Origin of the sequence: Rossellomorea sp. LjRoot5, from assembly GCF_964253455.1 — a bacterium.
In the GTDB taxonomy this organism is placed as follows: domain Bacteria; phylum Bacillota; class Bacilli; order Bacillales; family Bacillaceae_B; genus Rossellomorea.
On sequence record NZ_CAXUQN020000001.1, the window covers coordinates 2,296,600 to 2,352,225 of the forward strand.

Genomic DNA, 55,626 nt, shown 5'->3' on the forward strand with positions numbered 1-55,626 from the left:
CCCTGCCTAGAATTGTTCTCAATGTACTATCATTCACATACTTCCTTTCCCAGTCCGTAGTGACGTTTACACCGGGCATTTCAGATAAACGTTCGCTCACCCTCGCCATTTCTTCCATAGATACATCTTTATTTTTGATGATTTGGGGACTAAGTGCATATCCCGTATTGAATTCACGGAAAATGGCGAGTACTTCTTCTTCCTGTTTCGAAAAAGAGTCGATATCCTTTTTAGTGATCCTCTCAAGCTGCATTTCGTAAATCTTTTTGTTCCTTTCATCCTCAGCCATGTCTTCATCATCTTCCAGCTTCTTTATTTCTTCTTTTGAAACAAGCTTTTCCGCTTGATCAGGATGAGTCAGAAGCCAGAAATCCTGCCGGTCACGATCGGTAATTTTATTTGGGTCCATTTCAATCAATTCAGCTAATTTCTCTGCAACCTTTAGCATATCTTTAGGCTTCGTCGTTTGCGTTCTCGTGTACGTAATGGCATTCAGTGGAACGTTGTCGACGATGACATTCCGGTAACGGTCATAAATTTTCCCTCTGGGAGGTGTTCCATTATGGGATTTTACATTTTCTGTTCTTGCGACTTCTGCTTCATAATGGTTTCCCTGTACAATTTGTACAATTCCAAGACGAAGAATCAGAAGTGAAAATAGAAAAAAGACCGATATAAACAGTAAATTCATTCTCAATGGGACATGGGTTTTTTTCTTTTTCTTCTTTTCCTTCAATTTGTATAACCCCTTTTAAGCTCGTATTTTACCAAAATATGATAATGTTCTAGTCTTATTTTATAGAAAATTCGACTATATTTCTACCTCTATATGGAATAAATCCCATTTACCTTACTTCATTGGTTATTGATGGTGAAATATAGGGGTTAATATGCTTATATGGTATGTTTTAGGAACTGCGAAAAATGTCGAAGAAGGAGTATAGACAAAGTGGTTCCGTTTATTTAGAATATAGTCGTATTCAAAGCGATATTAATGAAACCAAAGCTCTCCTTAATGCGTAGAATTGGTAACTAGATGATTGAGAGGTTGAAGGCTGTTATGTTTAGCAAACTGATGTGCAGGTTCGGTATTGGTGCTACAAAGATTGATTTGGTATTGAATAAGAAGGAGTTTCGCCCAGGAGATGTTATCAAGGGTGAATATGAACTCACCGGCGGACGGGTAGAGCAGAAGTTAAAAAGGATTGAGACAGATCTTTTACAGTATGACGATAATCGTTCTTCTGTTCTTCATCAAAATACCATTCTAAGCTCATCAACGATGAAAGCAAACGAACAACGCACCATTCACTTTTCGTGCAGGCTTTCAGATGCATTTCCACCAAGCAGTGAGACGGTTTCTTATAAGTTCGTCACCCGACTTGTCTTTGACGATGGTGTCAACAGCGTCGATCACGATGAATTTCAGATTCTAGTATAATGATATCCATGTGAGCCCTTCTATTCGGAAGGGCTTTTGAATGTTAAATAGTTTAATTATCTTTTTCCTACCGAAAACCCTTCAAATAATCTTCCACCATGTGTCTGGAGAACCGAATCGACCAGCCTCACGACGTCCTTTTTCTCATCTTTCCGATAGAATTGCTCGAAAGCATTTACATATTCCTCGGTAAATTGCGGGTCATACTCTTTTAATGCACGGACGATCCACTTTGAAGAGCCTATCCAATGATGATTCGTCCTGAGCACAAACTCATGAAGTAATTCCCCTATGGAGTTCGCGATGAAAATGCTTTCCCCTCTATTCGTCGAGCCGATAAAATCTTCAAGGGCATCCGTGAGAAAATATCTCTTCATCCGAATGGTCTCCGGTGACCACTCAGGAGGCCCGTCTTTCAAAATGGTAGTCGCATCTAGCTTGATTGTGTCGATGATTGCGTGGTCAATGAGTGGAATTCCTTCTGATACCATCTTTTGTAAGGAGGGTCGGGCCCGTTGGTAGTCCGATTGGAAATAGTGACGGAGGGTTTTCAAATTATGTACGAATAGTTCTATCGGCCATCCATGACAAATAAGGGATTCTCGGTATTCAGATTGGAGGTGTTCATCGATGACTACAATATCAAGATCCGAAGTTGCTGTCTCTTCTCCTCTCACGACGCTTCCACTGAGAAGTGCCGCTTGACAGGTTGGGAAATATTCGTGGATGAATCGTTTAGCTGCTTCAATTGCTGGTGGTCTTGTCATCGGAAGTCTTCCTTTCTCCCCTGATGATTAATTCTTCCAGGTCCAATGCGTGATTTACCATATAGCCCGGGTAAACTTCTCTTTGGGGATCATCTACTTATTTATTAGTTCCTTCAGAATAAAAAAACTGACGGATGGTCTCATACACTCCTCTTTTATAAGCGACTGAGTGATCGAACAATGTATCACCCAGATCAAATAATAATAAATCATAGTTTTTCAGTAATAGAGGCTTCATTTGTGTATACTTCCTTTTCACTTTTAAAAATCAAGCTGTCAAATTGACTCCGTAAATTCTTCTCTTTCTTTCCTCCTCCCTAAACTATGTCCGATCACGATTCCTATGATCAGGATAAACAGATAATCTGTTTCAAAACCTTCCGTGAGAAAACCCGTGATTCCCCATCCCGCGATGGCCCCAAATATGACTAAGAAAAGGGATTTCATATCATTTCATCCTTCCTAATAGAATCCGACCATCGTGAGGAGTCCGACTCCGATGATGGTGGTCAATCCACCTGAGATCATTGCAATAAAAAGAGTTCGTATTTGTCGCGTTTCAACCCAAATACTGAAGGCAACCACTATGGTGAGGATGATCCCGAATAAAACAGCCGCATATGGATTGGACGGGGCTAAAAGGTCGTTCCAATTCAACCAGTTCATTCACTACACTCCTTTAGTATGTATCTCGGCAAATTAAACATAAGTAAAACATATTATAAAATAAGTATATCAAAGGAAGACCATATTATGGGAGTTATTTATTCTTTTTGTGATTATAAAGTAACCGGTTTATTATCCTAGTAAAATTTACTATATGTTGATTAAACGGGTTTCCTTACATGGTGGTAACAACTACCTGTTTTAAAATTAACAGAATTATATTTCAATAGAACTATGAAAACTTTAAAACTTTTATCAATCTTATTGTTGTCTGTCACTTTTGTCATTGGATTTGGAAATTCTTCAAAGGTATCCGCTGCAGGTACCTATACGGTCACTTACGGGGATACGATGTGGAAAATTGCCGTGAAACATCAGGTTGGTGTATCAGAATTGATTTCAGCAAATCCCGGGATCAGTAACCCTAATGTGATCTATCCTGGTCAAAGTGTAAATATTCCTGGAGTAAATGCCACTGCTGAAAGTTATACATATGAAGTAGTGAAACTCGTAAACAACGAGCGTTCAAAAGTGGGTTTACCCCCATTGAAGGAAAATTGGGAGTTGGCCAGGGTAGCGCGATATAAGTCGGAAGACATGATTGCGAAGAACTATTTCAGTCATACATCCCCGACATACGGGTCCCCATTCCAAATGATGAAGGATTTCGGGATTTCCTACCAAGCAGCAGGAGAAAATATCGCTGCAGGTCAAAGGACTCCAGCTGAAGTTGTAGAAGCGTGGATGAACAGCGAAGGTCATAGAAAAAATATCCTCTCCCCGACATATACAGAAATTGGGGTAGGTTATGTGAAGGGTGGATCATACGGTCATTATTGGACTCAAATGTTCATTAAAAGATAATAAATGAAAGCCGATGACTCTGGTCCTGTACCGGGGTTTCTTTTTAATATCCTCAATACAAACGGTTCATTAGGGGTCCACATTGATTAGTGCAATGGTAGTAAGAGTCATCAGAAATGGTCTGAAATCTTCTGTGCCCTTGCTACTCCCGGTTATTATAATGAACTGGGGGAGCATCAATTCCATTGATGCCTCCCTCTCTCATTTAATAAGTACTTTGGCTGGTTTCAAGAATAACCGTGAAGCCGTTGTCATATGTAGATATGATCTCTTGAACATAAACGGCATGCGTTCCTAATTCTTCCCTCTTTTGGGTCACGATTGATTGTAACAAGGATGCGAGTGATTCATCTTCCCCTAATTCAATATCAATAAACTCTTGATCCTTCATTATCTCAACTCCCTATCTTGTCTCTATACGAATGAAACGTCTCTGGAGTTTCGTATTTTTTTAAAAAGTTGCAAATAAATGGAAATATAAGAAAAAGAGCCAACGTAATCGTTGACTCCCTCTATTATTAAAATGTATGTGCTAAATCTTTTGCTCTTGCAATGGCATTCTCTTTGATTTCAGCCGCTTTATCAGGCATTGCTGCATGTCCTTCTACAAATAATCCTTCAAATGAAGGAACGCCATAGAATTGCATCATTACTTCCAGGTAGCGGTGTCCCATTTCCATTGCCGCTGCCGGACCCTCTGAGTAGATCCCTCCACGTGCTTGAATATGAAGAGCTTTTTTATCAGTCAGAAGTCCAACCGGTCCCTGTTCCGTATATTTGAAGGCTTTACCTGCCACTGATACAGAGTCAATATAGGCTTTCATTACTGGAGGGAATGAGAAGTTCCAAAATGGTGTAACGAAAATATATTTATCAGCTTCGACAAACTGATCGGATAATTCACCGAGTCTGCCAACTTTTGCTTGCTCTTCTTGAGAAAGTTCTTCGAATCCTTTACCCGATTGCAATTTACCCCAGCCGCTGAATACGTCAGCATCGATTTGTGGGATGTTTTCCTTGTATAAGTCCATAGTAACAACTTCGTGACCTGGGTTTGCTTCTTTATACGTATCGATAAACGTCTTCCCTACAGCCATGCTATAAGATTGTGTATCATCGTGTGGATGTGCTGTAATATATAATACCTTTGTCATGTTGAATCGTCCCTTTCTGTATGTGAAATGATCCTTATCAAGGTTTTGGAATGATTTGAAATCATGTATCTTGAACCATGATAGTCTTAATTCAAGATTAATAATATAGGATATTAACTTGAAACACAAATAAAATGCTTCCAATCAAAAAAAATAAGGAATTAGTCACATGAACGAGACTGATTCCCTATAAAAATTTAGTGATCTTCAGGATACGTTTGTTGTAAAAAGTTCACAGACTGATGAATCAATTGCTTTAACACCGTTTCGTCAACGTCTGCTACTTTATTTATGTACACACACCCCTTACCGGATGTATGCTTCCCGAATGACTCCAGGAGCTTCTCTCTTTCAGAGTCACCAGTGGCAAAGTATAAGCTTATCTTGGATTTTCTCGGTGAAAACCCCACTAATGGGGCATCTCCCTCGTGGCCGGTTTTATATTTATAATGATAAGAACCGAATCCGATAATACTTGCCCCCCACATCTTTGCTTCAAATCCGGTTGCTTCACTGAAAATATCCAGTAGCCTATAAGCATCCTCCTTTTTTTTAGGATTTTCCACTCCCTCAATAAATTCAATGACGCTCTCATCATTTTGTTTTGTTTTCAATTCATACATATGACCAGCTCCTTTTTCCTTTTCTTCCTAACCCATTATTTCTCTTTTCACTCTGGTGATTCCTGCATTGGGTTTGATATAATGAAAGATCCAAGTATCTCATATCAGTTGACATCTATCCCTGTATCAATTATGATGGTCTCATAATTTAATATTCTCCTAAAGGGGAGTAGCTGTAACAATAAAGTCGTCATTACAGAGTGCACGCTCTCGGCTTTATTGACAACCATGTTGTTAGCGAGACCTTTACCAGTTGGTGAAGGCTTATATATGTCCACAAAAGACCTTTACCAATGGTAAAGGTCTTTTCTTTATTATTTCACTTTGAAAGGAAGTAATGGACAATGAAAAAATTAAAATCAAACCTCTCTCAATTAATAGAAGAAAACAAAGAAGAAATAATAAGAAATCGACGGGAGATGGACAAAATCGACGAAAAAATCGATAAGAAATATACAACGGTGAAAAAGGAGCATGCCTAATGATACTGCGTAAATACATGTCCCTCTTCGGTGTCGGGTCTGCGAAGATTGATCTTGTGCTGCCTAAAACCTCATTTAAACAAGGAGAGCTCTTGCGCGGTTACTTCTTTTTAGAAGGTGGCATCATCGAACAAAAGCTGAGGAGGGTTGAATGTGATTTGGTCATGATTGATAAGAATGGAAAAGAAGAGAAACTCATTGATTCGACCACTGTATTAAAATCGGATATCATCAGGGCAGATGAACGTAATAAACTGTCATTTACCTACCGGATTCCCCAAGGCGTCCCTTGTTCTCAAGAGGGCGTCCGTTACTTGTTCAAGACGAAGCTGACGTTTGACCAGGGTGTTGAAAGCGTGGATGAAGATTATATTTCAATTGTATAGAAGAATGGCTCGCAATCGTCTGCGAGCCATTTTTATCAAGTGTTTTCTTTCTTTATGTCCTCAAGTAATGCAATGATCCTTTCATTCTGTTCAATCATCGTCTGATTCTGCTTCCTGAATTTAGTGAAATCAAACGAGAAGATGAGAAGAAACACAGCTAAAACCATGATCATCAATTTTAGTCCCCCAATCTCATTGATTCTCTTTATATTTAAAATAAATCAGCTCGGGATCTCCAGGGTCCAGGTTTTCAATCGTTCCGCTTGAAGTGTATCCATTCTTTTGAAAAACTTTTTGCATCCCGATGTTTGACTGATTAGGGGTGGTACCAGCGAAGCTGTCACAACCCGCAATAAGGAAATATCAAGATTTTTAATACTACTAACACGTATACCCCCATCCTGTTTTGGATGGGGGTTAAATGATGTAGAAATTTTTATAAAGGGTACTTTACCTTTAGCTTATTTACTAACGCTCCCGTAAAACGTAGGGGGAATCTCCCTTTGTTTTTTCTTTACCTCCGTTCCTTATTAAAATTAACTTGCTATAAAAGCCTTCAAAGAATTCACATATCCGTTTAACAGTTCTTCTTTATTCTTTGCTGGGAGCTTATAATAAGGTACTTCCGAAGGGAAAGTTAGACTGCTGAGGAGAATGCCCCCTATTTGATTGGCAAGGAGACCTATGTCCGGTTTATCTTCAAGTCTAGCGAAGTGTATATCCAATCCTTTTTTAAGCCCGTTATAAATAATAATCGGAAAATTAATATCTTCAGCTAAATGGCCCATAAAACTTTCGGCTAGAAGTGTTTTGGCAAGCTTTCGATTTTTTGACAGAGCCGTAAGCCGATCATCAAGTATGCGCCTTAAAAAATCCTCTGTCTCCGGTTCTTCTGCAAACTTCATGACTTTTGTATGGAATTCATTCTCGAGTGCTTTTTTCACCACGGTCTCAAACAGGTTCTGCTTAGTGGAAAATTTGCGGTAAAGCGTCACCTCAGCCACATCTGCCTCCTTGGCGATTTCCTGTGTTGTGGTCTGGAGAAATCCTTTTTTGATGAATACTTTGATTGCCGCATTCAAAATCTGGTCTGTTTTATCTCTCATATCTATTTCACCCCATTACAGTTTCCGATCCGCTTTCCTTGTCGCCCTTTGTTTGCACAAATCTGTCAAGGAACATCAAGATTGCTGGCAGGACGATAATCGTGCTAATAAGAGCGAAGGAAATGTTCACTAATGTCATCATACCAAAATTGCTCAAGATCACGAAGTCGGAAACAAGCAAAGCACTGAAACCTCCGATTGTTGTAAAGGCTGAAGCAAAAATAGCCTTGCCGATCTTTTGGTTGGCTGTTATGATCGCTTCCCGTCTCTCTGACCCTTTTCGACGCTCCTCATAAAATCGTTCCATAATCAAGATAGTGAATTCCGTGCCTATACCGATAATAAGAGCACCAAGGGTTGCCGTGAGCGGTGTATAGTTGATGTCAAACAAGTACATCATTCCACCTGACCACCCGACGATGAACAAAATCGGTAGTAAAGGAATGAATGCCTTAACCGGGTGCCGGTAAATCAAAAGCAACGCTATAAATACAAGGCCCATCCCCAGCAACGTCATTTTGTATCGGCCTGTTGTCAGTGCGGTAACCATTTCCACATCTAGAACCGACTTACCGGTTACTATCGCATTGATGCCTTCCGGCTGGCTTTCTGAAACGTATGCTTCCATTCTTGCTATGAAATTTTGCAATTCTTCTGCCTCAAGATGCTTGATGCCGACATTCACGACAGCGCTGTCTCTATTTTCATTCACAAAAAGCTTCAACTGTTCTTCCGGCATATCCGCTAGAATGTCGGCTGTTTCTTCCTGATCCGGCATCTCTCCATCATTTGCTTGCTTTAATAGTGCAGGCAATGAATTTGTATCGACGACAACTGACGGGAACTCACGTTGAAGAGAAGCAGTCAGTTCCTCAGTCCATTCCAACGTTTCTTTATCAAGTACGTTGTCTGTACTGTACATGATAGAGACCTGGTCGGTGGTACCCAGGATGTCACGCAATCTGTGAATATCCTCCAGTTCCTGGGTATCCTGGGGCATAAAGGTTTCTACATCTGTTTCCACCCCAGTATTCATATCCCCCCAAATGCCGGCTGTGGCTGTGACAATGGCGATTAAAAGGATCAGCCATCTGAGTTTAATAATTAAGTTGGTGAGCATGCCAAAAGCCTTCTCCATTTTTGAATGCTCAGGCTTTGCTTTCTGATTCTCTGTCCTTGATCTTGTGAAAAAATGATCCCGGGTAAATAGGATCGGAATCAGGATAAACAATCCGACTATAAAGCTGACCACCATGCCAATTGTCAGCATTTTTCCGAAGTCTTGTATCATTGGGACCGGTGACGTATACAAGGATAAAAACCCTACGGCTGTAGCTAAAAGAGCTGTAAGGACAGCGGGTGTCATCTTGATTACGGTCTTTTTGGCACTTTCGGTGCTTTTGTTTTTCATCTTTATTGTTCCTCCCCTTTCATTTCTTCTGTATATCTGCTTTGGAATTGAATTGCATAGTCAATACCGAGACCAATTAAAATCGGGAATACCGCCATCGAAACCATCGTGATTGGCACACTGATCCACCCCATCAATCCAACTGTACCAATTACAGCAATCAAGATTATCACAAGCGGCAATATGCGCCATTTCACACGGAACACAATACCGAGAACCAGAATCATGAACAAGATGGAAAGACCCATCATTTTTTGCATGCTATTTTTCATCTCTGTTCGGATCGAATTATCCAGAACCGGTTTTCCCGACACCATAGTGTCTATCCCTTCAATCGGGTTCTTTTCCATATAATCCTTTACAAAAGCAACTGCTTTACTTTTATTGGTGTCTGTAGCATCACCCGTAAACTTAATCATGAATATCATGTATTTTCCGTCGATAATCATGTCATTAAATATGGTGCGCAATGATCCGTCATCTTCATAAATCATTTGGTCAAGTGTCTCCTGTTTTTCTGGGATAACAGGCGACATGCTGTCAGAATAGGTAATCATTTCACTGAGATTATCACTTACAGAAATGAGATTTTCCCCCATTTTCGTAAGTCCCTCTGCAAGCTTTTCCAAATCTTTTTGCTGCTGGGCCTGTTTTTCGCCCATTTCATCGAGTTGGCTTTGCTGCCCTTTCAGTCCTTTTTCCATTCCCTGCAAGCCATTGATGGTATTTCTGGATACATTAGGGAGTTGTGCGCTTTTCTCGGAGGCGCTAACCATCTGATCAGCCATTCCGCCAAGTTTCAGACCAACCTGTTTTAACTCTGCTGCCTGTTTCTGCTGTGCCGGTCTTCCTGCAGCGGTCTTTTCCATTTGTGCGGCGGATTGCTGGAGTTTCAGTGCAACGTCCTTGAGTTGACTACCCATACTGGAATAGCCGTTTACTAATCCCCCTGTACCCTGCTCCAGTTTTTTCTGTCCTTCGACCATCTTACCGATGCCCTTTTCCATTTCAGATATTTTCGATCCAAAATCCGGTAAGCCTGACTGGCTTGAAGTATTTTCTTCCATGTTTGTACTGATTTCTTTAAGTTTTTCTCCCATTTCCTCCAGACCGTCAGCCATTTCCGTCAGGCCTTCTTCATATTTCTCGGCTTTTTTTTCGGATATTTTTAGAACAGCTGTATGGGGGCCGACGATTGAATAGATGCCCTCTTGTACCCGCAACTGACTTTCGAGGTCTTTCATTTGCTTCAAAGTGTCAGGTTTCAGCAATTTGGATTCATTATCAGCTTCGTAAATCACGATTACCGATTCACCGCCAAATTCCTGTTCCAAGGTAAGGTTATTCTGATAGACCTTTGTGTCTTCCTCAATAAGTGTGTTGTTCCCTGTTGCCATTTCCACCTGCTGCGCCCCGATGGCAAACAGTAATATAGCAACTATAGTAATCGTTATTACTTTTATTGGATTCTTTACGATCCTGTTTGCAATTGTTTTCAGTACCCTCATTTGTTCCCCTCCATATTTGTTAGTAATAACTTACATTATATTTATAAATGTTAGTAGTCACTTACAAACAATATATCCTTTTATATTTTTTTTGTCAAACTTAATTCTCTTGAAAAGGAAAGACCTCCAAAAAATGAGAATAGCATCTCTTTTCTAAATGGAATAGGAAAATTGCCAGGCAAACAAATTCCAAAAAAGGGAGATGCCATAAGGTTTATATAGTTCAAATACCGTTGAGAAATCCTACATCACGTCAAATAATAAATGAATTAGCACATAAAAAAGTCTAAAATTTGAAAAAACTTCTCAAACTTTTGATTTTAAGTACTGCTTCCGAAAAATCCATCAAGGTTGAAAACCGCCTAAAATATTTGAAGGAACATCCCTGTTAATCAAAGAAAAGGCCTACATATTACTCCTTGTTTTTAAAAATGCGATACAATATTTACCCTACTGCTAGTTGGTACTAAAAGTAAAATGAGAATTAAGGTACAAGGTATACCGAAACCTCCAAAGTTATGTTGTTTGGAGGTCTTTGGGAACTCTTTCATATCCATAGTGCTTAATGGTGAATGAAGCAATAATGCCAAAAGCGATAAATGCCATTGTACTTGATATTACAGTCCCTACTCCTGCCTCCCAAGGCAATGTAACCTTCCCTTGTGCAGCATTAAGAGGGATTACGATAGCCCACACAATCAGTCCCCAGATTGCACCAGTAACAAAAGTATTCAAACGTTGTATAGAAGTCACTTTCCTTATTATGAATAGCAGAATATATCCTCCGACTTGACCTGCAAGTATATGAGTGATTAGCTGCATAAAAGTTAACTTTGCCCCCATCTGAGATATTCCAATATTCTCTGCCAACATAACGATCCCTGCTTGAATTAAAGAACCAATCAAAAATCCTAATGAATACTTAATATACATTAGAGTACGCCTCCTTTTTTAGTTAATATTATCTATAGGTGCAGATTTATACCTTTTCTATATAAGAAGAGGTTAATTCTACAGTGTGCATACCTTTCAAATATAATGACGAAGAAAATCCAGATAGAAAACGAATTGCAGAATTTTTTACCGGAGTAGGTAGGTTGTAAGGTAAACGAACAATCTCTTGGAAATTGTATAAGAGACCTATTCTCACCCATCAGGAGATATGAAAAAATGGTCGGTTTTCCCTTCATAATGTTATATAGGTCCTTACTTTAATTTTTGGAAATGGAAGTTAAAGAAGGAGAACTCTCACAAATAATCCTTAATTAGAGTTTTTTTTACAATCTCACCCGTTTTCGGAATAAGAGTAACTAGAGATCTAATTTTATTTTTTTAAAGTAGTATTTTTGATGCTATAACCGTAACAAAAACGACCATCATTTCTGTTACATGATGTGAAAAATATATTTTGTCTGCCAATCTAGCATAAACAACGTAACAAAAATATGTAACAAAATATTTTGTAACAATATTAATTATTTAAGAGTTTTGGTACAATCATGCTGAAAGGTGAGGATATGAATGAAATTTGGTTACATGCGTGTTTCGACTATTGATCAAAATTTGGATCGCCAAAAAAGACAGCTTGAAAAATTTGGATGTGAACGCATCTTTTTTGAGAAAGTAACTGGAACGAAACGGGAACGTCCGGAACTAAACCGTATGCTGGAGTTTCTTCGTCCAGAAGACACCGTTGTTGTATCGGATTTAACTCGCTTATCCCGTTCCACGAAAGATCTGATTGAGATTACGGAACTCATCGCCCAAAAAGGAGCGCATTTAAAAAGTTTAAAGGAGTCTTGGCTGGATACAACAACGGCACATGGGAAAATGTTGTTTACTATTTTTGCAGGCATTGCTCAATTTGAGCGAGATCTCACCTCTGAACGGACAAAGGAAGGCATTTTAGCTGCAAAAAAACGGGGAAAATATCCTGGAAGACCAAAAGCTGATGAAGAAAAGATCAACTATGCCCTATATCTTATAGACCAAGGGTTGAGCCGGACAGATGCTGCCGAAAAGGCCGGTATTTCCCGTATGACTCTATATCGTAAGCTACAAAGGGGTGAAAAACATTGAAAAGGAATTGGGAATTAGATGAGCTAATTGATCACTTTATCCTTATGCCTGATGAACAAGAGCAGATTCAACTAAAAAGGGGAAATACGAAACTTGGGTTTGCTGTCATGTTTAAGTTTTTTCAATACGAAGCTAGGTTCCCTCATACCAAGAGTGAGATACCAAAGACAGTTATAGAGTACATCGCTAAGCAACTAGAGATGAATCCCGATGTTTTTTCTGAATATGATTGGACCGGACGGACCGTTACTTATCATCGTTCGGAAATCCGCACCTATTTTGGATTTCGCGAAGCTACTCTGCAGGATGTAGACTTATTGACAGACTGGCTGTGTAAGCACGTATTATTTCATAGCCATGAATTCAACTATGTTGAAGATAAGTTATACCAACAATATAGAGAATTAAAAATTGTGCCTCCCACCCCTGATCGAGTAGAGCGCCTTATTCGCTCTGCTACCTACTCCTATGAAGATAAATTTTTCGCTTCTATTTATCAAAGACTTTCTAGCCAGACATGTGAAGGACTAGATAAATTAATTAATCTTTTAGAAAAAGTTGAAGACACCTCAGAAGCAAAAGAATCATTAACATTTCATGAATTAAAATCCGATCCTGGACGCATTGGATTAGAAACAGTCTTCAAAGAACTACAGAAACTTCAAACCATAAAAGAGCTGCAATTACCCTATGATTTATTTAACGATATTTCACCAAAAATTTTAAAGAAATATAGAAAGCGTACAGCAACAGAGGATATCCGTGAATTGCGCCGGCATCCACCCCAGATTCGCTACACACTTTTGTCTTCCTTCTTTTGGCTTCGAAGAGCAGAAATTACAGACGGTCTGATTGAACTACTTATACAAATTATTCATCGTATTAATGTTAGGGCCGAACGTAAAGTGGATAAAGAATTAATACATAATTTAAGGAAGGTAAATGGGAAAAACAATCTATTGTTCCAAATGGCTGAACAAGCGTTAGATAATCCAGATGGAATTATTCGGGATGTCCTTTATCCTGTTATCAGCGAGGAAACACTTAAAGATTTAGTAAAGGAATTTAAACATACAGGGCCTGCCTACAAACAGAAGGTATATACGATTATTCGTTCATCGTACAGTTCCCATTACCGCAGGATGGTTCCCCGTATTTTGGATATGTTAGAGTTTTGTTCAAATAATGAGGCTCATCATCCAGTAATCGAAGCGTTAGAACTTATAAAAAAATATATAAATTCAAATGCTCACTTTTTCCCGGATTCTGACCAGGTTCCATTAGATGGTGTGATCCGTCCCAGCTGGAGATACCTAGTCGTGGAACAGGAGACTTCAGGCGAAGAGAGAATCAATCGTATTAATTATGAGATTAGCACCTTGCAAGTCTTACGTGATAAGCTGCGATGCAAAGAAATATGGGTACCTGGTTCGGAACGATATCGTAATCCAGATGAAGATCTGCCACAGGACTTTGAACTGCACCGTGAAGAAAACTATAAAGCATTGAAAAAACCTATTAATCCAGATGATTTTATCGCAAATTTAAAGGAAGAAATGACAAAGGCATTAAATAAATTAGATCAAGGAATCCCTAAAAATAATAAGGTTCGCATTTTAGCAAAAGGAAAGGGAAATGGCCGAATATCTATTTCTCCTTTTGATCCGGTGCCGGAGCCAGTTAACCTATCACGCCTAAAAGCTGAAATTATGAAACGATGGCCAATGACGAGTTTACTAGATATCCTCAAGGAAGCCGATTTGCGTGTAAACTTTACGGACCTCTTTAAAACAGCTGCATCAAGAGAGGTCGTTAGTAAATATTTACTACAGAAGAGGCTTATCTTATGTTTATACGGTTTGGGGACAAATGCAGGGCTAAAGCGAGTTTCAAATGGGGAACATGGCGAAAAATACAAAGACCTATTATACATACGGCGAAAATATATAGATAAAGATAATCTACGGGGTGCAATTGCTGAGATTGTTAATGCCATTTTGCGAAATAAAATGACAGATATATGGGGAGAAGGAACAACTTCCTGTGCTTCCGATTCCAAGAAATTTGGTGCGTGGGACCAAAATCTAATGACTGAATGGCATATTCGGTATAGAGGCAGAGGTGTAATGATTTACTGGCATGTGGCTAAACATTCAACCTGTATCTACTCTCAATTAAAATCATGCTCTTCTTCTGAGGTAGCGTCTATGATTGAAGGAGTTTTGAAGCATTGTACAAGCATGGAGGTTGAAAAGAATTATGTAGACAGTCACGGTCAAAGCGAAGTAGCTTTTGCCTTTTGTCATCTCTTGGGTTTTCAGCTTATGCCAAGATTAAAAGCTATCAATTCACAAAAACTTTATAGGCCAGATAGTGGCATGAGTGATGCTTTCCCTAATTTACAACCTATTCTTACAAGACCTATCAACTGGGAATTGATTCGTCAGCAATATGATCAGATGATTAAATATGCTACAGCCCTGCGTCTTGGAACAGCCGAAACAGAGGCTATCTTAAAACGATTTACAAGAAGTAATTTAAAACACTCGACTTATCAGGCCCTGTCTGAGCTGGGAAAAGTTATTAAAACCATTTTCTTGTGTGATTATTTGGATTCTGAAGATATTCGGAGAGAAATTAATGAAGGCCTTAATGTTGTAGAGAATTGGAATTCCGCCAATGGCTTTATTTTCTATGGAAAAGGTGGAGAAATTTCTACAAATAGATTGGAAGACCAAGAGGTTGCCGTTCTTTCCCTGCATTTATTACAAAATTGCCTCGTGTATATTAATACACTCATGATTCAATCTGTATTATCAGAAAAGCAGTGGCAGGATATGATGACACCTGAAGACTTGAGAGCGTTAAGTCCACTTATATATAGCCATGTAAATCCTTATGGTATCTTTAAATTGGATATGATGGAGAGAATTCCAATCGAAGAAAGGCAATCAGAAATAGAAAACACTTTGCATATTTAACTTTATTCCTTATTGCGGGTAGTGACAGCTTCGCTGGTACTACCCCGATTAGTAGATGAAAAGATTTTTTTCGTAGGTGAAATTTCCTCAAAATAATTCAAAAGGGAAGACGCATACCCTTTTCTCCTCTCCTCAGGAGCAATGATGATCAGAGAGACAAACGAATTCTCAAAAAACTGGGTATTGAATAGGAGGAAACCTGTAGTCTTCCCTTCTTTTATGATTAGACATCCCTTCTCCTTTATCGCTCTTTCAATTTCTTCCATTCTGTTTGCATGCCCGATGACTAGTTGATCAATCGCAAGGATCGCTTCCAGATCTGATACTTGCGCATATTTTACTTCTCTCCTGGGTCACTACCTTCTTTTCCTTAAAAATATGTAAAGAAAAACTAAGACTATTATTAGAGCTACAATCAGTAGCCATGGATTTCCAATTAAAAAATAACTGTCCTCATAACTATATGTTTCTTTTACAGCTGTCATGGTGAAAGATCATCCTCTATGTAGAAAAGGACACTGAATGAACAGGTGCCCTTTTGTTTTAAAGCGATTTGGACATTAACACATTTGTTACTTCATAACCTGTTTTTTGATATAAAGATAGAGCTGTTTTGTTATGACCGAATACATGAAGGGATATTTTCGGGATACCTTTTTCCCTTGCAAACGAGTCCAACGACGCTAAAGCTTCCTTCCCATATCCTGATCCCCTTTTGATCTCATGGATCTTAATATTATATATAAAAATTTCCTTTGCTTCATCGTTTAAAAGAACCCATAAGTTACCTACCATTTCCTTGCTTTCTTCATGAAACAGGGAAAATAAATAATGATCTTTTGTTTCCCTTCCCTCAGGTAAAAGTTTATTAAATTCTTCCTCTGCTTGTTCCAGGGACGTTTCTTTCTTAAAATTACCTGCCTTCGTTTTTTCTTCTGCATATTCCTTGATGGACTCTTTTATCCATTCACGATATTCGTTCTCTGTCATCGTTTTTAATAGAATCATAGAGTGATTCCTCCTTTACTTATTTCCAACGCTGTCTGATTTCCCTTACTACAATTTCAGGACGGTCCCAATGAAGAAGGTGGGTCGTACCCGGAATGCACTTTACTTCCCCCTTGGCCAGTACCTTAAAGATGTCTGCTGTCTTTTTGCGGGTTTCAGCAAGGCTTTCAGGGAGAGAGGCTCTTAATAATAAAACCGGATTTTCTATTTTGTGATAAATATCCTCCGCCTCATCCTTGTGCATGGCACGGATGATGTGACCGGCTGTTTCCCCGCGGGCATGCCAATAATATTGGTGGTTATGATAAAGGAAAAGATCTTGAGCGGCCTCCATCTTCAATGAAGACCAGCTTAACGTTTCACTCTTAACGAGGGCGAGGAAATCTTCCCATGTTTCCCAAATTTGTTCAAAGTCTTTTTCATAATAAGCGACTTCTTCTTCTACTGTTTGTATGGAATGACGTTTTCCCTGATAACCCCCATCGATCAACATCAGTCCTCTGATTTTTTCGGGATATTTGGCTGCATAAAATAGGGCGACAAAGCTCCCCCATGAATGAGACAGGAAATAGAATGAATCGATTTCAAGAAGTTCAAGCACTTCATTCAGCCATTCGGCCATGTTATTCATTTCATAATCTTCACCAGATTCAAATGGAGTCGTCTTTCCATGACCAGGTGCATCGATGGAAATGATTCTGTAGTCTTCCTTTAAATCGTGCGCTACTTCAATAAAGCTAAGGCCAGTACTCCCCAATCCATGAAGACAAAAAATCACGGGTTTCGAAGGGTTTCCCCATTCCGTAATGCGTATTCGCTGGAGTTGTTTTTGAAGAGAATAACGTTTTATGGTGTTCATCTCCTATGTATGACTTTCCTTCTCTCATTCTATTATTTTACCATTATCATCCAACATATTCATGCTAAGTTTCGAAATAATTGTTAAAATGGATATGAACCAAAAAAAGACCCTAAACAGGGCCCTTTAAAATGATGCGCTTTACCTTTAATGAAAGTTTTTAATTCGGTTCCACATGAACATGCACATCATACACCTCATGCTTATGCATCAATTCTTCTTCTACCTCGCTTGAAATATCATGTGCCTGTTTTATATCGAGGGTTGACCTCACCAGGATTACAACATCGACGACAGTGTTATTTCCGTAATTTCTTGCCCGAATATCTTTTACACCTTTAACCCCGGGGAGATCGAGGACAGTCTTTTCGTAAGATTCTATAAGTTCTTCATCGAATCCGTCCGTTAAGTAATGAGAAGCTTCTATAAAAATGCCCCACGCGGTTTTACAAATGAGAAGGCCGACAATGACAGCTGTGAGGGGATCCAACCAAGGCAGATAAAATTGAGCACCAAGGATTCCGACCACCGTGCCGATGCTTACCCATGCATCTGAAAGATTATCTTTTGCTGCAGCCATAAGGGATTGACTGTTTATTTTCTGCGCTAATTTTTTGTTGTACCGATAGACTAAGTACATGACTATTGCAGCACCAATACCAGTCCATGCGGAAATAAGATCCGGTGCCTGGGTTTTTCCGTCAAATACAGATTGGATAGCATTGTATAGTACCTGTATCCCCACCACCATCATGATAAAGGATGCCAGTAAAGAGGCTACACTTTCGGCTTTCCAATGGCCATATGGATGATCTTGATCGGCTGGCTTCCTTGAATATCTTAGTCCGATAAGTACCGCAATGGAAGCCACGATATCCGTTGCGTTGTTCAAGCCGTCTGCACGTAATGCCTCTGAACCGGCTGATGTTCCAATGAGGAATTTAATGATTGATAATATAATATAGGCAATTATGCTTATAACTGCACCACGCTCTCCCAATTTCAACTGATCATATTTTTCTTGATTCACTATCATAATCCTCCACAATTGATATGTACCTGAATATCATAGCAACCCCTTCCCGTGTGGGTCTATAGCAACCTTCTTTAGTGAAGCTATCTTAATATGAAGAGGTGAACAATGTTTCCGGTAGTAAACTTTTATGAAGACATAAAAAATAGGACTGCGGATGCAGTCCTATATATAACGATTTTTGACTCATTTAGCCTTTCTTCACGAGCTACTTTTCAGCTTTGCTGAAAAGCGGGCGAAACCAATGTTTCGCCCGAATGAGTCAAAAACCTGAGTCTTATCTATATTTTTTTAAAGCTATTAATCTACAATATCAGCTGAAAAACTAGGCTTCGTCAATCCTGCTTCTTCGTAGATAGCAGCCATTTTTTCTTCAAATGAAGCAAATTGTTCATCAGATTCTGTGTATTCTGCGTTTGCTTCGTCCGAAAGATTGGCAGCCCTGGTTTCGTATGATTTTGCAAGATCGTCCAATGCCCCTTGAATATCGTCTTTCTTTGAATCGAGCGCAGCAGGTACTTCTAGCCCATGAACGTCTTCAGCTACAGTTTTAGCAGCAGTTTCAGCGTCGGTTTTTAGTTTGGCAATCTCTTCGGCACTGGGTTTATCCTCTTCTTTAGCTTTTGCCGATTCAAAAGTGTAAATAGCTGAATCATTGGCGTTCACTGTGTTGATGATTTCCTTTTGAAGGTCTAATAGAGCGGATTTCATTTCCATCTCGTCCGACTTTGCATTTTCTTCAGTTACTTCAGTGTTTGTCTCTTTTTCCTCTGTACTACCTTCATCACTACTGCATGCGGCAATAAATAAACTCATAGATAGCAAGAAAAAGGGTAAAATCAATTTTTTCATCTGCAATCCCTCCCCATTCATTTGTTCCTACAATTACATATATTACCTTATCACTTAATATTTGTAAACAAATGGATATTATTTAGTATTAATTGTAATTTTCCATTATATAGACATGCTGATTTCCATACTTTGACGTTTACTATTAACACGTGGGTATTATGTTCCTAAATGTGTATGGAATTCAGTGATTTGGAAACGATGAATAATAACTTATTGCAAAAGGAGGTGTCTTTCTTGGTGACGAAAGAATGTCCTTGTGAACGCTGTACGTGTAAAACGAAAAAAGAATGTGATTGTCCCTGCTGCTGTGAAAAATAAAAAGAAATCCCTGGACATTGAAAATCCTGGGATTTTTTTCATTTAAACCTTTACTTTCCCCCCACTATTTCGTCGAAGTACTGAAAGGATTTCATTTCTTCATCGATCCATTCGGTTTTTCTCCATGTTTGCTTGATAAAAATATCTGCAATCATACGTTTTCTTATTCCGCCAAATGTATAGGCATCTTTAAGTGCCACCACACTTTCAAAAATTTGGACCATTAGTTCTGCCATTCTCTTCGCATGATAGGTCTGTGTATCATGATTGGACGTGGTTACCAATGTCAATAGTTGTTCAAGCTTCAAGATTCCTTCCGTTATGGGAACATTAACAAGATGAATTCTTCTGGAACAAGGGAGAGCTCATCTTTCATTCTGGCTAAAAAGTATTCATGAGCCCGGTGTTTATTCATTAATCTCATCGGAAAGTGAGCCAGAGGCTGTCCGAATGTTTCAGGATGGAAAGCATAATTTCTTGCTTCAAGATAGGCTCTTCTCATAATGCCGATCGATGCAATGGCATTACAAATCCGGGATAGATTTAGTGCTTCCATCATATAGTAGATTCCTCTATCCGGTTCTCCAACCAGATAGGCGTTTGCACCTTTGAACTCCACCTCTGCTGAAGGCACTGCCCGGACACCTAACTTTTCCTTCAGCCTTCGAATGTGGGTACCATACCTACATTTCAATTTCACAATAAACTAATAGCTTAGAGCGGTGTTTATTTTCATAAGAAAAGTGGGAAAGTACAAAATAATCAAATAGAAGGGAATGTGTTTACCTAATGCCAGTTCAGGTACCGAAAGATAAGGGAATTGACCGCACATTATCGATCTTTAAGGACGGCTATGAGTTTATTCAAAAACGTACTCAGAAGCATCATCTAGATGTTTATGAAACAAAAGTTCTTGGTAAGAAAGTCGCTCTTCTTAGCGGTGAAGCAGGTGTGAAACTTTTCTATGATAATGAAAAGATGAAGAGGAACGGAGCGATGCCCCCTCACATACTGAACACACTCTTTGGGAAAGGCGGTGTTCAAACGTTAGATGGACAGTCTCATGTACACCGTAAACGTTTGTTTTTGTCTTTGATGACACGTGAAGGCCTTGATGAACTGCATAAGATTACGACAAGACAGTGGAATGCATATGCACGTAAGTGGGAGAAAAAAAGTAAAGTTAACCTTTTCGAGGAGTCCCTGGAATTACTCACAAAGGTTGGGTGTGAATGGGCTGGTATACCGATAGAAGAGAAAGAAATACCAAAACGGTCCAAAGACTTAAACAAATTAATTGAAGGAGCATCGAAAATCGGTCCCCAGTATCTTGCAGGTCTGCGGGCAAGGAAGCGATTAGAAAAATGGATTGAAAGCGTTATCCAAATGGTGCGTCAAGGGGAACATGAAACAAGAAAAGGGTCTGCCCTATATGAAATGGCTTTCCACCAAGACCTGAACGGGGATCTTCTTGATAAACAAGTGGCTGCAGTCGAATTATTAAATGTCATTCGCCCTCTAGTAGCCATATCACGCTATCTGATATTTGGGGCCGTTGCACTTGAGGAAAATCCGGAGTGGAGAGATAAGATTAATTCTGATGACGAAGACCTGCGATGCTTCATTCAGGAAGTGCGTCGCTACTACCCCTTCTTCCCATTTCTGGCTGCCCTGACAACCAAGGATTTCGTATGGCAGCAATATCACTTTAAACAAGGTCAAATGGTGATGCTTGATTTATATGGTACGAATCATGATCCGCGGCTCTGGGAGGACCCTGATCATTTCGAACCCGGGCGGTTCAGAGACTATAAAGGCAGTATTTATGAACTGGTCCCACAAGGCGGTGGAGATTACGATACTGGTCACCGCTGTCCAGGGGAATGGCCGACCATTGAAGTCATGAAAGCCAGCTTCTCTTTCATGAGTAACCATCTTAACTATCAACTGCCGAAGCAGGACATGAGCTATAGTCTTCGGGAGATTCCAACGCTACCGAAAAGTGGATTCGTGATGAAGAAAGTATGCTATATATAATTTTGCTGCATTTGCAATCTACCTAATAATACACCCAGAGGCGGGATCATAACCCGCCTCTCAGTGTATAATACAAGTCTACCTTAATGATTTAGTAAAGATGATGGGGGCATCCATACAATCCTCTGAATCGTTAATTAATTCAATAATGGCTATATCCGTTATCTCCGCTTCAATCGTGTCTCCCCTTCCTAAACAATACTCAAACCCCTCCGCTAATTTTTCAGGGGAAAGTTTGTTAGCCAAAGTGCAGTGTGGAATCCAATTGCCTGGAAGATAAAGTGGATTAGCCAGATGATTAAAAGAATGAAAATGATTGTAATGAGACGAGTGAAAGTCCAGAAGCTCCCTCGTAACGGTTGGGGAAAGAAAAAGCGTGCCGAAATTCAAAAAAGATCCTACTGTATTAAATGTGATGTTGAAGGGTGACCTATATTCATAAAATGCTTCTAACGATTTTATGTATGCCTCTTTGTCTATTTCCGTGTAACTGCCTAAAGTAATATGAGGACGGGCCTCATTGATCTCTTCTTCATAATAAGAAATGTTCTTAACCGCTAGTTCCTTCCAAATTCCTTTAATCAGCTCTTCCGTTTTATCATCAAATAGAGCGATGACCCAGTACATAGCCCATCCACCTTTCTTCACATACGGATTTAATATGTCCCGCATGTTTATACTCTAACACAATCTCACTCAAGATAAAGCATATGGAAACGCTTAATAATTAGCTGAATGAATAGTTTGTAGATCATCAAATAAATTAATAAAATCTTTGACATCGCTAAGAAAATGATGTAAATTACCTTATGGACGAACATTTATAAAATAAACAAAGTTTAATATTCGTGTTTAGGGGTGTAATGATGGAAAATGTATTTGATTACGAAGATATTCAATTAATTCCTGCAAAATGTGTGGTTAACAGCCGTTCTGAATGTGATACGAGTGTAACCCTGGGTGGCCATTCGTTTAAACTGCCTGTAGTCCCAGCCAACATGCAGACCATTATTGATGAAAAAATCGCTGTCTATTTAGCTGAAAATAATTATTTCTATATCATGCATCGTTTTGAACCAGAAAAGCGTGTGTCATTCATTAATGATATGAAGTCACGTGGATTAATCTCTTCTATTTCAGTGGGTGTAAAGGAAGAAGAATACGCCTTTGTCGAGCAGTTAGCTGAAGAAAAGCTTGTCCCGGAATTCATTACAATCGATATTGCCCACGGACATTCCAATGCCGTCATTAATATGATTCAACATATTAAAAAACATGTACCTGAGAGCTTTGTGATTGCCGGAAACGTTGGGACCCCAGAGGCCGTAAGAGAATTAGAACATGCCGGGGCCGATGCTACCAAGGTTGGAATCGGACCGGGTAAAGTTTGTATAACAAAGATCAAAACAGGGTTTGGTACAGGTGGATGGCAGCTGGCTGCACTGAGATGGTGCGCTAAAGCGGCTACTAAACCCATCATTGCTGATGGAGGCATCCGGACCCATGGGGATGTTGCAAAATCCATCCGCTTTGGTGCCACTATGGTGATGATCGGATCGCTATTTGCCGGTCACGAAGAATCTCCTGGAGAAACGATTGAAAAAGATGGAAAGCTTTTCAAAGAGTACTTTGGATCAGCTTCCGAATTTCAAAAGGGTGAAAAGAAAAATGTTGAAGGAAAGAAAATGTACGTTGAACATAAAGGGGCATTAGAACATACCCTGATTGAAATGGAACAAGACCTTCAATCTTCAATCTCCTATGCAGGGGGAACGAAACTTGAATCCATCCGTACAGTAGATTACGTTGTGGTGAAGAATTCGATCTTTAATGGGGATAAAGTATATTAATCTTAAAAAGTGAAAGGTGAGCAATGTTTGCTCACCTTTTTGGGGTTATATTACATTGAATTCGTAGGTGCAACAGGCTTTTCTTCAGTAACCATATTTGCATGGGGAATACGAATAGTTAATTCTTCAAGCAATTTTTGTGGCTCTTTTAAATTGCCTATTACAATATTGTATTGTGGATACCCCATTTTCACATTCATCCTGGACATGCGTTTTAGCTTATCCGGCATCTTGTCGCGGTATTCCTCTTCATCGATCAGAACAAGTCCAATAAAAGAATTCCGGTAAATTTCGTAAGGAACATAGCTTTCAATATCTTCCCAGCGAATGTGAACGGGTTCATCAGGCAACACATATAAGACCAAATTTTCCATAGTCATACTTACATGAGGCACATCATTAGAGAGCTTTTTAAAGATCTGAATCAAACAAAAGAGAAAGAACATTCCTCCTAACGCAACAATCCCCCCTATCAAATAGTTCACATCAATAAAGAAAAACTCATACGTTAAATACAAACACAATAGAACAAATAAAATGCATCCAGCCGCAATCAAACTCAACTTCTTCTTAGATTCGTAAAAATGAACAACCTTCTCCTCCATGACCAAACCCCTTCCATAAATATACATATCCAATCTTCTATACCCGAAAAACCAAGAAGTAAACCTTACACTTGAGGGACGGACCTCAAAAAAATAGAATGCAAGCTCTGTTCTCTCTCTTTTGAGGTCCGTCCCTCTGAATTTTTATAGACACCAAAAGAATTATGGCTATAATTAAGTGTAATATGATCTTGGGAGGTGAAGGGGCTATGGCGAGACTTTTGTTAATGGTGCTTCTATGTATGACATTTATGACCAATCCTGTTCAACAACAGTCACACCAATCAATATTATCAAGCATTGATGGAGAGCCTACCATTTCGGATCACCTGTTTCTAGCAGATGAAGCCATGATTCTCGACACGAAGCCTTCCCTCGTCCACAAACAAGATGGTAATCCCCTTAATAAAATGACCATTCCCCCTGACATGGAATTTGGCATTAAGCCCTTCGTACAAAGTTCATTTTGCTTTGAGGTTTTTCCCGATTCGTTGGGCTTTCTTGAAGTGGTCAGGTCCCAATCAAATTACCTCTGATCCTTACATTCATACGTCATCATTCTAAAAAAACTTTTTTCAGCCGGGGGAATTTATATATCTTCCATTAATATGGACATATTCGAATTGAGAAAGTTAAGTGATTGGTTATACGACTTTAAAATAAAGTGAGGAATTTAAGATGAATCTGGGATTCGGTGAGATAGCGATTATACTGTTTGTTGCGCTTTTGTTCTTCGGACCAAGCAAACTACCAGAGCTGGGTAAAGCCGCTGGTGCTACCCTTAAAGAATTCAAAAAGGCAGTAAGTGGAATAATGGAAGACGAAGATCCACAAAGTAAGGAAGAGAATAAAAACAATTAGTAACCTTTACGAGGGACGGACCTCTAGAAGTGATGATTCTATTGTCATGTATACTCTTTCTGAGGTCCGTCCCCCTTCCATTTCTTCTAACTATTTTTTCTCTGCAATGATTGTAAATAAACCAGGTATGTTATTTTCAATCCCCAATGGAGCATTGGGTGGGAACGCCCATCTTATTCCGGCTTCTTCTTCTAATTGAGTAATGGTCATGCCTGTAATGCCAATTGCTGTGATGATATCACCCAGTGTCCATCTGCGAATTCTATTCTTAGTTGATCGGTGCAGTAGATCGGTCTTTAATAATTTCCAGAATGCAACCTCTACTTCCACTTCACAGTTCTCAAAATAATCCCCTGCTGCCACCATTTTCGTACCCTCAACCGACAATAGTTTAGTAAGCAGCGGATGGAAATCCCTCAAGATGAAAGTTCCGCCTTTCTTAAGCATCTTACTGACGATAGTGAAAACAGGCACTAAATCAACAAAGTAATGTAGAACGCCAAGTTCCAAAATGACAAAATCATAATCCTCTTTTTTCTCTTCACCGGGGATTTCTAACAAATCAGAAATGATATAATGAAGCTCGACACCAGCGGCTTCTGCCAAATCCATCGCGTACAGGCTATTTTCTTTCGAAATATCCACCACAGTTACCTCAGCACCCAATAGGGCAAAGGACACTGCTTTATTACCCTTTGACCCTAGTAGATTTGCAATTCTTTTACCTCTGATATCTCCCATATGGTTTAAATATTTCAATACTTTATGTTGTGGATTTTTCATAAGTGTAAGAGCATAATCCTTTGGCAATCCATGACGATTCACCCACGCTTGATAAGCACCATCATTCCATCCTGCCCTATTAATACTACTAAGCTCACTTTGCCTCAAAATGCCTTCACCCCCAGCATAAACTGTAGAGGGACGGACCTCCAAAAACTCGCCACATATCCTCTCGGATCCTTATACAAACAGGGTTTCCACAAGAAAAGTAACACTTTTTGGAAGTCCGTCCCTTTTCTTTAAACCTCAAAAAAACACGAACCTGCCTGCACTGCAGGCAAGTTCGGGCTGAATTAACTGAATTTGATGTTTTGTAATGCTTTAATGCTCTGGGTGTCCTTCAGTTCTCCGTAGAAGAGGATACTTGGCTCTATCTTTATGATTTCCCCTGTGGGAGCCGACCACTCTTTAGTTGATGCTACTAAAAGTGCGTCTTGATTAATGTATGCTTCTGACATCTTTCTATTAGCAGGATGAACAAACGTCATCATCTCTTCCCTTACGTCAGATCCCAACATGATAAACGGTGTATCCCTTAATACGAATTCTTCCGACCCCGCATAGTATTTTTGGAAGACTCCTTCTGTAGGAAGTGTAATGTAACTGGATTGTAACGTCTCTCCGAGCTTGAAGAAAGCATCCAGATCCAGTATTTCTTTGTCAAACGTTTGCCCTGAATGTTGATGGATTTCTGCGTAAACGGCAAGAACCGGTACATCCGGCAGGGTCAAGGCGTATTGTTGTAGAGTGACGCCTTTCATCTTCCCGTGCTGCTTAAACTCTGTTGTTATACTGAGGCCGGACCAACGGTGACCGTTCTGATCCACTTTCGTTACTGATTCAATCGTTGTTTTTTCTTTCAGCATGGAATACCCACTGATATTTCGGAAGGAGTATGCAATCCCACCGCCCCATGGGTTCCACCAGGCACGGGGGCCAGGGGTCGGGTATTGATGATCAAGAGTTTCATTTCCATTTAAACTTAATGAATAAATTCCCGGATAGTAATTCGAAGAGGCCTTAAACGACGCAACCCCATTATCAACAGACCAAATCCCATCATTTTGTCCAATCTTTACATCACTTTTTCCTATAACAAATTGCAAGGAATCCACCCTCGCCGTTTGACTCTTTGTAATGAATTCACCTGATATCCATTTTACCCCAGGGGAATTATGTTCAAGTTGAACACTTATTTGAGTAAGACTCTCTTCTTTCAGCACATCCTTCACAAGCGTTTCATCTTCGTGCTGAACGGATAATGTTCCATGAACATAAGGAGTCATCATAGATTTGAATGAATAATCCTCTTTAACACCTAAGCTAGAGACAACGTCTCCCTTTGCTTTTTCGAAAGCATAAAGAGGAAGCTCCTTCAATTCTACATCTTTCCCTGTAATCAATTCGCGCCACTTCGACCAGTGATTAGACACGTTGATGCCTACCTGGATTGGACCTAAACATAGCTCCTCATGGGCAGGTATCAAATCCATATCATATTCCAAAGCCATTCGCCAATCATCTTTTCTGGCAATGGCATTTTCCGGCCAGGATAAACCGATCGTATCCCCTATAGATGCTTCGAGAAACATCCATCGCTCTGAAATAGCTTTATCATCAATATACTCCACAAATGGAACCAGGGATTCATTACATTTCAAGACCCCTTCATTTTGAGGGACTGACAGACCTTCCAGACTTGTAAACACGGGCTGAATCAAAGAAAGCTTCTTCTTTTCCTGATCCCCTGTATTTACCACCTCATGCTTGACTTCCACTAACCCCTCTCCATATATCTTGAAATATGAATTGAGTAGTATGGAAGGAAACGCTTCTGATACGAGTGATGTTTTCACAACCAATGCCTCTGGTAACTCGATGTATTCAATAGAAGACGCTTCTTTCTTTGAAAATTCTTCGCTGTATGGTTTACCGAATTTAGGGGTAAAGAATGAAATGGGATCCCTGGTGAAAGCAGTTGAGCCGATTTTCACCATGTGATTTCTTTTTTCGATTTCAACATAGTGTGGTCCATTATATCCAAACCAGTGCTCGTCTGTTTCCCCGCCGAATTTTGCCCCGAATCCAGGAAATGCAATTCTCAGTGAAGTCGTAAAGGAGGATCGGTGTCCGTTTTCCCACTTAACCTCTACAACAATTTCTTCTGATAAAAACCCATTTTTCAACAGCTGCACAGGTACCGGGATGGAAACTCTCCCTTTGGCGCCGACCTTCTCGATCACCTCAGATTCATCCCAAGAAATCACTTTATTCTCAGGCAGTTTGACTGTCCAAGTGGAATCTTCGCCAACCTGACTTTCAAGGTCGAGATAGACGGTTCCCTTACTGTGGGGTCTCCAATTCTTCTTAACAGATCTTATGTTCACTTTACCTGCCTGCTTGGGGTATACACCCATTTTCAGCGAGAGAGGTTGTTTATTTATTTTGAAATCAGCCCCAATCACTGGATGTGTTTTCCATGGACCAGGTTCACTTTCTGGCATCGAAACCTTTACAGGGTAATCCCCCATCCATTTGTTTTCGACCAGAAAGGTAGCTTCGAAATCATGCTCTGCTATCGGTGACGAAACACCTTTTATTGAAATTTCAATTGGTTCCTTGCTGCGATTTTCAACATGATAGCTTACATAATGTTCTTCATTTTCCAAAAGTTTAAATTCCGGCACGTTCATTTGAACTAAATAATCCTGTGTTTCAATTAAACGAATGCCTCGTCCCGTTCGTTCAAATTGAATGCGGACGAATTCTTCGCCTGCTTCCCACTTATATTCATAATATGTGTGTTCATTTACCTTCAGAGCATCCGGTTTGACTTCAATCAAACGCTGACTGGTTTGATACCAATCATGTTTCTCGAAAAAAGGCTTCAACAGATCGATTTGAAGCACCATTGGGATGAAATTCATTAAATGAACTGTATCATCACGGTCTTCCCAGAAGAATCCGCATTTTTTATAAAGTGGCACGGCTTTAGTGTTTCCTGGCCACGTAAACAAGTCAAGTCGTGGCCATTGTAATTCCACCGTCTTCTCGATCGCTTTTAAGACAAGCTGTTTGCCGATTTTTAACCCTTGATACTTAGGGTGGACATTCAGTAAAGGAATGTATAGAGCACCTACATCTTCACGATATTCAGAAAGTCCGCAGTATCCTGCGACCTCGGCCCCTACCATGGCTAAAAATAAATGAAGATTGGTGGAACTCTCTTCCTTGTCCTTCACATCCTGTTCTGTTGTAACGGTGGAATCCCCGCCCCAGTTTTCGCGGCTTTCATTCCACATTTTGGCGATTCCTTTTGCTAATCCTTCATGATATTCTACGATTTTCACTTGCTGAAGAGTTGTCTTCATAATATCCTCCCACGCTATGTTTTAATTGAAAGAACCTCATAATCATTGATATTTTGACTTGCATCGACGATTGGAATCATCGCCATCGCCTCCTTTCATTATGTTGGAAAGATTTTCTTCCCACATCCACAGTTTAAGATTTTATGTGGATTAAGTAAAGAATATTCCAACTAAAAAAATAATTCACTTATCTTCAAATGCTATTGATATTAGAAAAAGGGAATAATTTCAGACAGAAAAGACAACCTACAAGGTAAAAAGAGGGTAATGCTTTTGAAATTGATCCGGTTAGTTTCAATTGTTCTTGGTCTGATGGTCATGACGAACCTGTCAATCGGTGACGGTACTCAGGTTCTTCATGCACAGCAGGAAATTCCGTCCTATGCAAAATGGGGAAGTCTTGCTGTGAGAAAAACGAAAGAAAGGTATCCTGATGCAGTGATCGTGGATTATCTTCACATTGGAAAAGAATATGGAATGATGAATTCAACTGAAAAATTCAAGCTTTGGTTAAGACGGGATGGTAAAGAATTCGGAGTGTTTATTGATATCCAGTTTGAAACTGAAAGCGAAAAACTCATTGATATTAAGTTTAGGGAAACGGATCGATAGCTTTCAAAAAAAGAGATCGGAGGGTTTATCATCCTTCGATCTCTTTTTTCTACTTTTCTTTTTTCATCCTCGTATTATAGAGCTCATCATTGGGTCTGTTGCTATGTATTACTGTGGAAGCAGTGGCAACTCCAATAATGGCACCATCCTCATTTAGAAGGGGATGTGCATAAACATTATATGAAATTTCCCCAGATAATAATGGAATGGTAATGACTCGACTGACTGGCCTCTTTTCTGTTAAAACCTCTTTCTTTAACTTCATCAAGGCACGATTCCCTTCATTATCATCCAATTCCACATCTGTTTTTCCAATATGATCTTCGGGAATAAGGTCAGGGGTATTAAAAATCCACGTGTACCGTAATTGTGTATCACAATGAGCCAGGATGACAGGGGCATTTTGTAAGGCGATGGAGAATGGATTTTCCTCCAGGTTAAAACTTGATGCATGAAAATCCAACACTTGACCTAACTTGAGCGTCACTTCAGCACTTGGTTTCCGGATTCCATTTTCAATTTGGGCATAATAGGATCTTTCAATAAAGGCTTTTGCTGCTACTTCCTGCTGCGTCATCTTTTTCCTTTTTCGTAACTTAGTGAGCCAAGTTCTTTTATTCAACCCTCAATCCCCCTTCTGAACCATAATGACAGATAAACAAATGTATACTGAATGTTAGAAAGTGTCTAAACAGACACTTTTTTACCTGTTAATCTTCTGTATAATCAAATTGTAGGAATCTATCAATCGTCATTCCTTCACCTCTTCAATGAAACACCTTACTTCCTCAATTCCTAACATTGCTATTGTACTCTTTACAAAAAATCATAACATAGAATTCAACATTACCTCTATTCTTTTTTCCAAATATATTTACATAATTAGACAACCTTCAAAGTTGATCTATAATAGGAGGTTACCATATGCCGATGAAGGCTGTTCAGGACCAAGATAAATATCTTGATTTCATTAATCGTATCATCAAATCAAAATCTGAGCTGATTCAGGAAAGAGCAAATATAGATTCTTCGTATTCGAATATTGTCGAAATGTCTCTTAGAAAGTGGAGAGGCGATTCCATCGAGGTGCTGGCCGATTCATTGCGAATGGCTAAGGATTCAGGAAACATCGAAAAGTGGGCATGTTCTTCCGTTACCTTATTCAAGCAGCTGGGCGTTTCCCTTGAAGTAGCGATAAACGATCTTCATTACTTTCGCAAAATGATCGGAGAGGTGATAAAAGCAGAGGCGATCGATAAAGAGCTGTCGATTGCAACTTTCTACGATTTACTTTCTCTCTTTCACACAGGGGTGGACCGTGCCATTTTCCGAATTACAATCGCTTATTCTCATCCCCTTTCGGATACCATCAGTTCTGAGCTTTCCATCCCCATCGTCAAGGTGACCAATTCGATTGCCATTCTGCCACTCATTGGAGACATTGATGCCTCAAGGTCGAAGGATTTAATGGACAGGGCTCTCACAAAAGGGTCTGCATTGGGTTTACGATATCTGATCATTGATCTATCAGGTGTTACTTTGGTTGACACAATGGTAGCAGATCAGTTATTTAAAGTAGTCGCCGCTCTTAAATTAGCCGGCATTCAGGCAGTTTTGACAGGTATTCGACCGGAAATTGCTCAAACCATGGTCAACCTGGGAATTGTCATCACTCATATCCCAACATTCGCCAGTCTGCATACAGCCCTCATTCATTTGCAAAAAAGCAAGAGCATCCATAAATATTAGGGTGCTCTTGTTTTTTTGCCCCGTCGCAGCTGAACTATGATTTCGCTATCTTATTCAATAGGGAATAATCTTCAGTTTAAGAGGAAAAATGAGTATATGAAATTTCCGGGCACCATGATGAACTCGGAATAAAATGAAGGATGGTGTACATGACTGATAAAAAGGCGTTATGTTCAAGTGAGCTTGCTACTTTATGGATGACCTATCAACAAAAGACGATGATTCAGCGAATACTGGAGTATTTCATAGAGAAGGCGGATGATGAGGAAGCAAAACGCATTCTGGTTGACACACATACAAATGTAAAAAAATACGTCGAAAGGCTCATCTCTCTTTTCGAAGATGAGGGGTGTGTCATTCCGGCCGGTTTTACCGCTGAGGATGTAAATCCCGGGGTTCCCAAGCTATTTGATCACCATTTCGATATCATGTTTCTAAGGCAGCTTAAAGCTATTAGTATGGGGTTACATACATTACACGTCAATCTGTCATACAGGAAAGATCTCATCCTCTTATATAAAGAGCTGACCGGAATGACTCAAACCGCTTATGAAAAGTGCATGGATTACTTACGGGAAAAGGATGTATTACCAGGACCGCCTGCTGTGACCCCTCCCCGTACGATCGAATTTGCTCAAAGCCCTAATTATATGGCTGGTTTCAACATCTTTTCAGATAAAAGAGTGTTGAACACTGTAGAAGTTGCCTATCTTTATTTCGGAATCGAATCAAATACATTGGGAATGCAGATGATGACGGGATTTGCCCAGGTGGCAAATGAACCGGAAGTGAAGAAATATTTTATTAAAGGAAAAGAAGTTTCAAAGAAAATCATTAGTGATTATTCTAAAGTGCTGTTGCAAAGTGATATCCAAGCCCCTTCTCCATCCGGAGGGAGAGCAACAATTTCTACGATTGCGCCATTCTCAGATAAGCTCATGATGTATTGTACCTCACTTTTTACTAATTTCGGCTTAGGGAGCAATGCACTGGGCACCGCTTTCAGCTTACGTAGCGATCTTCCTGTAATGCTTGCTTCGACTGCGAAAGATATTTTAACTTATGGGCAAGATGGTGGTAAAATAATGGCAAAGAACGGTTGGATGGAACAGCCTCCAAGTATGGAGGATCGGAATAAGCTGGTTAAATAGCATATATTATTTTTATTTTCTGCCAAACAATAGCCAAAAGCAGATGTGCCATCATTCAAATGGCTCATCTGCTTTTTCAGCTGTTATCTTTGAGTAAGAAATCGCAGATCAACTTTCCGATCTGAGCAATCGTATCTTCCCCAGTTTCGCTTTCTCCAAGTTCATCGATAAGTACCGCTACATAGGCAGTTTTATCTCGAAACTTAATAATGCCGCAATCATGCTCGATCCCAGGCAATTCTCCTGTCTTGTTGCCAATATATACAGCTTCCCGGTCCATCCTTGATGGAAGTTTAGTATCAAATTGTTGCTGTTGTAAAATACGCAGCATTTTTTCCCGGCTCGTCTGACTGTATTCCGTACCAATGTCCATCATCTTTAAACATGAAATGATATCGAGTGCCGAGGTATAGTTATTCAAACCCTGTTCCATTGCTTTGAAATCCATCAACTTCCTAAGAAGCCTCGTATGTTTTAATTTTATTGTATTGCAAAGCTCTTGTATGGAATTTAAACCAAGTCGCTCTATCAGGAGATTTGTGGCTGTATTATCGGAAACGATGATCATAAGAGTAAGGAGGTCTTCTATAGTAAGGGTGAGATGATCTGAAAGTGACACAAGCACTCCAGCCCCGCCAACTCTCCCCTCCTTAGGAATTGTAACCATATCACTAAGGGATATTTTCCCTTCCTGTGCTTGACGGAAAGCTTCGAGTAAAATAGGGATCTTAATTAAGCTGGCAGCTGAATAAGAGCGGTCCCCATCAATGTGGAAGGAGTGAGATGGAAGCTCTACGGCCACACTCACCCTTCCGTTACAACGAACAATTACTTCCCTGATTTTATATTCTGGACTCTTCATTTATTTCTTCATTCCCTTTACTTAGTGACAGCCACTTCGTCATGTTCCCTTGTGATTTCCTTGTCGTAAAGGTGACAAGCTACATAATGCTTTTCCTCAACTTCCTGCCATTTAGGTTTATGGGTGGCACAAGCTTCCATGGCTGCCGGGCAGCGGGTTCTGAACACACAACCAGTCGGGGGATTGATCGGACTTGGGATTTCCCCTTGAATGATCATTCTTTCCCGAGAATCCTCCACATCCGGATCGGGAATCGGGATCGCGGAAAGCAATGCCTGAGTGTAGGGATGAAGAGGTTTCTTATATAACTCTTTACTCTCGGTAAGTTCAACGATGTGACCTAGATACATCACACCTATACGGTTACTGATATGTTTGACCATCGAAAGATCATGTGCAATAAAGAGAAAGGTCAAGCCCTTTTCTTTTTGCAGTTTCGTTAATAAGTTTACAATTTGTGCCTGTACAGATACATCAAGTGCAGAAATCGGCTCGTCTGCAATAATGAAATCCGGATTAAGGGCAAGTGCCCTTGCGATGCCAATACGTTGACGCTGCCCCCCGCTGAATTCGTGAGGATAACGATTGACATGATCACGATTAAGCCCTACGTCCTCTAAAAGTTGATAAATGCGTTCCATCTGCTTTCTTTTATCCTTGAATAACTTGTGTGCCTCCATAGGTTCAGCTATGATCTCCCTTACGGTTGAGCGTGGATTCAGAGAAGCATATGGATCTTGGAAGATCATCTGCATATTCCGGTAGAATGATTGTTTTTCCTTTTCCGAAAGCCTGTGGACGTTTTTGCCATCATATAAGACCTCACCTTCAGTCCGGTCGTACAACCCGATGATGGTGCGACCGGTCGTGGACTTTCCACACCCGGATTCCCCTACTAATCCGAAGGTCTCTCCCTTGTATATATCAAATGAAATACCATCCACAGCTTTTAATGTCTTTCCTTTTTCCAGGTGGAAGTATTTTTTCAATTCTTTCACTTCAAGCAACTTATGATTTGTCATCGGGGTCCCTCCGTTTCTTCCCAGTAGCGTCTGGCGGCACATAATTCTCTTTCATAATACGTTCCTTTCAATGACAAAATCTCTATCGTTTTACCGGTGTTGGGAGAGTGTATCATCTTACCGTCACTATGATAGATTGCAACATGGTGAATGCTGCCTTTTCCTTCTTCGTACGCAAAGAACAAGAGGTCTCCAGGCAATAATTGATCCAAAGGTACCTCTCTCCCTTCCTTCGCCTGGTCATTGGCATCCCGTGGAATCAAGTATCCTTGAGTTTTGCACATCGTGTAGCTGAATCCAGAGCAATCAAACCCAAAGCTTGACATCCCGCCCCATAAATATGGAAGATCAAGAAATAATTCTCCGGTTGAGACAATGTCCAGGCCAGTTCCCCTTCGATCATTCACTTTCGATCTGGATACCATAATATCTGTCTGCCTTAAGAACCTTGTACCCAAAGGAGTCTCCACTTCTATCAAATCATCATGCTCTTTCACAATCGGTAAAATGGTTTGAAAGCTGAGTTCTAATTCAGCTTCATTCTCTTTATTGATTAAGTCCGTGAATTTACTTGTTACAATGGCATATGTAACCGCTTGGGATGACTCTCCGGGTAAAAGCTGAACACTCGGGATCCAGCCGGGATATCCGCGATCGTCTTTTGAAGATGATTGATCAGGTATAAGGACGTGGGACCAACCGTTACTCTCTTCTAACACAAATACTTCCTGACCGAATAAGGCTTGAGATTGTATTCGGTTCTCATCACATAGTGCTAAGCGCGTATCATAAGTTAAGGAGTCCAACCAATCTGTAATGTGAGCAGGATTGGTTATTGCGGGTGTATCCAAGTCACGTGCGGAATCCCGATTTGTCCATAGAGTTGCTACAGGCACTGCTATTTGAGCTTTCGTCGTCATTTGATTTCCCCTCTCTATTCATACTTTAACTCTCTCTATGCCAAGACCAGGTTTAGTCGGCATAGTAATCTTCCTTCCAGTATAATGTATACCACCGACTACAATATCTTCAGCCAGCATAAGTGGTGCATCGAAATCAAAGCGAGTGACGTTTTTCCTGCTTGCCGCAAAGTGGGCCGCAGCCGTTATTCCCAGTCTGGTTTCAATCATGCTGCCAACCATACATTCGACCCCACAAACTTCAGCTAAATCATTTATTTTCTGAGCCTGGTAGATTCCACCCGCTTTCATGAGTTTAATATTGATCAGATCAGCACTTCGGGTCTTTAATACTTCAAAGGCTTGATATGGAGTGAACACACTTTCATCAGCCATGATCAGGGTTTCGACCTCATCCGTGACCCTCTTCAAGCCTTCAATGTCATGTGCAGGCACTGGCTGCTCAACTAATTCGATATTCAGGTCAAGGTCCTCCATCTTGCGAATCGCTCTGACTGCGGATTTTGATTCCCATCCCTGATTGGCATCCAGTCGAATTTTGATATCATAACCGATCCGTTGGCGGATTTCATGAATTCTTTTTATATCTGTTTCGATTTCATCTTTACCGACTTTCACTTTCAGTACATCAAAGCCTTTATTCACATATGTTACTGCATCCTCACCCATTTCTTTCGGGCTGTTCACACTCACCGTGTAATCTGTCTCAAGCTCCCCTCTGTACCCTCCCAGAAGTTGATAGAGTGGCAAGTGACAATGTTGAGCCAGGCAATCATAAATGGCCATATCCACCGCTGCCTTCGCGCTTGTATTCCTGATGAGTAACGAATGAAGATGTTGAAAAAGATTCTCATGGTTTAATAGGTTTTTGCCTATTATCGCGGGTTTAATTACTTGTTGGATGCTATGTTCGATGCTGGATAAACTTTCTCCCGTGATCACCACGGTTGGAGGTGCTTCCCCCCAGCCGATAATCCCATTGTCGCAAGTCAGTTTAACAACGATGGCTTCCGCTACGGTCACCGTACGCAATGCAGTCTTAAAAGGGGTATGTAAAGGGACGGCAGTCCTGAACGTTTCAAGTTGGTGGATCTTCAATCGTTCTCAACCTCTCTTATGCCTGATTTGATATTAAATGTATGTTCAAAAGTATTCATTGTTCCAATGCTGCCCACCGGGATGGCAATATTCGGTGAAGAATGTCCGATATTAAAACCCTTTAATGCAGGTTTTCCTGCACTCGCGATATGTTCTGTCAAAACCTCATCAAGAGTCAGGGAACGTTCGCGCTTCTTAGGCACGCAGTTCTTAAAGTCACCAATGATGATTCCTGAAGCATCTCTGAATTTATTGGCCATTTTCAATTGATTCACCATTCGGTCGACTTGATAGGGCTCCTCATCAATATCTTCAATAAAAAAGATCTTTCCTTTGGTATTCACTTCAAATGGTGTCCCTAATGTACTCACAAGCAGAGTGAGGTTCCCGCCGATCACGGGGCCGGTCGCTACACCTTCTGAGACCGTCTCAAGTTTGGATTTGTCATGCGTATAGTCAATGTTCTCCGTTTTAAACAACTGTCGGAACGATTCCTTTGAGGCTTCATGGACGCCCTCGAGTCCGATATCGGAACTTAACATCGGTCCATGGAAGGTGACAAGACCCGTTCGTTGATGAATGGCCGTATGTAAAAAAGTAATATCACTATACCCCCAAAAAATTTTCGGATTTTGGCGGATCAGTTCGAAATCCAGTTTTGAAACAATACGTCCCGTTCCAAAGCCTCCACATGCACAGAAAATGGCTTTCACATCCGGATCTTCAAACATCCTATGGATATCTTCTATCCTTTCCGTGTCCTTACCTGCTAAGTACCCATATTTCTTATGTACCGAGTTCCCAACCTTTACTTCTAATCCTAATTCTTCAAGGAAACTGATTCCTTTTTTCAATGGTTCTGATTTCGGCGGGCTGGCAGGAGCTATAACCCCTACCTTATCCCCTTTTTTCAGTTTAGAAGGTTTCATCATCATACGTACCTGACCCCTTTCGTAGAAAAAGAGGGAGTGGGCGCATGGCCATAAATTGTGCCGACGCGCCCCTCCACTCATACTGTTTTACTTTCCTTATTCTTTATCAGCCCATTTTAATTCCATGTAGCCGACCGGGTGACGGACGATACCTGTCACATCCTCATTTTGTAGATACACATAATTGTAGAAGTGAATCGGGATGATCGGCAATTCATCCATTAGGATTTTTTCTGCTTCATACATCATTTCAAATCGTTTTGCTTCATCCGCTTCATTCTTTGCTTGTTGGATCAGCTTGTCATAATTCTCATTACCCCAGCCTGTACGGTTCATGGAGTGTCCTGTCTGGAAGTTTTCCAGGAAGTTAATCGGATCTGCATAGTCTGCTAAGAATGAACTCCGTGATAATTGGAATTTCAAAGCCTTTTGTTCATCCTGGAATACATTCCATTCCATATTGGCTAATTTCACATCGACATCTAAGTTTTCCTTGAACATTTGTTGAAGAGCTTCAGCAATTTTTTGATGAGTATCACTTGTGCTGTATGTTAAAGTGACTTCCGGTAGTTTGTCGTATCCCTCTTCTTCCATCCCCTTTTTCAAGTGGGCTTTCGCTTCTTCCACATCAGTAGTCACCAAGTCTCCGTTAGCTTCACGGAAGTCCTTGCCTGATGGATCTTTAAATCCTTTTGAAACGAATCCGTAAGCTGGTTTTTCTTTATTCTTTGTTACAAAGTCAACCATTTGCTGTTGATCGACAGCCATGGCGAATGCTTTACGGATGTTTTGATTTTGAAAAGGCTCTTTTTCTAAATTGAAACGATAGAAGTACGTTCCGGCCTGGTCTTCCACATTCACTTTACCTTCTTCAAATAACTGTTTACTTAAATCAGCCGGTACGTCCGCTGTATCCAGTTCACCGGTTTTGTATAATTGATAATCCGTATTTGTATCGTTTACCATTGCCCAGTGAACTTTATCTAATTTCACTGAGTCTTTGTCCCAATATTGATCATTCTTTTCCATAACGAAGTGGCTGTCATGTTCCCATTCTGTCAGCTTGAACGGCCCGTTAGCAACGAAAGTATCCGCTTCTGCAAACCATTCGGGATTCTCTGTAGCAACCTTTTCATTGATCGGGAAGAATGCAGGATTGGCAATGACGCTCAAGAAATAGGCTTGTGGACTTGTCAGTGTGACCTCGAATGTTTTCTCATCCTTCGCCGCCACTTTCACATCGTCAACTGAACCCTTTCCAGTATTGAAGGCCTCTCCACCTTCAATGAAATATCCGAGGAAGGCAGCCGGTGAGCCTGTGTCTGGATTTAATAGGCGTTTCCATGCGAATACAAAATCTCCGGCAGTAACATCATCACCGTTTGACCATTTGGCATTGTCCCTAATGTGGAATGTATATACTTTTCCATCTTCCGAGACATCCCATTTTTCAGCCATGGCAGCTTCAGGTTCATGATTGGCATTTAGTCGGGTCATCCCTTCCATTAAGTTATTCAATGCTGTCCATGAATAGGAATCAAAGCCGATTGGTGGATCGAACGACGTTGGTTCCGCTCCATTATTCAGGTGAAGGACCTTTCCTGCATCTTCTTTCTTACTATCCCCACTGCTTGACTCACTGCCTGCATCCTTCGTAGCCGTACAAGCGGCGAGCATGAACAGGAGCATTCCTACTAGAAAGACTGATAATAGCTTTTTCATACTTTTCCCCCTCTTATCCTATTTTTCTATCCAACGATCATTTTAACGAATGGTTAAACTGACCGATGAAAGCTTGACTTTGTTGGCTCTTTTATCCTGGAGCCAGCAGTCGACATGGTGTTCGTTCGATAACTGTGTCTTTACGGGATATACACGGTCGCATACTTCCATCGCTTTTTCACAACGTGGAACAAATGGGCACCCAACAGGCGGAGAAAATAAATCAGGCGGAGAACCGGGAATCGGTATCAGGTCTTCCCCATCAAGATCAAGCCTTGGGACGGATCCCAGCAGTCCTTGAGTATAAGGATGTTGAGAGTGATAAAAAATTTCTCGCCTGTTTCCTTCTTCTACTATTTTCCCTGCATACATGACGGCAATTCGGTCAGCCACTTGAGCCACAACTCCCAAATCATGTGTGATTAAAATAATCGATACACCCGTCTTCTTCTGGATCTCTTTAAACAATTCAAGTATTTGGGCTTGTATGGTAACATCCAGGGCTGTTGTCGGTTCATCCGCAATTAAGACATCAGGTTCACACACTAGGGACATGGCAATCACAATCCGCTGCCGCATTCCCCCGCTGAATTGGTGTGGATACTGCTTCAGTCTCTCCAACGGATTTGGAATACTTACAAGCTTAAGCATGTCGATCGCTTTTTGTTTCGCCTCTTTCTTGGATACATCGTTGTGTTGCAATATCCCTTCCATGATCTGTTCACCAATGGTCAAGGTCGGATTTAGTGCTGTCATGGGATCCTGAAAGATCATGGAAATATCGGCTCCCCGCACTTTCCTCATTTGGGGTTCGGTTACCTTTAAAAGGTCTCTTCCCTTAAAGAGGATCCTGCCGCCAGTCACTTTCCCGGGAGGATTCGGGATCAGTCTCATAATGCTCTGGGAAGTCACACTCTTCCCGCAGCCGGATTCGCCTACAATCGCCAACGTCTCCCCCTTATGTAAATCAAAACTTACTCCCCTGACTGCCTTGACTTCTCCGCCATAGGTCGTAAAGGAGACATGGAGATCTTGTACAGATAAAACTTTACTCATGGTGATTACCTCCTTAATTTCGGATCCAGTGCATCCTGTAAACCGTCTCCCAACACATTGAATGAAAACATAGTCAATGATATGAATAGAGCAGGAAAGAATAAGCGCCACCAGTATCCCGATAGAATCGTAGATAAGCCGTCATTGGCCATCACTCCCCAGCTTGCGTATGGTGCTTGGATGCCGAGTCCAAGGAAGCTTAAGAAAGCTTCAGCAAAAATGGCGCTAGGTACCGTCAATGTCATTTGTACGATAATCGGTCCCATTGTATTGGGGAGCAGATTCTTTCTGATGATTCGCGCGGTTTTCGTCCCGAATGTTTTTGAAGCTAAAATAAATTCATAGTTTTTAATCTGAAGCACCTGTCCCCTTACAATCCTGGCCATCCCGATCCACCCGGTCACAGTTAAGGCTACGATAATCGTCAAGAGACCCGGTCCCATTACTACCATCAATAGAATAACGACAAGCAGATATGGTAATCCGTATAATATTTCAACAATGCGCATCAAGACGTTATCCGTTTTGCCGCCTTTATAACCTGCAATGCCACCGTATACAATCCCGATCACAAAATCGATAAGCGCTGCCATGAACCCTACGAACAACGAAATACGTGCTCCATACCATGTACGGATAAATACATCTCTTCCCATATCGTCCGTACCAAACCAATGTTGACCAGAAGGCGGCAGATTTTGATTGGACAAGGTTTGCTTAGTGACGTCGTATGGAGAAATAATCGGGCCGACGACCGCCATAATGATTAGTGCAGTTAAGAATACTAATCCAAGCATGGCCAGTTTATTTTTCATGAGGCGCTTCCAGGCATCCTGCCAATAGGAAAGGCTCGGTCTCACCACTGCTTCAGCATCTTCTTTATTCCTCTTCTTGGGTGTGAACCATTCATCCCTTACGTCTGGAGTCGCGAGTGGCTCTTGTTGATTTGGAACCCCCATCATTTTGCCTCCTTCTTATGTAACTTTATCCGTGGATCAAGGAAACCATATGCCAGATCGACTAAAAACAACATGACAATAAGGAAGGCACTATAAAATACCGTTGTTCCCATAATCACCGGATAATCACGTTGATTGATACTTTCGACAAAGTATTTTCCCATACCTGGAATGGCAAAGATCTGTTCAATGACGAAGGTTCCTGTCAAGATCCCAGCAGCAAGTGTACCAAGTACAGTGACCACCGGCAGCAATGCATTTCTCAAAGCATGTTTCACTACAATCTTGACTGGTGACAATCCCTTAGCGCGTGCTGTCCGTATATAATCCTGTGTCAACACTTCCAGCATACTCGAGCGGGTAAGACGGGCGATGATGGCCATTGGTCCTGTGGCTAATGCAAGAGTCGGGAGAATCATGTGTCGCCAGCTTGTCCATGTGGCAACTGGAAGGATTCCCCAAGTTACAGCCACTTGTTGAATCAATAAAGTCGCCATGACGAAATTCGGAATTGAAATTCCAAGTACGGCAAATGTCATCGCCAGATAGTCGATGATGCCATTATGTCTAAGGGCTGCCAAAACCCCCAGGATGATTCCTGAAAGCACAGCGATGATGAGAGTCGTCATACCAAGTTCAAATGAAATCGGAAATCCCCTCCCCAGCAAATCGTTCACTGTTTGCGATGGCTGAGTGATAGAAGGACCAAAGTCCAATGAGATAAGTGATTTTAAATATAAAAGATATTGCACCATCAACGGCTCATTCAAATGGTAATGAGCTTCTAGATTTTGTTGTACCATGTCACTCGTATTCCGTTCTTCATTGAAGGGGGATCCTGGTATGGTATGCATCAGGAAAAACGTTAACGTCACAATCAGCCAGAGGGTTATGACCATGGCTAGTAATCGTTTCAACAAATATGTACTCATTGATCTCACACTTCCTAACAGAATGTTGTTCTCATCGCGAGTTCAGTCATGACCAGCATGGCTCTATAGGCTTCAAGGATATCTCTGGCCTCAAACCTCACAATCGTGGTATCAACTTCATGAATGGTTCCCGGCATGAGACTTGCCCACTCCGCCTGTCCGTAATTTGCAAACTCGATACGTAAAGTTGGATGTTCAGGAGGAGTGAGTGGTTGTACCTTTTTCTTATTATGTATCGCTTCTTCTGTTTTCTTTTTTAATAATTGTATTGATTTCTCCGGGGTAAGGCTCTTTGCAACAGAACGGGAAATCGTTTCCTTCACCACGGCAGTTGTAACATTTGGAATTAATACTTCTGCTTCCTGTGCAGCCTGATCATCCCCTGCAACCAGTAACACAGGAACACCGTAGTACCCTGCAACGTATGCATTGAATCCCAGTTCACCAACGGCCACATCATTGATGTACATGTTTCTCACCCCAAAGATCATGGAATGGGACATCACCCCTTTCATGGAAGCCCGGGCATGATAACCAACAAAAAAAGCCCCATCAAACGTCTCATCCAGTCCTTGAACCATGGAATATGGCTTTACTCCACCGGATATCAGTTTCGTTTCAGGGTGCAGTTTCTCTATTAACAAATTGTTCATTTGTGAATGACTGTCATTTACCAATACCTCCTTACAGCCTGAATCAAAGGCAGCAGTCACAACGGCATTGGCCTCTTCTGTCATAATGATTCTTCCGCGTTCATAATTATGCTTATCTGATGAGACATGAGTATGATCAACCAGTCCTGTTATACCCTCCATATCAACTGACATATATACGTTCATAAAGTGTCCCCTCCTTTCTTAGGAAATATTTATTAAATTTTCTTAATATTATAATTATTATAGCATTTAATTACAATAATTTTTTGAATAAAAAGGAATATATTCCTATTTTCATAAATAAAGGAAGTATGGACTATAAAAGGTTATTTCCGATTGTATCATTCACCTTAGAATAAGAAGAAGTAGTTCAATGGAATGATAAAATCGGATTGAAATAAAAAAATGCGATGGATTTCCTAATCGAAATCACACCGCACTCTTTTTCTAAGTATATGTCAAATATCATCGAAGTAAAGTATTCAATGGGGGACATAAGACTTAGCTTTATTTTATTGATATATTATTTATTTCGCTGATAAACGTCAATCACATTAAGACTTTCATAAGAAAAAGACCTGGGGTACTCATCTCTCCAGGTCTTAAACTCGGTACATGTATGTTAGCTTATTTTATTCATCAATTTTTCTGAGTGCTGAGAGCCCATCTCTGCCACTAAATCAAGTAATTCTGCTTTCGTTGTCTCATCTAGGCCTTTATAAATAAGGAAAGCTTGCGTTGCATCAGAAGTAATTAACTTTCTGTATAACTTTGAGATTCTTTTACTCCTGTGGGTGTCCATTAGATCCTCCTCTATAAATCCTTTCTGTTATTATAATAAATATAAGCTTGTATTTTCAATATATTCTTCAAAAATGAATTATGTAACTAAAATGAATTAACCATTTTCTTAGACCTATTATTCTCTCCTCACAAGGTCGTGGGTAAAGCTTAACTACTATTTACCCAAAGATCTGTTTTGAAAACGTGGCTGTGCCGTTACATTTAAATATAGATTTTGCGGCTTCTCCTTGTATATGTACAATATTCAATTGAAAACTCAACTGCTCAACCTGTTCTTTTGAGTTACTGAATCTGAAGTTTTGAATTTTTTTATTTTCCATTCTTCCTCTTCTGCACTTCCATATGGATGACTAGATAGGTAACGCCCAAAAATCCTGCTATGCCAAATATGCCTGCAATGATTCCTTGAACCGAAGATGTGAGGATTGTAAATCCCATCCCGATACTCAATCCAGTAATTAGCAGAAGGAGCCAATGGGCGTATCGATTGATGAATTCAGTTATCGTAATCCCCTCCACAGCTTTTGTATACTCATTTTAACATAATATTCCAACAATTACCTATATAAAATAAGCCATCCAGGAGGATGACTCATTTTGTTTCTATATATTTTCCAGAAATAATCTTACGACGTCTGCTCCGCCAATGACCGTCCCCAGTGTACTTCCTAAATTGGCAAGTACGACAATGAGCAGGACGCGGGTTACTTTATTTCTCCAGAATCCTTTTATGCTCAGAACATCTTCAGGGAGAGAGTCAAAATCACCGACATTGGGTCTGCGGAAATAGGCTTGAACGAATCCTGCAAACCAACCCGCTGCCAGAAGCGGATTCAATGAAGTGATAGGTGCTGCGACGAATGCTGTTAATATGGCTAATGGATGCCCCATGCCAATGGCTACCCCCAGGGCAGAGAATCCCCCATTCCATAATATCCAACTGATACCCTGCTGTATGCCTGCATCCGGGTTTGATATGAACGTGTAGGCAATGACGGCCAGGATCATGATAGGGAGGGTCCACCCGATGATTTTTGGCCATTTTGATTTAGCAGGTCGCTCATTGAGCTTATCTAAGTTATGTTCGTTATGGATTTCTTGCGTGATACCAGGAACGTGTGCAGCACCAAGAACGGCAACGATTTTTTCGCCAGGTGCTTCCTTGATTTTTTGAGCCAGGTATTGGTCACGTTCATCAATCAAAGGTGTTTTCAGTTTGGGAAACACTTGGGTGAATTCATTCAACATCGAATCAAGCATATCCTGTGATTTGATTTTCTCGAGTTCTTCCTCAGTAATCGTATCAGTGCTGAAAATGCTGTATATGATTTGGGTCAATAGCTTGGCTTTCCCACTGAAACCGACGCTGTTCCATATCCGGGAAAATGTCACCTGGATGTTACGGTCAGCAAGGACAAGTTCTGCATTTAGTTCTTTCGCTGATTCGATCCCCTGAATCATTTCCTGTCCAGGTTTGATGCCGAACTGTTTGGCCATTCTTCGCTGGAATGATCCAATGGCAAGGTTCATGAGCAGTAATGTGGCTTTCTTATCCTTGATTACCTGAAAGATGTCAGTGTCCCTCCACTTATCTCCTTCGACGATGGATTGATACCTCGATTCGTCCAGCTCTACACAAACCGTGTCCGGGCGTTCAGCTTCTATCACTTCTTTCACCTGCTCAGCACTCTGACGTGACACATGAGCGGTTCCGATGAGAATGAATTCCTTCCCATCCATATGTATTCTCGTAATATTCTTTTCGTTTTCTGTTATCATCGTGTACCTTCCTTTAATTCCGTTGACTTCCAAATAAATTGAATCTACTTCACTATGATAAACTAGTTTTGGCAAAATTTAAATAAATACTGATCAGAATCGTGAAAGATCTTGATTCTGATGTAAGGCTAAAATGTATTGGCAATGAAAAAATCCCATCCAATAGATGGGACCCCAACATCATGATTACCATTTATGTCTCTTTTCAAACACTGCTTCACTCACCACGTCGTACATCTCTTCAACCCCTTTAGAAGAAGCTTCAAATTGATACGCATTCCCGATATCGATGCCGATATTCCATGCTTCTTGAGAAGCATTGATATTCGCTCCCAGAAAGATGAACTCCCAATGGTATCGCTCCTGTTGATGACTGATAAGATCCTTCACCTGGCTTGCCGAGAACTCCACGCTCGAGTTCTCCATACCGTCGGTTGTGATCACAAAGATGACTTTATCAGGTCTTCCCCCTTCCTCCATCCTCGATAAGCGATGACCTACTTCATGAATCGTTTTTCCAACCGCATCCATTAAAGCAGTGCACCCCCTTACAAAATACTCGTCCTTCGTGAGCCGTATCTTACCTGCCTCCCTCCCACTCCATAATTGCTCAACCTTATCATCAAAAAGAACGGTAGTCACAAGTGTTTGACCAGGTAATTGACTCTGTTTTTCAATAAAAGAGTTATAACCTCCAATGGTTTCATGTTCAAGACCTCTCATCGATCCACTTCTGTCTAATAAGAAAATGATTTCAGTGTATTCACTTCTCAATTTTTCTCATCCTTTCTTTATCGTTTCTGATATAATCATAACCACTAAGAGTATAGAATGGGTCGCTTAGGAAGCGACAATTGGAGGTGAGAGCGTGCTTAATGAACATATTTTGCAGGAGCTTCTTGATTTCGTGGAGACAAGTAGAGAATTCCGAATATATGATATACATAAATCAGAACCCATCTTAAGTGATGAAATTTACTCCAGTGAGCTGGAAGAATTTATTGAGATGCACCATTCAGCGTCTTTTTCGGAAAGGTTGTTTCGGCATATCGATGGATTGGGTATGACCGATGCTACCGTATACAAAAAAGCCGGAGTAGATCGAAAGCACTTTTCCAAAATAAGATCGATTCATGAATATAAGCCGGGTAAACGGACTGTGGTAGCACTGTGTCTTTCTCTGCAATTGTCTGAGGAAGACACAGGAGAACTATTGAATGCAGCCGGGTTCTCCCTTTCAGACAGTGACCGATTCGATCTCGTGATTCAATTTTGTTTCGAGAAGAAAATCTATGACATCGATGACGTGAATCAAGCATTGTATTCCCTTGGGTTAAAACCTTTATAAAAAAGTAGAGTGCTAGAAACGGCACTCTACTCCCCTAATATTTCTTTTCAATTCTCTCCTGTAACGATTCAATTTTTTCCGGAAGAACATACAGGTATTCTATCAAGCCTTCCAATAACTCTATGAGCAGGCCGGCAGTTTCATCGTCAATCTCCCGTTCCAATTCCAACATTTCATAAAATGCTGATTTTGGATGAACAAGATGGCTGAGGGCCTGGATGGGTTTTGACAGATCTACATTCTTTGGCAGCTGATCGAATTGTTCCGACAGGGATTGACCTGGTGATTGATCACCATTGAAATTCTTCAGGACACTTTCCAAGACTCGTTTTGACATTACAGCCGTTGCGGAGTTATCTTTGGACTGGCTAACATTCAATGCAGAACGGAACGAACGGACTAGGTCCTGGGGAATCCGTTTATTCCCCTGGATCTGATCCAAAGGCCCATTTGTAGCCAGTGGATCATAAATATAAAGACCCGCTTCCTCCTTGTGATGAATCGAATCATCATTCAACATGATTACGAAAACAGCCGGTTTCTTACACTCCGAACAGTTTGCCTCTGCGAATAACCCTGTCTTATTCACTTGATAGAAATTGGCTTTCAACACAAATTCACTGGTCTTAGAGCAGTTTGGACATTGACTTTTGACTTTCTTAGGAACTTTTTGATATCCGTATTGAATGTGAGACAATATGGATCCAGGTAAAATTTCTCTCATGCGAACCTCCTAGAAAATGCACCTCGAAAATTGAATTTTAATTATTGTGAAAATTTGCGTTAAATAAAAAAGCGCTTTCCTTATATCAAAATTATACCTTTGCTAGAAAGTATTACAAGGTTAAATAATGGGAAAACAAGATTTGGGATAATGGGACTAAAGATGAGTAAATGATGTTGAAATCTATCAAAACCGTCACTGTCTGGTCAATCTTAATAATCCTTTTTCTACTTCTTTTACCAGGGAATCAATCAGTTCATCCACATATACGTCCCTACTGAGCCGCGGGCTTTGTCCAGACCATAATGACATTAGTTCAGAGTTATGTTGATTGCCGGCTTCCCTTCTTATTTCTTTTGTCAATGCGTTTTGCACAGGGTAAGGAAGGAATTGATTCTCATACTCTTTCATTATGTTTGTGAATGAGTTTGCCATGCCCCTTGCCGGCTTACCGCTGAATGCAGATGTGATGATTGTATTTGTCTCTTCCGCGTGTAAAATAGCTTTTTTGTGTATGTCTTTTGCTCCACTTTCTTTATTTGTAAGAAAAGCTGTACCCATCTGAACTCCTTTTGCACCCAGAGCAAGTGCTGCTATCACGCCTCTTCCATCCATTACTCCTCCTGCAGCAATAACCGGTACTCCTACAGCATCCACTACTTGTGGAATAAGTGAAAACGTCCCTATCATCGATTCATCGTATGTACCAATAAATGTACCCCTGTGACCACCCGCCTCACTTCCCTGTGCGACGATCAAATCCACTCCACTCTCTTGATTGATCAATGCTTCTTCCACCGTCGTCGCAGTTCCAATCACTTTAATACCTTCTTTTTTCAACTCTTTCATTATTTCCTTTGGCGGAATTCCAAATGTAAAGCTGCAGACAGGCACCCTTTCCTTTATGATCGTTTCAATCTGTCTTTCAAGATCAATTTGTTTTAAAGCGAATTGACCTTCATTGAATAGATTCAACTCTTCTTTAAATGGTTTCAGTAATTTTTGCATATGGTTTAACTGTTCTTCACTATACTCCGGTGCCTCAGGAATGAAACAATTCACCCCAAATGGCAGGTTCGTTTGCTTTTTTACTTGTTTGATACTTTCATTGAGATCCGTGACAGACATATACCCTGCTCCAATCGTCCCCAGCCCCCCGGAATTTGATACAGAAGCAACCAGTGCTGGGGTTGTGACCCCTCCAGCCATTCCTGCTTGGATGATAGGATATTTTGTACACAGACTCTTTGTTACTTCGTTTTGAAACCACATATTCTCCCTCCTGTTTCTATCCTATATAAGGTTATTCTAAATTGAATTATGTCAAAAGGAATCATGTTGTACAACTCATTCGAGTTCATCGATACCTCTTCTTCATCAAAAAAGCGTACAAAGCAACAGAAGCCTTGAACGCTTAAGACTTATTTAAAGGAAGTAAAATTTGTTACTCTTTTCATGAACTCCTCATATGAACTATAATGCTTATTCCATGAATTATACCACTTTCGTATGGTCTCCAATAACCAAAATGGTACGGCCCGTCCTTCTATAAGGTGGTAATGGTCTTCATAAGCTTTCTTTAAATGCTCCCATCTGAAATCATTTCCAGGTTGGATATATTCGGATACATCAATGATTTTCGCCCTTCCATTTTGCAATAAAATGTTTTTCAAGTGAATATCACGAGGGTTCATTCCTTGATCTCGAACATATTGTCTTGCATTTTCCACGTCTTCTACCACTTGTTCAGGAATCTTGATTCCCTGCAGCAAACAATCAAAAAGGGTTGCTCCTTCTTCAAAACTTAACACCAGTAATGTATCATATGCTGCATAGCAGGTGGAGAAATAAGGGGAATCTCCGATGGTTTGATAGACTTTTTCTTCACTTTTTATTTTAGATCTTTTATCTTCTGCATATAATTTGAAAGCAAATTCGGGTGCATAAATGGATTGAAAGACCGCCGCGTCTGTCCCGACACCAATGCATCGTAATGTTTCATCACCACCATGGATTGTGACAGGCTCATTATTTGCATTTGAATACACGGTCATTTGAGATAAAGAAGGTAGTGCGACTTCCCATTTATTATCCATAGACTCTCCCTTCGTCCGATTGGTCTCTTTTAAAAGGTATGAACGGGATTCGTACCTTATTCAGGATAATATAGCATCCGCCCATTTCAAATTTCAACTCAAAGCCTTCTCATCTACCTAGTAAATTTAAACAATCCAGGACTGAACACTCCCATAGTGTATTTCCGTCGTATATCCTAACCTGCTTTAACACCGTCATGATTCTGCTTCAATTCCGCTCCTTCTTTTCGCCTATCTAATTCTGGAGAAATCATTTTTAAAATAATCGTACCAGAAAGTCCAATGGTGAGGATGAGCCCCGCCATGATGTTTGATGGTAGAATCGCTCCGAGTGTGACGGTGACGGATGCGATCAACATGGATAGGTTAAACTTCAGCCCGTTAAATGCCATATAGGAACTGCGGGCATCATCAGGGGGAATGGCTGCCATATACGACTGCTCTACGGGCACGCGGAACACTTCTCCTATCGTGAGTAACGCCATCATCAAGAACAAAAAGTACAGGTTATTTGAATAAGCAAGTGCCGCATACCCTATCGAAAAGAAGAAACAACTCCACACAAGTACGTTCCTGTCTTTGAATGAATGTGGAATCCTCGTGACAAAAAGCATGAGGAAGACGACCAGAATCGTATTTTCACTTCGAAGGATCCCCATTGTTTGGACGCCGTCTATGTCCCAGAAAAGAAACGGTTGCGAAGGCATTTCTTCACTTAGTCGAATACCTATGTAATTCGTGAGCTGGAACTCCATGGAAAGAATAAGCACCCCCGCAATGGTAAACAGAACAAACAGCTTGTCATGCATGACCTTTCCGTAGTTTGATATAAGTTGTTTAACGTGCTGAGGGGCTGTCAACTCGGTTTCCGACGGCGTATAGCTCTCATCAATGAAGAATGCCACCAAGGTTGCGGTAATGGCGGATGCAACACTCAGTGCCAGAAAGAGCTCGAAAAGGTAATCCTTGAATAAGAAAGCCCCTATGATTCCTCCGATTGCGATGGACAGATTGTTTGCCCAATAGGTGATCGAGTACATGAGCTTTCGCTGTGGAGGTGTACTGACATCGATCATCATAGCCTGATTGGCAGGTCCTGCAAGGCCCCAGCAAATGCTGTTGACCGTCATCATGGCGAATGTGACAGGGGCAGATTCAAACCAGGGCGAGTTACAAACCATCATGGTGATGAAAGCCAGAAACCTGAGCGTTTCTGCGAATAACATGATTTTCTTCCGGCCAAATTGATCAGCAAAATATCCTCCGAGAAAGTTGATTCCTATTCCTACAAATACATTGATCAAAAGTAATAATCCTGCTACCTTTGTTCCAAAATGAACGGCCAGGTAGATCGACATAAACGGAAAGATCATGCTCCCAATAAAGCGGCTCATAAATGTTTCAATGATACGTATTTTAATATTTTTATGAAAATCTCTGAATCTCATATGTATTCCTTCTCTCTATAATTGAACGGTCGTTCATTTCATTCGTCTAGAAGCTTTGTCAGTCGAGAAATATTAACCCCCAGTGCTTCTATTATTTCTCGACAAGTGATATCACTTACCTTTTCTTTCCCTCCTTCAAGTCTTTTAATGGTTTGGGTAGATACATTTGCTTTTTGAGCCAGCTCTTCTTGAGTCAGTTGAGATTTCACACGAAGTAAGGATACAATCTCGCCCATATTTCTTTTGTCAAAAGGTGAACTCTCTTTGGTGAAACAGGAGTTAATGGAGTTACAAAATTTCTTCATATCATTCATAGGTAGCTGCCTCCAACATTTGGTAAAATCGCATTTACTAAATATATAGAAATTTCTCCATATTATCAAGGGGATTTTTCCTTTACTATTTATACTATATTGATTTGGCGGGGGCATATCATGGTCATTTCAGATGAAAGGAAGTAAGACTTTAGGATGAAGTTTGTGAAGGACAAATGTTTTTTTAGATAAATGTTGATAAAAGAAAAAAGCACCATGTAGATGCTTTTTGCAGATTGTATAGATAGTTATAATGCGAGGAATAGATCCCATCTAAGTGAATAGTAAACGGTGCCGATTCCAACGAACACGACGACCAGGCCGATGATATTTTCTATGAACTTTTCTGGTAACTTAATGAATTTAAGTACCGTATATATAAGTGTGGTAAGAGATATGGTAACCAATGAAACAATTGCTATATTAATGGCAACTGTTTTTACTGGTTCTGTTAATAATTTACTGAATTCTAACAATTTAGACCCTCCTGATTTGATTCAATTCCAGTGCGCTACGCTGAATATGTAGTATCAAGAAGACTATTATACTAGAAATTCCATGAATTTAATAGTGGTAGCTTTGTCTAAAAAAGTATGTTAGATGGCGATTTGGCTCTTTAAATGGTCCGTTCAGAAAATTCAAAGCTCCTTATGCAGCGTGGTAAATCAGACAAGTCATCAATCACAGCATCTGCATGCTTTGCATCGGTCCTATGGGGGTCTCTTTTCCAAATCCCCTTCATCCCTATTTTTTGGGCACCATACACATCATACTCAGGGTGGTCTCCCACAAAAATGCATTCTTCAGGTTTTACATGTAATCTTTTTATCGCCCTCTTAAAGATTTCAGGATCGGGCTTTTTCACTCCTTCCCATTCAGAGACAAGAATTTCTTGAAAGTAAGGCTCTATTTCAAGGGCCAGGATGTTGTCCATTTGAAATCTGCCGAAGCCATTCGTGATCATCCCCAATTGTATACCACCGTTTTTTAATTCAGCCAGCATATTATGTAAATGGGGAAATGCTACACAACTGTGTCTAAATTGACTGATATAATCATCAAGCAGTTCTTCCCAAGTTAATTCTTTGATTGAAAACTCATCGATAAGCTGCTTATAAACCCTGTCTTTCCACACATAACCCCTCTGATCTAATTCAATGAACCTGGAAATATATAAATCTTTCGGGATATGATGAAGCCAATGATAGAGTCGTTCATATTGGTTTGTGATGAATATTTGGACAGAAGCATCCCTGTTTAAAAGCGTTCCATCAAGATCGAATAGTGCAGCTTTTATCATAACTGACCATCTCCACCCCTCTATATTTATTAATCTAAGCATGGAACTCCTATTTAAATTAAAAACCTACAAATTTACTGTTCGAGCATGGGAGAGAATCTCCCCGTACACTCCGTTCCAATCAGAATAATAATCAGCTACTTGATCTGGCTCGACCCAACATCGTTCAGCGGATTCATATTCTGCTTCGAATGTATATATTTCATCCACGTCCACTCTATAAAAAAGTTGAAAGCCTAATTTGGGATAAGGGCTTTGTTCATTCCAGTGGGGATTATCATGATGATCCACGATCAGGTAACCTAAAAAATGAGAAGAGCCGGATACATAGGCTTCCTCCATCACTTCCCTCTTCAAGCATCCTTCAGGGGATTCACCCTTTTCAAGATGCCCACCTGGAAAATCCCAGCCTCGCTTATGAAGATTCACCAAAAGCAGCTTTCCATCTTTAAAACAGAATCCATGCACACTGGTGACCCGTGATGTGTCAGGAAGGATAGAATTTTGCCGCCATGTCAACTTCACTTTGGATTCCCCCCACCATACATATGTAGAATTCATCATTATCACTCCGTTTACTATAGACTTTTACGTATATTCTCTAGAAGAGTTTAGTCAGAATTCCCTCGACTTTTCTATGGACGGAAGCCTGTGTAATAGAAGCCCGGTCCCAATCGTTAACAGCGTTAAGAGGAAGGCACTAAAGATGGAATTCAAGTTGTAGTCCTGTTCAAAACCATCTAACACACTTGAATAAATGCCTGCCAATATCCCAGTCAAAATAAAAGTACTTATTCTCATCAATCATTTCCCTCCTTTTTTGAATAAATAGAACTAATTAATGTCCCCCAGATAAACCTTGGATGATTTATTGACAATATATGATTCTATTTCTTTAGGATAGAATCTATATTCTTTCAGTGCACTCAAATCAATCCACTCTACCCCGACTTGATGACTATCGGGATTAGATGGAGTCTGATCACTGTTCCATTCATGGACTAGCGTACACTCGAAATAAAGCTCCATTTGATGCAATTCGGAATCAAATGCTGCGTGTTCATGGTTCTTACCGATATACTCCCTTACATGGACTAGTTCCCCTACTGACACCTCGCATCCAATTTCCTCAAGGCATTCTCTTTTTAACGCCTCATGGAGTGTTTCACCATGTTCTTGTCCACCCCCTGGGAAAAGATAAAAAATATTGACTTCGTCTTTGTTTTTCGTCAGAAGTATTTTGTTGTCTATGATAATGATGGCTTTTGCTGAGTTACGTATTTGCATCGGGTTATTCTCCTTCTATTTCTCATATGTATAAAACGTTTGACACTGAATGTAATTAGTAAACCTTTAACATTCCTTTACTCTTTTTCAATATTTAACATCTTAAATCCTGCCTAAGTTGTAAAGTGACTCCACATGGTACAGTCATTTCTTAAGCAGGAATAACATTTTAAGATGCAGACGATCCTTGGCATCTACCTAACGATATTCATTTTCCTGCATAGTATTTAATTTACATAATATTATTATGATGTTTTCATTGGTGTTTATCTATAGGGCATTTAGACTTCTAAACCGCTGGATGTTATTCATTTTTATTCTTTATTTGTTCCCGGATATGTTCTAATTCCTCAAGAGATAACCTGTTTAAGGACCCTTTTATCTCATCTTCCAGCTTCTTTTTGTTTTTCTCCCGATAACTACCCCACCATTCCCTGAGGTTATCCGTATTCGAAAGTAGATATTCGATATCAATCTCTTCAATTTCATCATCGGATAAGTAGTGAAGGACGGCGGCTAACATTTGTTCAAGCTTTTCAATCTCTGCATTTTTCTGAACCAGTAGATCTGAGTGTTCATCACTTTTCTTAGGCATATTAGGACCTCCTTATAGTGGATGGTCCTTTTAGTATTGCTAATGGGGAATGTTGTTAAACACTTTCAGTTTACAACATTCATATAGATTTTTAGCAAAACGATGAATTCCTTATCACTTAACGATGATGAGTATCCTTGAGAAGTTTCAGTTTCCCCTTTGAAAACAAGTATTTCCCCCTTTTGTCTCAAGCTCAGACACTTTGTAAGGTTAAGCTACCTGGGAATACAAAGAACGGCGCGCCGGTCAAAAGGATACTGACTTGGAGAAATTCGAAGAGCTTCATATGCAATATGACAGGATGATTCACAAGATCATTCATTCTTTACACATTTACAAAAACAAACCTGAATACTATCAGACCGGCCTCATTGCACTTTGGGAGGCACATCAAAAGTTCGACCCGGAAAAAGGGGCATTTCCTGCTTATGCTTATTCATATGTTCGAGGCAGAATACTTTCTCAATTGACAAATGAAAATCGAAATGAAGAAAAAAGTATTTTCAAAGAGACGGAGTTTTTTGACATGATCGAGGATGAGCATATCAAAGAAGGACTGGCCGAAGAAATGCTATTCAGTTACTGTGGCGACTTAACTGCGAATCAGAGAAAATGGGTCATGTATACTTGTCTGCATATGCTGACAGTAAGTGAAATTGCAGAGGTAGAGAATGTATCCATATCCGCTGTGAAAAAGTGGAGGAAGGGCGCAAAGGAAAAGGTTCGGGGAATATTGGAGATTAGAGGGTAAGTCTTTCGTTTAAGATGATAGGTACTTTCAGCTTCTAATGTAACCTCAATTCACAAAGGGCCAATCATTTTAGGCCCTTTCAAAATATGTTAGTTAACCGTAACTTTTTTCAAAACAGCCATTTCCCTGCCAAATCGGTCACCATGATCGATAAATCCTAAACTCTCATATAAGCGGTGGGCCCCTTGATTTTCGGGATGGTATCCTACTACAATTCTATTAATATCATAGGTTTCTGTCATTTCATGGATCATCAGATCAGTTGCGGCTTTTCCGATTCCTTTACCTTGATAGTTTTTATCCACCATGATCCGGTATACCCAATAAGCATCCAATTCTTCAGGTTCAGAATTGAACATTAGGAATCCAACTATTTTATCTTCATAATAAATGGCGAATGGTTTTAAAGTCGGCTCGAATTTTGATTGAGCGATTGATATGGCATTGGGCTCAATATATTC

The 55,626-nt window shown here is 40.3% G+C and carries 65 protein-coding genes and 1 pseudogene (2 of these 66 cut by a window edge); 15 read left to right on the forward strand and 51 right to left on the reverse strand.

The window, feature by feature from the left end; all coding sequences use genetic code 11:
- A protein-coding gene (locus ACSQ2E_RS11835; protein ID WP_435994509.1) for a peptidoglycan D,D-transpeptidase FtsI family protein crosses the window boundary here: on the reverse strand, positions 1 to 691 show its beginning. Its footprint begins 1,442 nt before the window's first position; the window shows 691 of its 2,133 coding nt (coding positions 1–691); it begins with the start codon at positions 689 to 691; the stop codon falls past the left edge of the window.
- Between the two features lie 369 nt (positions 692 to 1,060).
- Between ACSQ2E_RS11835 and ACSQ2E_RS11840 the strand changes: the two genes are divergently transcribed.
- Positions 1,061 to 1,441, forward strand: coding sequence for a sporulation protein (locus ACSQ2E_RS11840; protein WP_435990715.1), 381 nt, complete (start codon positions 1,061 to 1,063; stop codon positions 1,439 to 1,441).
- 56 nt (positions 1,442 to 1,497) lie between these two features.
- Here the strand turns inward: ACSQ2E_RS11840 and ACSQ2E_RS11845 are convergent, their stop codons facing one another.
- From ACSQ2E_RS11845 to ACSQ2E_RS11860, 4 genes are all read right to left on the reverse strand, one after another.
- A complete protein-coding gene (locus tag ACSQ2E_RS11845) occupies positions 1,498 to 2,208 on the reverse strand; it encodes a nucleotidyltransferase domain-containing protein (RefSeq protein WP_435990716.1) in 711 nt (236 codons plus the stop codon).
- Between the two features lie 97 nt (positions 2,209 to 2,305).
- Positions 2,306 to 2,446 carry a hypothetical protein gene (locus ACSQ2E_RS11850; protein WP_435990717.1) on the reverse strand — a complete coding sequence of 47 codons (141 nt, stop codon included), beginning with the start codon at positions 2,444 to 2,446 and terminating at the stop codon, positions 2,306 to 2,308.
- Positions 2,447 to 2,484: 38 nt separating this feature from the next.
- Positions 2,485 to 2,655, reverse strand: a complete 171-nt coding sequence (locus ACSQ2E_RS11855) for a tRNA U-34 5-methylaminomethyl-2-thiouridine biosynthesis protein (RefSeq protein WP_435990718.1) — start codon at positions 2,653 to 2,655, stop codon at positions 2,485 to 2,487.
- A 15-nt stretch (positions 2,656 to 2,670) separates the two neighbouring features.
- Complete coding sequence (locus ACSQ2E_RS11860) at positions 2,671 to 2,874, reverse strand: hypothetical protein (RefSeq protein WP_435990719.1); 204 nt, start codon at positions 2,872 to 2,874, stop codon at positions 2,671 to 2,673.
- Positions 2,875 to 3,108: 234 nt separating this feature from the next.
- Between ACSQ2E_RS11860 and safA the strand changes: the two genes are divergently transcribed.
- Positions 3,109 to 3,738 carry a SafA/ExsA family spore coat assembly protein gene (safA, locus tag ACSQ2E_RS11865; RefSeq protein WP_435990720.1) on the forward strand — a complete coding sequence of 210 codons (630 nt, stop codon included), beginning with the start codon at positions 3,109 to 3,111 and terminating at the stop codon, positions 3,736 to 3,738.
- 205 nt (positions 3,739 to 3,943) lie between these two features.
- Here safA and ACSQ2E_RS11870 read toward each other — a convergent pair whose 3' ends face one another.
- The 3 genes from ACSQ2E_RS11870 to ACSQ2E_RS11880 form a co-directional block, all read right to left on the reverse strand.
- Entirely contained in the window at positions 3,944 to 4,129 is a 186-nt protein-coding gene (locus ACSQ2E_RS11870) for a hypothetical protein (protein ID WP_435990721.1), read from the reverse strand.
- Between the two features lie 127 nt (positions 4,130 to 4,256).
- The gene (locus ACSQ2E_RS11875) at positions 4,257 to 4,892 is read right to left on the reverse strand and encodes an FMN-dependent NADH-azoreductase (RefSeq protein WP_435990722.1); all 636 of its coding nucleotides are present in this window, start codon (positions 4,890 to 4,892) and stop codon (positions 4,257 to 4,259) included.
- A gap of 197 nt (positions 4,893 to 5,089) precedes the next feature.
- Complete coding sequence (locus ACSQ2E_RS11880) at positions 5,090 to 5,515, reverse strand: DUF1801 domain-containing protein (RefSeq protein ID WP_435990723.1); 426 nt, start codon at positions 5,513 to 5,515, stop codon at positions 5,090 to 5,092.
- A gap of 344 nt (positions 5,516 to 5,859) precedes the next feature.
- Between ACSQ2E_RS11880 and ACSQ2E_RS11885 the strand changes: the two genes are divergently transcribed.
- Together ACSQ2E_RS11885 and ACSQ2E_RS11890 are read left to right on the forward strand one after the other, a co-directional pair.
- Complete coding sequence (locus tag ACSQ2E_RS11885) at positions 5,860 to 5,997, forward strand: FbpB family small basic protein (RefSeq protein ID WP_435990724.1); 138 nt, start codon at positions 5,860 to 5,862, stop codon at positions 5,995 to 5,997.
- A complete protein-coding gene (locus ACSQ2E_RS11890) occupies positions 5,997 to 6,383 on the forward strand; it encodes a sporulation protein (RefSeq protein WP_435990725.1) in 387 nt (128 codons plus the stop codon). Before ACSQ2E_RS11885 ends, ACSQ2E_RS11890 begins: the two co-directional genes overlap by 1 nt.
- 35 nt (positions 6,384 to 6,418) lie before the next feature.
- Here the strand turns inward: ACSQ2E_RS11890 and ACSQ2E_RS11895 are convergent, their stop codons facing one another.
- The 5 genes from ACSQ2E_RS11895 to ACSQ2E_RS11915 form a co-directional block, all read right to left on the reverse strand.
- Positions 6,419 to 6,559, reverse strand: coding sequence for a hypothetical protein (locus ACSQ2E_RS11895; protein ID WP_435994700.1), 141 nt, complete (start codon positions 6,557 to 6,559; stop codon positions 6,419 to 6,421).
- Positions 6,560 to 6,919: 360 nt separating this feature from the next.
- Positions 6,920 to 7,489 carry a TetR/AcrR family transcriptional regulator gene (locus tag ACSQ2E_RS11900; protein WP_010025395.1) on the reverse strand — a complete coding sequence of 190 codons (570 nt, stop codon included), beginning with the start codon at positions 7,487 to 7,489 and terminating at the stop codon, positions 6,920 to 6,922.
- Between the two features lie 7 nt (positions 7,490 to 7,496).
- Positions 7,497 to 8,900 (reverse strand): efflux RND transporter permease subunit, encoded by a 1,404-nt coding sequence (locus ACSQ2E_RS11905; RefSeq protein ID WP_029548206.1) that lies wholly within the window; start codon positions 8,898 to 8,900, stop codon positions 7,497 to 7,499.
- Between the two features lie 2 nt (positions 8,901 to 8,902).
- On the reverse strand, positions 8,903 to 10,297 hold the full coding sequence (locus ACSQ2E_RS11910; protein ID WP_435990726.1) for an MMPL family transporter: 1,395 nt from the start codon (positions 10,295 to 10,297) through the stop codon (positions 8,903 to 8,905).
- A 627-nt stretch (positions 10,298 to 10,924) separates the two neighbouring features.
- Entirely contained in the window at positions 10,925 to 11,341 is a 417-nt protein-coding gene (locus ACSQ2E_RS11915) for a hypothetical protein (RefSeq protein WP_010025397.1), read from the reverse strand.
- A gap of 588 nt (positions 11,342 to 11,929) precedes the next feature.
- On the opposite strand from ACSQ2E_RS11915, the gene ACSQ2E_RS11920 reads away from it, so the two are divergent.
- Positions 11,930 to 12,487, forward strand: a complete 558-nt coding sequence (locus ACSQ2E_RS11920; RefSeq protein ID WP_010025399.1) for a recombinase family protein — start codon at positions 11,930 to 11,932, stop codon at positions 12,485 to 12,487.
- On the forward strand, positions 12,484 to 15,468 hold the full coding sequence (locus ACSQ2E_RS11925; protein ID WP_010025401.1) for a Tn3 family transposase: 2,985 nt from the start codon (positions 12,484 to 12,486) through the stop codon (positions 15,466 to 15,468). Before ACSQ2E_RS11920 ends, ACSQ2E_RS11925 begins: the two co-directional genes overlap by 4 nt.
- Positions 15,469 to 15,470: 2 nt before the next feature.
- Here the strand turns inward: ACSQ2E_RS11925 and ACSQ2E_RS11930 are convergent, their stop codons facing one another.
- The 8 genes and pseudogenes from ACSQ2E_RS11930 to ACSQ2E_RS11965 form a co-directional block, all read right to left on the reverse strand.
- The gene (locus ACSQ2E_RS11930; protein WP_435990729.1) at positions 15,471 to 15,734 is read right to left on the reverse strand and encodes a GNAT family N-acetyltransferase; all 264 of its coding nucleotides are present in this window, start codon (positions 15,732 to 15,734) and stop codon (positions 15,471 to 15,473) included.
- Between the two features lie 90 nt (positions 15,735 to 15,824).
- Positions 15,825 to 15,953 carry an LPXTG cell wall anchor domain-containing protein gene (locus ACSQ2E_RS11935; RefSeq protein WP_435990731.1) on the reverse strand — a complete coding sequence of 43 codons (129 nt, stop codon included), beginning with the start codon at positions 15,951 to 15,953 and terminating at the stop codon, positions 15,825 to 15,827.
- Positions 15,954 to 16,011: 58 nt separating this feature from the next.
- Positions 16,012 to 16,476 carry a GNAT family N-acetyltransferase gene (locus ACSQ2E_RS11940; RefSeq protein ID WP_435990733.1) on the reverse strand — a complete coding sequence of 155 codons (465 nt, stop codon included), beginning with the start codon at positions 16,474 to 16,476 and terminating at the stop codon, positions 16,012 to 16,014.
- A gap of 19 nt (positions 16,477 to 16,495) precedes the next feature.
- Complete coding sequence (locus tag ACSQ2E_RS11945; RefSeq protein WP_435994512.1) at positions 16,496 to 17,326, reverse strand: alpha/beta fold hydrolase; 831 nt, start codon at positions 17,324 to 17,326, stop codon at positions 16,496 to 16,498.
- Between the two features lie 169 nt (positions 17,327 to 17,495).
- Positions 17,496 to 18,365 (reverse strand): cation diffusion facilitator family transporter, encoded by an 870-nt coding sequence (locus ACSQ2E_RS11950; protein WP_435990735.1) that lies wholly within the window; start codon positions 18,363 to 18,365, stop codon positions 17,496 to 17,498.
- A 303-nt stretch (positions 18,366 to 18,668) separates the two neighbouring features.
- Entirely contained in the window at positions 18,669 to 19,220 is a 552-nt protein-coding gene (locus ACSQ2E_RS11955; protein WP_435990737.1) for a hypothetical protein, read from the reverse strand.
- Positions 19,221 to 19,591: 371 nt separating this feature from the next.
- On the reverse strand, positions 19,592 to 19,849 hold the full coding sequence (locus ACSQ2E_RS11960) for a hypothetical protein (protein WP_435990739.1): 258 nt from the start codon (positions 19,847 to 19,849) through the stop codon (positions 19,592 to 19,594).
- 113 nt (positions 19,850 to 19,962) lie between these two features.
- A pseudogene (locus ACSQ2E_RS11965) lies at positions 19,963 to 20,220 on the reverse strand (acyl-CoA dehydrogenase family protein); the annotation flags it as partial.
- A gap of 110 nt (positions 20,221 to 20,330) precedes the next feature.
- Here ACSQ2E_RS11965 and ACSQ2E_RS11970 point away from each other — a divergent pair.
- The gene (locus ACSQ2E_RS11970; RefSeq protein WP_435990741.1) at positions 20,331 to 21,578 is read left to right on the forward strand and encodes a cytochrome P450; all 1,248 of its coding nucleotides are present in this window, start codon (positions 20,331 to 20,333) and stop codon (positions 21,576 to 21,578) included.
- 78 nt (positions 21,579 to 21,656) lie between these two features.
- Here the strand turns inward: ACSQ2E_RS11970 and ACSQ2E_RS11975 are convergent, their stop codons facing one another.
- On the reverse strand, positions 21,657 to 22,205 hold the full coding sequence (locus ACSQ2E_RS11975; protein ID WP_435990743.1) for a 2'-5' RNA ligase family protein: 549 nt from the start codon (positions 22,203 to 22,205) through the stop codon (positions 21,657 to 21,659).
- 239 nt (positions 22,206 to 22,444) lie between these two features.
- On the opposite strand from ACSQ2E_RS11975, the gene guaC reads away from it, so the two are divergent.
- Positions 22,445 to 23,428, forward strand: coding sequence for a GMP reductase (gene guaC, locus ACSQ2E_RS11980; protein WP_435994514.1), 984 nt, complete (start codon positions 22,445 to 22,447; stop codon positions 23,426 to 23,428).
- Positions 23,429 to 23,478: 50 nt separating this feature from the next.
- Here guaC and ACSQ2E_RS11985 read toward each other — a convergent pair whose 3' ends face one another.
- The gene (locus ACSQ2E_RS11985; RefSeq protein ID WP_435990745.1) at positions 23,479 to 24,033 is read right to left on the reverse strand and encodes an STM3941 family protein; all 555 of its coding nucleotides are present in this window, start codon (positions 24,031 to 24,033) and stop codon (positions 23,479 to 23,481) included.
- Between the two features lie 209 nt (positions 24,034 to 24,242).
- Here ACSQ2E_RS11985 and ACSQ2E_RS11990 point away from each other — a divergent pair, with 209 nt between their 5' ends.
- Complete coding sequence (locus ACSQ2E_RS11990) at positions 24,243 to 24,569, forward strand: hypothetical protein (RefSeq protein WP_435990747.1); 327 nt, start codon at positions 24,243 to 24,245, stop codon at positions 24,567 to 24,569.
- 142 nt (positions 24,570 to 24,711) lie between these two features.
- Positions 24,712 to 24,894: a twin-arginine translocase TatA/TatE family subunit gene (locus ACSQ2E_RS11995; RefSeq protein WP_435990749.1), complete on the forward strand. Its 183-nt coding sequence runs from the start codon at positions 24,712 to 24,714 to the stop codon at positions 24,892 to 24,894.
- Positions 24,895 to 24,984: 90 nt separating this feature from the next.
- On the opposite strand, the gene ACSQ2E_RS12000 is transcribed toward ACSQ2E_RS11995, so the two are convergent.
- Together ACSQ2E_RS12000 and ACSQ2E_RS12005 are read right to left on the reverse strand one after the other, a co-directional pair.
- Entirely contained in the window at positions 24,985 to 25,785 is an 801-nt protein-coding gene (locus ACSQ2E_RS12000; protein WP_435990751.1) for a class I SAM-dependent methyltransferase, read from the reverse strand.
- Positions 25,786 to 25,970: 185 nt separating this feature from the next.
- Positions 25,971 to 29,048, reverse strand: a complete 3,078-nt coding sequence (locus ACSQ2E_RS12005; RefSeq protein WP_435990753.1) for a GNAT family N-acetyltransferase — start codon at positions 29,046 to 29,048, stop codon at positions 25,971 to 25,973.
- A gap of 267 nt (positions 29,049 to 29,315) precedes the next feature.
- Here ACSQ2E_RS12005 and ACSQ2E_RS12010 point away from each other — a divergent pair, with 267 nt between their 5' ends.
- On the forward strand, positions 29,316 to 29,660 hold the full coding sequence (locus ACSQ2E_RS12010; protein WP_435990755.1) for a DUF3889 domain-containing protein: 345 nt from the start codon (positions 29,316 to 29,318) through the stop codon (positions 29,658 to 29,660).
- 49 nt (positions 29,661 to 29,709) lie between these two features.
- Here the strand turns inward: ACSQ2E_RS12010 and ACSQ2E_RS12015 are convergent, their stop codons facing one another.
- On the reverse strand, positions 29,710 to 30,282 hold the full coding sequence (locus ACSQ2E_RS12015) for a helix-turn-helix domain-containing protein (protein ID WP_435990757.1): 573 nt from the start codon (positions 30,280 to 30,282) through the stop codon (positions 29,710 to 29,712).
- A 302-nt stretch (positions 30,283 to 30,584) separates the two neighbouring features.
- Here ACSQ2E_RS12015 and ACSQ2E_RS12020 point away from each other — a divergent pair, with 302 nt between their 5' ends.
- Both ACSQ2E_RS12020 and ACSQ2E_RS12025 read left to right on the forward strand, forming a co-directional pair.
- Positions 30,585 to 31,409, forward strand: a complete 825-nt coding sequence (locus ACSQ2E_RS12020; RefSeq protein ID WP_435990759.1) for an STAS domain-containing protein — start codon at positions 30,585 to 30,587, stop codon at positions 31,407 to 31,409.
- Positions 31,410 to 31,558: 149 nt separating this feature from the next.
- On the forward strand, positions 31,559 to 32,560 hold the full coding sequence (locus ACSQ2E_RS12025) for a DUF3231 family protein (protein WP_435990761.1): 1,002 nt from the start codon (positions 31,559 to 31,561) through the stop codon (positions 32,558 to 32,560).
- A 76-nt stretch (positions 32,561 to 32,636) separates the two neighbouring features.
- Here the strand turns inward: ACSQ2E_RS12025 and ACSQ2E_RS12030 are convergent, their stop codons facing one another.
- The 13 genes from ACSQ2E_RS12030 to ACSQ2E_RS12090 all read right to left on the reverse strand — a co-directional run bounded on the left by ACSQ2E_RS12030 (position 32,637) and on the right by ACSQ2E_RS12090 (position 46,076).
- A complete protein-coding gene (locus ACSQ2E_RS12030; RefSeq protein WP_435990763.1) occupies positions 32,637 to 33,422 on the reverse strand; it encodes a serine hydrolase in 786 nt (261 codons plus the stop codon).
- 17 nt (positions 33,423 to 33,439) lie between these two features.
- Complete coding sequence (locus ACSQ2E_RS12035) at positions 33,440 to 34,444, reverse strand: ABC transporter ATP-binding protein (protein ID WP_435990765.1); 1,005 nt, start codon at positions 34,442 to 34,444, stop codon at positions 33,440 to 33,442.
- Entirely contained in the window at positions 34,441 to 35,364 is a 924-nt protein-coding gene (locus tag ACSQ2E_RS12040) for an NlpC/P60 family protein (RefSeq protein WP_435990767.1), read from the reverse strand. Before ACSQ2E_RS12040 ends, ACSQ2E_RS12035 begins: the two co-directional genes overlap by 4 nt.
- Positions 35,365 to 35,382: 18 nt before the next feature.
- Complete coding sequence (locus tag ACSQ2E_RS12045) at positions 35,383 to 36,462, reverse strand: mandelate racemase/muconate lactonizing enzyme family protein (RefSeq protein ID WP_435990769.1); 1,080 nt, start codon at positions 36,460 to 36,462, stop codon at positions 35,383 to 35,385.
- Positions 36,459 to 37,397, reverse strand: a complete 939-nt coding sequence (locus ACSQ2E_RS12050; RefSeq protein ID WP_435990771.1) for a S66 peptidase family protein — start codon at positions 37,395 to 37,397, stop codon at positions 36,459 to 36,461. The genes ACSQ2E_RS12045 and ACSQ2E_RS12050 overlap by 4 nt, the downstream gene beginning before the upstream one ends.
- Positions 37,398 to 37,490: 93 nt before the next feature.
- A complete protein-coding gene (locus tag ACSQ2E_RS12055) occupies positions 37,491 to 39,116 on the reverse strand; it encodes a peptide ABC transporter substrate-binding protein (RefSeq protein ID WP_435990773.1) in 1,626 nt (541 codons plus the stop codon).
- A 42-nt stretch (positions 39,117 to 39,158) separates the two neighbouring features.
- A complete protein-coding gene (locus ACSQ2E_RS12060) occupies positions 39,159 to 40,172 on the reverse strand; it encodes an ABC transporter ATP-binding protein (RefSeq protein WP_435990775.1) in 1,014 nt (337 codons plus the stop codon).
- Positions 40,173 to 40,177: 5 nt separating this feature from the next.
- The gene (locus ACSQ2E_RS12065) at positions 40,178 to 41,131 is read right to left on the reverse strand and encodes an ABC transporter permease (RefSeq protein ID WP_435990777.1); all 954 of its coding nucleotides are present in this window, start codon (positions 41,129 to 41,131) and stop codon (positions 40,178 to 40,180) included.
- Entirely contained in the window at positions 41,131 to 42,063 is a 933-nt protein-coding gene (locus ACSQ2E_RS12070) for an ABC transporter permease (RefSeq protein ID WP_435990779.1), read from the reverse strand. The genes ACSQ2E_RS12065 and ACSQ2E_RS12070 overlap by 1 nt, the downstream gene beginning before the upstream one ends.
- A 14-nt stretch (positions 42,064 to 42,077) precedes the next feature.
- Complete coding sequence (locus tag ACSQ2E_RS12075; RefSeq protein ID WP_435990781.1) at positions 42,078 to 42,902, reverse strand: M55 family metallopeptidase; 825 nt, start codon at positions 42,900 to 42,902, stop codon at positions 42,078 to 42,080.
- Positions 42,903 to 43,832: 930 nt separating this feature from the next.
- Entirely contained in the window at positions 43,833 to 44,042 is a 210-nt protein-coding gene (locus ACSQ2E_RS12080) for a hypothetical protein (protein ID WP_435990783.1), read from the reverse strand.
- Between the two features lie 84 nt (positions 44,043 to 44,126).
- Positions 44,127 to 45,302 (reverse strand): TraB/GumN family protein, encoded by a 1,176-nt coding sequence (locus tag ACSQ2E_RS12085; protein WP_435990785.1) that lies wholly within the window; start codon positions 45,300 to 45,302, stop codon positions 44,127 to 44,129.
- Positions 45,303 to 45,488: 186 nt separating this feature from the next.
- Positions 45,489 to 46,076 (reverse strand): vWA domain-containing protein, encoded by a 588-nt coding sequence (locus ACSQ2E_RS12090; protein WP_435990787.1) that lies wholly within the window; start codon positions 46,074 to 46,076, stop codon positions 45,489 to 45,491.
- 94 nt (positions 46,077 to 46,170) lie between these two features.
- Between ACSQ2E_RS12090 and ACSQ2E_RS12095 the strand changes: the two genes are divergently transcribed.
- Entirely contained in the window at positions 46,171 to 46,650 is a 480-nt protein-coding gene (locus tag ACSQ2E_RS12095; protein ID WP_435990789.1) for a hypothetical protein, read from the forward strand.
- A 34-nt stretch (positions 46,651 to 46,684) separates the two neighbouring features.
- Here ACSQ2E_RS12095 and ACSQ2E_RS12100 read toward each other — a convergent pair whose 3' ends face one another.
- The 11 genes from ACSQ2E_RS12100 to ACSQ2E_RS12150 all read right to left on the reverse strand — a co-directional run bounded on the left by ACSQ2E_RS12100 (position 46,685) and on the right by ACSQ2E_RS12150 (position 54,414).
- Positions 46,685 to 47,374, reverse strand: a complete 690-nt coding sequence (locus ACSQ2E_RS12100) for a hypothetical protein (protein ID WP_435990791.1) — start codon at positions 47,372 to 47,374, stop codon at positions 46,685 to 46,687.
- Positions 47,375 to 47,569: 195 nt separating this feature from the next.
- Entirely contained in the window at positions 47,570 to 48,646 is a 1,077-nt protein-coding gene (locus ACSQ2E_RS12105; protein ID WP_435990793.1) for an NAD(P)H-dependent flavin oxidoreductase, read from the reverse strand.
- A gap of 149 nt (positions 48,647 to 48,795) precedes the next feature.
- Entirely contained in the window at positions 48,796 to 49,470 is a 675-nt protein-coding gene (locus ACSQ2E_RS12110) for a serine/threonine protein kinase (protein ID WP_435990795.1), read from the reverse strand.
- Positions 49,471 to 49,646: 176 nt separating this feature from the next.
- The gene (locus tag ACSQ2E_RS12115; RefSeq protein ID WP_435990797.1) at positions 49,647 to 50,918 is read right to left on the reverse strand and encodes an MDR family MFS transporter; all 1,272 of its coding nucleotides are present in this window, start codon (positions 50,916 to 50,918) and stop codon (positions 49,647 to 49,649) included.
- A gap of 38 nt (positions 50,919 to 50,956) precedes the next feature.
- Positions 50,957 to 51,232: a helix-turn-helix transcriptional regulator gene (locus tag ACSQ2E_RS12120; protein WP_435990799.1), complete on the reverse strand. Its 276-nt coding sequence runs from the start codon at positions 51,230 to 51,232 to the stop codon at positions 50,957 to 50,959.
- A 248-nt stretch (positions 51,233 to 51,480) separates the two neighbouring features.
- Positions 51,481 to 51,708, reverse strand: a complete 228-nt coding sequence (locus ACSQ2E_RS12125) for a hypothetical protein (RefSeq protein WP_435990801.1) — start codon at positions 51,706 to 51,708, stop codon at positions 51,481 to 51,483.
- A gap of 140 nt (positions 51,709 to 51,848) precedes the next feature.
- On the reverse strand, positions 51,849 to 52,532 hold the full coding sequence (locus ACSQ2E_RS12130; protein ID WP_435990803.1) for an HAD family hydrolase: 684 nt from the start codon (positions 52,530 to 52,532) through the stop codon (positions 51,849 to 51,851).
- A gap of 66 nt (positions 52,533 to 52,598) precedes the next feature.
- Complete coding sequence (locus ACSQ2E_RS12135) at positions 52,599 to 53,093, reverse strand: NUDIX domain-containing protein (protein ID WP_435994516.1); 495 nt, start codon at positions 53,091 to 53,093, stop codon at positions 52,599 to 52,601.
- Between the two features lie 54 nt (positions 53,094 to 53,147).
- Positions 53,148 to 53,333 carry a hypothetical protein gene (locus ACSQ2E_RS12140; RefSeq protein WP_435990805.1) on the reverse strand — a complete coding sequence of 62 codons (186 nt, stop codon included), beginning with the start codon at positions 53,331 to 53,333 and terminating at the stop codon, positions 53,148 to 53,150.
- Positions 53,334 to 53,366: 33 nt separating this feature from the next.
- The gene (locus ACSQ2E_RS12145; RefSeq protein ID WP_435990807.1) at positions 53,367 to 53,819 is read right to left on the reverse strand and encodes an NUDIX domain-containing protein; all 453 of its coding nucleotides are present in this window, start codon (positions 53,817 to 53,819) and stop codon (positions 53,367 to 53,369) included.
- 304 nt (positions 53,820 to 54,123) lie between these two features.
- A complete protein-coding gene (locus ACSQ2E_RS12150; RefSeq protein ID WP_435990809.1) occupies positions 54,124 to 54,414 on the reverse strand; it encodes a hypothetical protein in 291 nt (96 codons plus the stop codon).
- 262 nt (positions 54,415 to 54,676) lie between these two features.
- Here ACSQ2E_RS12150 and ACSQ2E_RS12155 point away from each other — a divergent pair, with 262 nt between their 5' ends.
- The gene (locus ACSQ2E_RS12155; RefSeq protein WP_435990811.1) at positions 54,677 to 55,165 is read left to right on the forward strand and encodes a sigma-70 family RNA polymerase sigma factor; all 489 of its coding nucleotides are present in this window, start codon (positions 54,677 to 54,679) and stop codon (positions 55,163 to 55,165) included.
- An 89-nt stretch (positions 55,166 to 55,254) separates the two neighbouring features.
- Here the strand turns inward: ACSQ2E_RS12155 and ACSQ2E_RS12160 are convergent, their stop codons facing one another.
- Positions 55,255 to 55,626, reverse strand: the 3' portion of a protein-coding gene (locus ACSQ2E_RS12160; RefSeq protein ID WP_435990813.1) for a GNAT family N-acetyltransferase. Its footprint extends 87 nt past the window's final position; only the last 372 of its 459 coding nucleotides appear in the window; its start codon lies beyond the right edge, outside the window; its stop codon occupies positions 55,255 to 55,257.

Bases quoted from the DNA above. Each gene is read 5' to 3' on its own strand.
- ACSQ2E_RS11905 (WP_029548206.1), bottom strand. From the start codon at position 8,900: ATGAAAAACAAAAGCACCGAAAGTGCCAAAAAGACCGTAATCAAGATG.
- ACSQ2E_RS11875 (WP_435990722.1), bottom strand. From the start codon at position 4,892: ATGACAAAGGTATTATATATTACAGCACATCCACACGATGATACACAA.
- ACSQ2E_RS12115 (WP_435990797.1), bottom strand. From the start codon at position 50,918: ATGAGATTCAGAGATTTTCATAAAAATATTAAAATACGTATCATTGAA.
- ACSQ2E_RS11970 (WP_435990741.1), top strand. From the start codon at position 20,331: ATGCCAGTTCAGGTACCGAAAGATAAGGGAATTGACCGCACATTATCG.
- ACSQ2E_RS11845 (WP_435990716.1), bottom strand. From the start codon at position 2,208: ATGACAAGACCACCAGCAATTGAAGCAGCTAAACGATTCATCCACGAA.
- ACSQ2E_RS12060 (WP_435990775.1), bottom strand. From the start codon at position 40,172: ATGAGTAAAGTTTTATCTGTACAAGATCTCCATGTCTCCTTTACGACC.
- ACSQ2E_RS11995 (WP_435990749.1), top strand. From the start codon at position 24,712: ATGAATCTGGGATTCGGTGAGATAGCGATTATACTGTTTGTTGCGCTT.
- ACSQ2E_RS12035 (WP_435990765.1), bottom strand. From the start codon at position 34,444: ATGACAAATCATAAGTTGCTTGAAGTGAAAGAATTGAAAAAATACTTC.
- ACSQ2E_RS12005 (WP_435990753.1), bottom strand. From the start codon at position 29,048: ATGAAGACAACTCTTCAGCAAGTGAAAATCGTAGAATATCATGAAGGA.
- ACSQ2E_RS11920 (WP_010025399.1), top strand. From the start codon at position 11,930: ATGAAATTTGGTTACATGCGTGTTTCGACTATTGATCAAAATTTGGAT.
- ACSQ2E_RS11860 (WP_435990719.1), bottom strand. From the start codon at position 2,874: ATGAACTGGTTGAATTGGAACGACCTTTTAGCCCCGTCCAATCCATAT.
- ACSQ2E_RS12140 (WP_435990805.1), bottom strand. From the start codon at position 53,333: ATGAGAATAAGTACTTTTATTTTGACTGGGATATTGGCAGGCATTTAT.
- ACSQ2E_RS11985 (WP_435990745.1), bottom strand. From the start codon at position 24,033: ATGGAGGAGAAGGTTGTTCATTTTTACGAATCTAAGAAGAAGTTGAGT.
- ACSQ2E_RS12150 (WP_435990809.1), bottom strand. From the start codon at position 54,414: ATGCCTAAGAAAAGTGATGAACACTCAGATCTACTGGTTCAGAAAAAT.
- ACSQ2E_RS12100 (WP_435990791.1), bottom strand. From the start codon at position 47,374: ATGAGAGAAATTTTACCTGGATCCATATTGTCTCACATTCAATACGGA.
- ACSQ2E_RS12070 (WP_435990779.1), bottom strand. From the start codon at position 42,063: ATGAGTACATATTTGTTGAAACGATTACTAGCCATGGTCATAACCCTC.
- ACSQ2E_RS12135 (WP_435994516.1), bottom strand. From the start codon at position 53,093: ATGAATTCTACATATGTATGGTGGGGGGAATCCAAAGTGAAGTTGACA.
- ACSQ2E_RS12130 (WP_435990803.1), bottom strand. From the start codon at position 52,532: ATGATAAAAGCTGCACTATTCGATCTTGATGGAACGCTTTTAAACAGG.
- ACSQ2E_RS12025 (WP_435990761.1), top strand. From the start codon at position 31,559: ATGACTGATAAAAAGGCGTTATGTTCAAGTGAGCTTGCTACTTTATGG.
- ACSQ2E_RS12075 (WP_435990781.1), bottom strand. From the start codon at position 42,902: ATGAACGTATATATGTCAGTTGATATGGAGGGTATAACAGGACTGGTT.
- ACSQ2E_RS11900 (WP_010025395.1), bottom strand. From the start codon at position 7,489: ATGAGAGATAAAACAGACCAGATTTTGAATGCGGCAATCAAAGTATTC.
- ACSQ2E_RS12020 (WP_435990759.1), top strand. From the start codon at position 30,585: ATGCCGATGAAGGCTGTTCAGGACCAAGATAAATATCTTGATTTCATT.
- ACSQ2E_RS11955 (WP_435990737.1), bottom strand. From the start codon at position 19,220: ATGAAAAAATTGATTTTACCCTTTTTCTTGCTATCTATGAGTTTATTT.
- ACSQ2E_RS11855 (WP_435990718.1), bottom strand. From the start codon at position 2,655: ATGAAATCCCTTTTCTTAGTCATATTTGGGGCCATCGCGGGATGGGGA.
- ACSQ2E_RS12110 (WP_435990795.1), bottom strand. From the start codon at position 49,470: ATGGATAATAAATGGGAAGTCGCACTACCTTCTTTATCTCAAATGACC.
- ACSQ2E_RS11915 (WP_010025397.1), bottom strand. From the start codon at position 11,341: ATGTATATTAAGTATTCATTAGGATTTTTGATTGGTTCTTTAATTCAA.
- ACSQ2E_RS12105 (WP_435990793.1), bottom strand. From the start codon at position 48,646: ATGTGGTTTCAAAACGAAGTAACAAAGAGTCTGTGTACAAAATATCCT.
- ACSQ2E_RS12055 (WP_435990773.1), bottom strand. From the start codon at position 39,116: ATGAAAAAGCTATTATCAGTCTTTCTAGTAGGAATGCTCCTGTTCATG.
- ACSQ2E_RS11885 (WP_435990724.1), top strand. From the start codon at position 5,860: ATGAAAAAATTAAAATCAAACCTCTCTCAATTAATAGAAGAAAACAAA.
- ACSQ2E_RS12120 (WP_435990799.1), bottom strand. From the start codon at position 51,232: ATGAATGATATGAAGAAATTTTGTAACTCCATTAACTCCTGTTTCACC.
- ACSQ2E_RS11990 (WP_435990747.1), top strand. From the start codon at position 24,243: ATGGCGAGACTTTTGTTAATGGTGCTTCTATGTATGACATTTATGACC.
- ACSQ2E_RS12030 (WP_435990763.1), bottom strand. From the start codon at position 33,422: ATGAAGAGTCCAGAATATAAAATCAGGGAAGTAATTGTTCGTTGTAAC.
- ACSQ2E_RS12010 (WP_435990755.1), top strand. From the start codon at position 29,316: ATGCTTTTGAAATTGATCCGGTTAGTTTCAATTGTTCTTGGTCTGATG.
- ACSQ2E_RS11910 (WP_435990726.1), bottom strand. From the start codon at position 10,297: ATGGCAACAGGGAACAACACACTTATTGAGGAAGACACAAAGGTCTAT.
- guaC (WP_435994514.1), top strand. From the start codon at position 22,445: ATGGAAAATGTATTTGATTACGAAGATATTCAATTAATTCCTGCAAAA.
- ACSQ2E_RS11850 (WP_435990717.1), bottom strand. From the start codon at position 2,446: ATGAAGCCTCTATTACTGAAAAACTATGATTTATTATTATTTGATCTG.
- ACSQ2E_RS11870 (WP_435990721.1), bottom strand. From the start codon at position 4,129: ATGAAGGATCAAGAGTTTATTGATATTGAATTAGGGGAAGATGAATCA.
- ACSQ2E_RS11935 (WP_435990731.1), bottom strand. From the start codon at position 15,953: ATGACAGCTGTAAAAGAAACATATAGTTATGAGGACAGTTATTTTTTA.
- ACSQ2E_RS11880 (WP_435990723.1), bottom strand. From the start codon at position 5,515: ATGTATGAATTGAAAACAAAACAAAATGATGAGAGCGTCATTGAATTT.
- ACSQ2E_RS12145 (WP_435990807.1), bottom strand. From the start codon at position 53,819: ATGCAAATACGTAACTCAGCAAAAGCCATCATTATCATAGACAACAAA.
- ACSQ2E_RS11890 (WP_435990725.1), top strand. From the start codon at position 5,997: ATGATACTGCGTAAATACATGTCCCTCTTCGGTGTCGGGTCTGCGAAG.
- safA (WP_435990720.1), top strand. From the start codon at position 3,109: ATGAAAACTTTAAAACTTTTATCAATCTTATTGTTGTCTGTCACTTTT.
- ACSQ2E_RS11930 (WP_435990729.1), bottom strand. From the start codon at position 15,734: ATGGAAGAAATTGAAAGAGCGATAAAGGAGAAGGGATGTCTAATCATA.
- ACSQ2E_RS11940 (WP_435990733.1), bottom strand. From the start codon at position 16,476: ATGATTCTATTAAAAACGATGACAGAGAACGAATATCGTGAATGGATA.
- ACSQ2E_RS12085 (WP_435990785.1), bottom strand. From the start codon at position 45,302: ATGATAACAGAAAACGAAAAGAATATTACGAGAATACATATGGATGGG.
- ACSQ2E_RS11975 (WP_435990743.1), bottom strand. From the start codon at position 22,205: ATGTACTGGGTCATCGCTCTATTTGATGATAAAACGGAAGAGCTGATT.
- ACSQ2E_RS12040 (WP_435990767.1), bottom strand. From the start codon at position 35,364: ATGACGACGAAAGCTCAAATAGCAGTGCCTGTAGCAACTCTATGGACA.
- ACSQ2E_RS12050 (WP_435990771.1), bottom strand. From the start codon at position 37,397: ATGATGATGAAACCTTCTAAACTGAAAAAAGGGGATAAGGTAGGGGTT.
- ACSQ2E_RS12065 (WP_435990777.1), bottom strand. From the start codon at position 41,131: ATGGGGGTTCCAAATCAACAAGAGCCACTCGCGACTCCAGACGTAAGG.
- ACSQ2E_RS11840 (WP_435990715.1), top strand. From the start codon at position 1,061: ATGTTTAGCAAACTGATGTGCAGGTTCGGTATTGGTGCTACAAAGATT.